The sequence below is a fragment of the Desulfosarcina cetonica JCM 12296 genome (assembly GCF_001311845.1).
Classification (GTDB): Bacteria; Desulfobacterota; Desulfobacteria; order Desulfobacterales; family Desulfosarcinaceae; genus Desulfosarcina; species Desulfosarcina cetonica.
Map to the genome: position 1 here is coordinate 1 of NZ_BBCC01000032.1, position 45,789 is coordinate 45,789.

The 45,789-nt window shown below is 59.0% G+C and carries 44 protein-coding genes and 1 pseudogene; 25 read left to right on the forward strand and 20 right to left on the reverse strand.

Annotated elements, in window-relative coordinates; all coding sequences use genetic code 11:
- Positions 1-106 precede the first annotated feature (106 nt).
- Positions 107-928, reverse strand: a complete 822-nt coding sequence (locus tag JCM12296_RS09720) for a coiled-coil domain-containing protein (protein ID WP_054692002.1) — start codon at positions 926-928, stop codon at positions 107-109.
- Positions 929-1,153: 225 nt separating this feature from the next.
- Here JCM12296_RS09720 and JCM12296_RS09725 point away from each other — a divergent pair, with 225 nt between their 5' ends.
- Positions 1,154-1,378 (forward strand): hypothetical protein, encoded by a 225-nt coding sequence (locus JCM12296_RS09725; protein ID WP_054692005.1) that lies wholly within the window; start codon positions 1,154-1,156, stop codon positions 1,376-1,378.
- Between the two features lie 365 nt (positions 1,379-1,743).
- On the opposite strand, the gene JCM12296_RS09735 is transcribed toward JCM12296_RS09725, so the two are convergent.
- From JCM12296_RS09735 to nudC, 5 genes are all read right to left on the reverse strand, one after another.
- A complete protein-coding gene (locus JCM12296_RS09735; protein ID WP_054692012.1) occupies positions 1,744-2,451 on the reverse strand; it encodes a hypothetical protein in 708 nt (235 codons plus the stop codon).
- Positions 2,448-3,767, reverse strand: a complete 1,320-nt coding sequence (locus JCM12296_RS09740) for a CsgG/HfaB family protein (protein WP_157067505.1) — start codon at positions 3,765-3,767, stop codon at positions 2,448-2,450. The genes JCM12296_RS09735 and JCM12296_RS09740 overlap by 4 nt, the downstream gene beginning before the upstream one ends.
- A 37-nt stretch (positions 3,768-3,804) precedes the next feature.
- Positions 3,805-5,010, reverse strand: coding sequence for a hypothetical protein (locus JCM12296_RS09745; RefSeq protein ID WP_054692018.1), 1,206 nt, complete (start codon positions 5,008-5,010; stop codon positions 3,805-3,807).
- 331 nt (positions 5,011-5,341) lie between these two features.
- The gene (locus JCM12296_RS09750) at positions 5,342-5,881 is read right to left on the reverse strand and encodes a hydrolase (RefSeq protein ID WP_054692021.1); all 540 of its coding nucleotides are present in this window, start codon (positions 5,879-5,881) and stop codon (positions 5,342-5,344) included.
- Between the two features lie 77 nt (positions 5,882-5,958).
- Positions 5,959-6,774, reverse strand: a complete 816-nt coding sequence (gene nudC, locus JCM12296_RS09755) for an NAD(+) diphosphatase (RefSeq protein ID WP_054692024.1) — start codon at positions 6,772-6,774, stop codon at positions 5,959-5,961.
- A 207-nt stretch (positions 6,775-6,981) separates the two neighbouring features.
- Between nudC and JCM12296_RS09760 the strand changes: the two genes are divergently transcribed.
- The 5 genes from JCM12296_RS09760 (at position 6,982) to JCM12296_RS47290 (ending at position 10,234) form a co-directional block, all read left to right on the forward strand.
- Complete coding sequence (locus tag JCM12296_RS09760) at positions 6,982-7,551, forward strand: GAF domain-containing protein (RefSeq protein WP_054692027.1); 570 nt, start codon at positions 6,982-6,984, stop codon at positions 7,549-7,551.
- The gene (locus tag JCM12296_RS09765; protein WP_054692030.1) at positions 7,551-8,456 is read left to right on the forward strand and encodes a protein kinase family protein; all 906 of its coding nucleotides are present in this window, start codon (positions 7,551-7,553) and stop codon (positions 8,454-8,456) included. The genes JCM12296_RS09760 and JCM12296_RS09765 overlap by 1 nt, the downstream gene beginning before the upstream one ends.
- Positions 8,457-8,468: 12 nt before the next feature.
- Positions 8,469-8,912, forward strand: a complete 444-nt coding sequence (locus JCM12296_RS09770; protein WP_054692033.1) for a universal stress protein — start codon at positions 8,469-8,471, stop codon at positions 8,910-8,912.
- 71 nt (positions 8,913-8,983) lie between these two features.
- Positions 8,984-10,042, forward strand: a complete 1,059-nt coding sequence (gene disA, locus JCM12296_RS09775) for a DNA integrity scanning diadenylate cyclase DisA (RefSeq protein WP_054692036.1) — start codon at positions 8,984-8,986, stop codon at positions 10,040-10,042.
- A 63-nt stretch (positions 10,043-10,105) separates the two neighbouring features.
- Positions 10,106-10,234, forward strand: coding sequence for a hypothetical protein (locus tag JCM12296_RS47290; protein ID WP_281491967.1), 129 nt, complete (start codon positions 10,106-10,108; stop codon positions 10,232-10,234).
- A 10-nt stretch (positions 10,235-10,244) separates the two neighbouring features.
- Here JCM12296_RS47290 and JCM12296_RS41630 read toward each other — a convergent pair whose 3' ends face one another.
- On the reverse strand, positions 10,245-10,442 hold the full coding sequence (locus tag JCM12296_RS41630) for a hypothetical protein (RefSeq protein WP_218188033.1): 198 nt from the start codon (positions 10,440-10,442) through the stop codon (positions 10,245-10,247).
- Entirely contained in the window at positions 10,439-10,939 is a 501-nt protein-coding gene (locus JCM12296_RS09780; protein WP_218188034.1) for a type 1 glutamine amidotransferase, read from the reverse strand. The genes JCM12296_RS41630 and JCM12296_RS09780 overlap by 4 nt, the downstream gene beginning before the upstream one ends.
- A gap of 116 nt (positions 10,940-11,055) precedes the next feature.
- Between JCM12296_RS09780 and JCM12296_RS09785 the strand changes: the two genes are divergently transcribed.
- From JCM12296_RS09785 to JCM12296_RS48990, 3 genes are all read left to right on the forward strand, one after another.
- Positions 11,056-11,619 (forward strand): NapC/NirT family cytochrome c, encoded by a 564-nt coding sequence (locus tag JCM12296_RS09785; RefSeq protein ID WP_054692039.1) that lies wholly within the window; start codon positions 11,056-11,058, stop codon positions 11,617-11,619.
- 85 nt (positions 11,620-11,704) lie between these two features.
- Positions 11,705-12,928 (forward strand): multiheme c-type cytochrome, encoded by a 1,224-nt coding sequence (locus JCM12296_RS09790; RefSeq protein WP_306303999.1) that lies wholly within the window; start codon positions 11,705-11,707, stop codon positions 12,926-12,928.
- Positions 12,916-13,107, forward strand: a complete 192-nt coding sequence (locus tag JCM12296_RS48990) for a hypothetical protein (RefSeq protein ID WP_306304000.1) — start codon at positions 12,916-12,918, stop codon at positions 13,105-13,107. The genes JCM12296_RS09790 and JCM12296_RS48990 overlap by 13 nt, the downstream gene beginning before the upstream one ends.
- A gap of 144 nt (positions 13,108-13,251) precedes the next feature.
- On the opposite strand, the gene JCM12296_RS09795 is transcribed toward JCM12296_RS48990, so the two are convergent.
- Genes JCM12296_RS09795 through JCM12296_RS09805 form a run of 3 tightly spaced genes read right to left on the reverse strand, consistent with a single transcriptional unit; the run spans position 13,252 to position 16,124 of the window.
- Positions 13,252-13,914 carry a response regulator gene (locus JCM12296_RS09795; protein WP_054692042.1) on the reverse strand — a complete coding sequence of 221 codons (663 nt, stop codon included), beginning with the start codon at positions 13,912-13,914 and terminating at the stop codon, positions 13,252-13,254.
- On the reverse strand, positions 13,898-15,889 hold the full coding sequence (locus tag JCM12296_RS09800) for a cache domain-containing protein (protein ID WP_306304003.1): 1,992 nt from the start codon (positions 15,887-15,889) through the stop codon (positions 13,898-13,900). Before JCM12296_RS09800 ends, JCM12296_RS09795 begins: the two co-directional genes overlap by 17 nt.
- Before the next feature lies 1 nt (position 15,890).
- Positions 15,891-16,124, reverse strand: a complete 234-nt coding sequence (locus tag JCM12296_RS09805; RefSeq protein ID WP_054692048.1) for a hypothetical protein — start codon at positions 16,122-16,124, stop codon at positions 15,891-15,893.
- A gap of 244 nt (positions 16,125-16,368) precedes the next feature.
- Between JCM12296_RS09805 and JCM12296_RS09815 the strand changes: the two genes are divergently transcribed.
- Entirely contained in the window at positions 16,369-17,010 is a 642-nt protein-coding gene (locus tag JCM12296_RS09815; protein ID WP_054692056.1) for an MBL fold metallo-hydrolase, read from the forward strand.
- Positions 17,011-17,205: 195 nt separating this feature from the next.
- Here the strand turns inward: JCM12296_RS09815 and JCM12296_RS09820 are convergent, their stop codons facing one another.
- Both JCM12296_RS09820 and JCM12296_RS43970 read right to left on the reverse strand, forming a co-directional pair.
- Positions 17,206-18,060, reverse strand: a complete 855-nt coding sequence (locus tag JCM12296_RS09820) for an MFS transporter (protein ID WP_246804110.1) — start codon at positions 18,058-18,060, stop codon at positions 17,206-17,208.
- Complete coding sequence (locus JCM12296_RS43970; protein WP_246804111.1) at positions 18,009-18,365, reverse strand: MFS transporter; 357 nt, start codon at positions 18,363-18,365, stop codon at positions 18,009-18,011. The genes JCM12296_RS09820 and JCM12296_RS43970 overlap by 52 nt, the downstream gene beginning before the upstream one ends.
- Positions 18,366-18,427: 62 nt before the next feature.
- Here JCM12296_RS43970 and JCM12296_RS38100 point away from each other — a divergent pair, with 62 nt between their 5' ends.
- From JCM12296_RS38100 to JCM12296_RS09855, 9 genes are all read left to right on the forward strand, one after another.
- Complete coding sequence (locus JCM12296_RS38100; protein ID WP_157067506.1) at positions 18,428-18,583, forward strand: hypothetical protein; 156 nt, start codon at positions 18,428-18,430, stop codon at positions 18,581-18,583.
- A 144-nt stretch (positions 18,584-18,727) separates the two neighbouring features.
- Positions 18,728-19,546: a PstS family phosphate ABC transporter substrate-binding protein gene (locus tag JCM12296_RS09825; RefSeq protein ID WP_054692059.1), complete on the forward strand. Its 819-nt coding sequence runs from the start codon at positions 18,728-18,730 to the stop codon at positions 19,544-19,546.
- 128 nt (positions 19,547-19,674) lie between these two features.
- The gene (pstC, locus tag JCM12296_RS09830; protein WP_054692062.1) at positions 19,675-20,565 is read left to right on the forward strand and encodes a phosphate ABC transporter permease subunit PstC; all 891 of its coding nucleotides are present in this window, start codon (positions 19,675-19,677) and stop codon (positions 20,563-20,565) included.
- A complete protein-coding gene (pstA, locus tag JCM12296_RS09835) occupies positions 20,562-21,545 on the forward strand; it encodes a phosphate ABC transporter permease PstA (protein ID WP_246804112.1) in 984 nt (327 codons plus the stop codon). The genes pstC and pstA overlap by 4 nt, the downstream gene beginning before the upstream one ends.
- Positions 21,546-21,645: 100 nt before the next feature.
- Positions 21,646-22,407: a phosphate ABC transporter ATP-binding protein PstB gene (gene pstB, locus JCM12296_RS09840; protein WP_054692065.1), complete on the forward strand. Its 762-nt coding sequence runs from the start codon at positions 21,646-21,648 to the stop codon at positions 22,405-22,407.
- 73 nt (positions 22,408-22,480) lie between these two features.
- Positions 22,481-23,140: a phosphate signaling complex protein PhoU gene (gene phoU, locus JCM12296_RS09845; RefSeq protein ID WP_306304001.1), complete on the forward strand. Its 660-nt coding sequence runs from the start codon at positions 22,481-22,483 to the stop codon at positions 23,138-23,140.
- A gap of 49 nt (positions 23,141-23,189) precedes the next feature.
- Complete coding sequence (locus JCM12296_RS48995) at positions 23,190-23,339, forward strand: hypothetical protein (protein ID WP_306304004.1); 150 nt, start codon at positions 23,190-23,192, stop codon at positions 23,337-23,339.
- Entirely contained in the window at positions 23,276-23,878 is a 603-nt protein-coding gene (locus JCM12296_RS09850; RefSeq protein ID WP_306304002.1) for a response regulator, read from the forward strand. The genes JCM12296_RS48995 and JCM12296_RS09850 overlap by 64 nt, the downstream gene beginning before the upstream one ends.
- A gap of 112 nt (positions 23,879-23,990) precedes the next feature.
- Positions 23,991-25,769 (forward strand): sensor histidine kinase, encoded by a 1,779-nt coding sequence (locus JCM12296_RS09855; protein WP_172683833.1) that lies wholly within the window; start codon positions 23,991-23,993, stop codon positions 25,767-25,769.
- Positions 25,770-25,803: 34 nt separating this feature from the next.
- On the opposite strand, the gene JCM12296_RS09860 is transcribed toward JCM12296_RS09855, so the two are convergent.
- On the reverse strand, positions 25,804-26,862 hold the full coding sequence (locus JCM12296_RS09860; protein ID WP_246804116.1) for a glycoside hydrolase family 2 TIM barrel-domain containing protein: 1,059 nt from the start codon (positions 26,860-26,862) through the stop codon (positions 25,804-25,806).
- Entirely contained in the window at positions 26,796-27,227 is a 432-nt protein-coding gene (locus tag JCM12296_RS43975) for a hypothetical protein (protein WP_054692075.1), read from the reverse strand. The genes JCM12296_RS09860 and JCM12296_RS43975 overlap by 67 nt, the downstream gene beginning before the upstream one ends.
- 391 nt (positions 27,228-27,618) lie before the next feature.
- Here JCM12296_RS43975 and JCM12296_RS43980 point away from each other — a divergent pair, with 391 nt between their 5' ends.
- Both JCM12296_RS43980 and JCM12296_RS09875 read left to right on the forward strand, forming a co-directional pair.
- On the forward strand, positions 27,619-28,377 hold the full coding sequence (locus JCM12296_RS43980; RefSeq protein ID WP_246804113.1) for a glycoside hydrolase family 17 protein: 759 nt from the start codon (positions 27,619-27,621) through the stop codon (positions 28,375-28,377).
- Between the two features lie 79 nt (positions 28,378-28,456).
- Entirely contained in the window at positions 28,457-30,211 is a 1,755-nt protein-coding gene (locus JCM12296_RS09875) for a glycosyltransferase (protein WP_246804114.1), read from the forward strand.
- Between the two features lie 199 nt (positions 30,212-30,410).
- Here the strand turns inward: JCM12296_RS09875 and JCM12296_RS09880 are convergent, their stop codons facing one another.
- Together JCM12296_RS09880 and JCM12296_RS09885 are read right to left on the reverse strand one after the other, a co-directional pair.
- On the reverse strand, positions 30,411-31,052 hold the full coding sequence (locus tag JCM12296_RS09880) for a DUF2284 domain-containing protein (protein ID WP_054692084.1): 642 nt from the start codon (positions 31,050-31,052) through the stop codon (positions 30,411-30,413).
- Positions 31,053-31,087: 35 nt separating this feature from the next.
- Positions 31,088-31,351 carry a Trp family transcriptional regulator gene (locus JCM12296_RS09885; protein WP_054692087.1) on the reverse strand — a complete coding sequence of 88 codons (264 nt, stop codon included), beginning with the start codon at positions 31,349-31,351 and terminating at the stop codon, positions 31,088-31,090.
- 176 nt (positions 31,352-31,527) lie between these two features.
- On the opposite strand from JCM12296_RS09885, the pseudogene JCM12296_RS09890 reads away from it, so the two are divergent.
- Positions 31,528-33,587: pseudogene (locus tag JCM12296_RS09890) on the forward strand (NAD(+) synthase).
- An 87-nt stretch (positions 33,588-33,674) separates the two neighbouring features.
- Here JCM12296_RS09890 and JCM12296_RS09895 read toward each other — a convergent pair.
- Entirely contained in the window at positions 33,675-35,714 is a 2,040-nt protein-coding gene (locus JCM12296_RS09895) for a multicopper oxidase family protein (protein WP_054692090.1), read from the reverse strand.
- 556 nt (positions 35,715-36,270) lie between these two features.
- Positions 36,271-37,890, reverse strand: a complete 1,620-nt coding sequence (locus JCM12296_RS09900; protein ID WP_054692093.1) for a multiheme c-type cytochrome — start codon at positions 37,888-37,890, stop codon at positions 36,271-36,273.
- 402 nt (positions 37,891-38,292) lie between these two features.
- On the opposite strand from JCM12296_RS09900, the gene JCM12296_RS09905 reads away from it, so the two are divergent.
- Together JCM12296_RS09905 and JCM12296_RS09910 are read left to right on the forward strand one after the other, a co-directional pair.
- Positions 38,293-38,718, forward strand: coding sequence for a MerR family transcriptional regulator (locus JCM12296_RS09905; protein WP_054692096.1), 426 nt, complete (start codon positions 38,293-38,295; stop codon positions 38,716-38,718).
- 121 nt (positions 38,719-38,839) lie between these two features.
- On the forward strand, positions 38,840-40,204 hold the full coding sequence (locus JCM12296_RS09910) for a sigma-54-dependent transcriptional regulator (RefSeq protein WP_054692099.1): 1,365 nt from the start codon (positions 38,840-38,842) through the stop codon (positions 40,202-40,204).
- A gap of 196 nt (positions 40,205-40,400) precedes the next feature.
- On the opposite strand, the gene JCM12296_RS09915 is transcribed toward JCM12296_RS09910, so the two are convergent.
- Complete coding sequence (locus JCM12296_RS09915) at positions 40,401-40,799, reverse strand: PilZ domain-containing protein (RefSeq protein WP_157067508.1); 399 nt, start codon at positions 40,797-40,799, stop codon at positions 40,401-40,403.
- 701 nt (positions 40,800-41,500) lie between these two features.
- Here JCM12296_RS09915 and JCM12296_RS09920 point away from each other — a divergent pair.
- The coding region (locus tag JCM12296_RS09920; RefSeq protein ID WP_218188035.1) for a hypothetical protein at positions 41,501-45,789 on the forward strand (4,289 nt) is incomplete at its 3' end.

Genomic DNA, 45,789 nt, shown 5'->3' on the forward strand with positions numbered 1-45,789 from the left:
ATAGTTTTTAAGATAATGCTTTTGGCAAGGCCAGAGGGAGGAAGCTGTATAAAACATACCGCGACGACCGATAACGCCGCCCAAAAGCATTATCTTGAATGCTATATCAATTGGTGGCCGTGGCGGCCCTTACCGCCGGCGTTCTTTCCGCCATTTTTTGCAGCAGGCTCGCATTCGTCGCTCGGGTCGACTGCAGCTCGGCCATGGCGGCATCCCGGGATTTTTTCAATTCGGCCACCGCGGCCAGCGTTTCATCCAGTTTGGCTGAGAGATTTTTGTTGGCCAATTCCAGTTCCGATAAGGTCCGGCTTTTTGCGCCCAGTGATGTTTCCAGATTCGCCTTTGCCGCGGCCAGCTTCTCGATTTCCAGATCCGCCGTTTGCAACGCCTGATTCGTGGCATCCAGCTTTGCGGACAAGGTGGTTTTCATCTCGTTTTTTTGCTGGATGATCTTATTCCGCTCCTGGATCACCTGGTCGCGTTCCTGGGCAACCTTGGCCTGCGCTTGGGTGAAATGCTCTTCCTGCGCCACCATCCGGCCATTGAGCGCCGCGAGTTCCTCGGCGCTCGATTGGGTAAGGCGTTGCAGCGCGTTGGTAAGCGTCTCGATCTGTTCGGAACGGTCGGCAATCACCTGGGTATATAGCGCTTTGTTGGCCTCCAGGTCGGCCGTCAGGCGATGAACGGCGGCTTCCAGGTCCTGAATTTTGACTTTGTGCTGACCATTCTCCCTGGCCAGAATATCGTTTTCCCTTTCGAGCAGGGGAAGCCGTTTTTTCATGGCACTGTTTTCGGCCAACAGACGGTTGCCCGTGTCGGATGTGTTCCCGGCGGCGGATGTTGCACATGAACTGCCGAATGCCAATATGCTCGCCCATACCACCATATTGAGAACTAACAGAATCGTCCTTTTTTTGCTCACCATCATTCATACTCCTGAAAAAAACAGCAATTGCCCGACAACGAAGGACCCATGCCTGGAAAAGCATGTCGTTGCCGGATGTCGCGTGAATCAGAACAAAGTAGGCCGGTTACGTCGATTGCCGCCACTTGTTTAACGGTGCCGGCAGTGCCCGGAGGTGCCTTTGGATGAGAATATCTATGCAAAAAAATAGCCATTTCATGCCTGCTGTCAATAAAAAGGCGACCGCGCGTGAAACACGCCGTGGTCAACCACGGAGATGATCTTCCGGGGACGATCGCGCTGGTTCTTGGCGCAGATCGGGTCGACCGGTGTCATTATTTCGGCGCATCGCCTATGGTTAGCCGGTACGTCGACGCTTTTCAGGTCGCAACGGTCGACCCATTTCCGGCTGATTTGCTCCGGCCAAGGGCGGATGTCGGCAATTATCGGTGGCAGGGCATCGATGCCGGTTAGTGGCGTCAATCTTGCAAAACAACAAATCGGTTTGATCGAAAGACGTTCCGTTTTCCGCCTTTGGATATCAGACCGGATCCAAACGTTTCAAACATCCGCTTGGGTGTTGGAGGTTGACCATGAGCCGTGTTATGCGCCGATTTGATTTCATTTTTACCGTTTGTGCGTTTCTTTTGATTGCCCTGATGGTTTTCCTGTCGCCGATGGCGAAACAGTTGTTTTCCGACCCCTGGGAGGATTCCAGGGCCGCTGTTGGCAAGCCCTGTCGGGGGGCGACCCCGCGCAATGGGAACCGGATCCATCTAGCGGGGGAGGTGAATTGCGAGTTGTTCAGGTGCGTCGCGCAGAGCATCCAACGGATCGCTTCAATTCCGTGAGGACGGTCGGCCGCCGGCCGGACCGGCCTCAAACAGACGATCGATCATTTTTTTACTGGCCAGCTTCACGGCCACGCGGGTTGCGGCCAGGATATTGTCACCATAACCGATCGCGCTGCCCAGGCCGATTTGCCGCCGCGAGGCGACGTCCGTACAGATCAGTTGAACACCCACCATGACCGTGTCGCTGCGTTGGACTTTTACTCCGACGATTCGTTCCGAGCCGGTTTCCGCATAGTCATAGATCCTTCCGTAGATCACCTGGACCGCCCCCAATGGCCGGGCCGCCACCACGGCTTCTCCGGCGGACATCAACCCCGAGGCCTGAAGCCAGCGCTCCTGAAGAATGGCATCGATGTTTTCCGGACGGATTTCGACCACGCGGAAACGGTTCGCATGGGTGACGGCGCTCAAGGCCAACTGGTAGACCCCCAGGCCAACGGATTTTTCCACCAGGTGGGGGTAGCGCCCTGCCGTTTCGGACGATAGCCCCAGGGCAAGGGGCAAGACGGCCGTCACCGGTCTGGCGTTGGCCGGATAGACCCCTTGAACGCGGCCGCGTTCATCAGCGGATGTCGGCCGTTTATCGACTTCGGTCGAGGCGCACCCGACCACGACCAGCGCCGCAACGATGATTGCCAGCCATTGACGCACGTGCCAGACGCGTGGGGAGAAAAATGCGGAAACGGTCATCATGATGGCGCCATCGCCTTTTTGACCGCGGCTTTGATCGCCTCGTGAACGGCGATGCCGACGGATGATTCATCGAAGTGGACCTTGTCCTCGCGGATCTTGAACCCCAGGCTTTTCGACCGGGTGACGCCTTCACCGGTGCCCACCGCACTTCTCACCGGGCCTTGCTTGGGTCTCAAAATCAACTCGACCGTGACGCTGACAGTCACCTTGCCTCGGGAGAACGGACCCAGCATGAGGCGGGAGCGTTCCTTTTTGAAGGATCTGACGATCAAGCGCACATCCGTATCGTAGGCCGGGACTTCGTTGCCCTGACGCTCCATGGGCGACGTGGCGGACGTGCCGGCCCAGCTGGCGATCACCAGATCCTGGATCATCCGCCGGGTCTGCGGGTCCGTATCCGCCGGCAGATAGCATCCGGTGGCGAACAACTCTTCATGGACCAGGTTGATCAATCCCACGGCGATGAGGCGGTTTTCCCACGTCGCGTCGTTCACCTGGTTCTCGATCCCCGAAACGATGAAGACCTGCCGTTTCCCGTCGGGGCAGCTCCCATCCCCGTCTGGCTGGCGGGCGGCCGAAAGACGCCCGACAGCCTCCCGGGCCCAGGGGTTGTCCGCTTCACGCTTCAGGATTGCGCGGTACCGGGAAAGGGCCGCGGGGATGTTTCCCTTCTGCTCCAGTTCGCGTCCTTCGTCGTACAGCGTCTTGATCGCCAGGTCCGCCGGCGGCGCGGCCGAGCGCGCCATTTCCGCCTGCACCCGATGGCCCAGTCCGTTCAGCAGCTTGATTGACAGGCGCCGGACGATGGGCTTCACCGCCAGGTAGTCACCGTCACTGTCGGCTGATTGCACCACCACGCCACTGGCCGTACGGACCAGGTGGGCGGAGACCAGCAGCCGGTCGCCCACGGCCAGGTAACTGCCGAAAACAAAGTAGTCGACGCCCAGCAAACGCCCCAGGCGGAGGCGGGTGTCCGCGTCAACCAGCTCGCTGGTGCCGAGTTGAAGCTCGCCCAACAGGGCGTCGATATTCTGGCGCTCCAGAATCGTGAGCGATGGTGCCTCGGCGAGATCCTCGGCCAGGCTCTGGCTGATCCAATCCGGCAGAAACGCGGAATGGGGCAGATTAATGGTGCCATCGGCCAAAAACGGATAGACGGCGATGTGCAGCCTGCCGGCATCTTCAGCGGCCTGGCCGGCGGCGAGCCTGCTTAGACCACAGCACAGCAGCATGACGAGCATAAACGCCCGAAAGGCGTGGCGCCAACGACGGCCCGGAGCCGCCATGTTATTCCAATCGTCGGGGGTTGCTTGCATGGTTTTCAATCGCCGGTGGTGCCTTCTGCAAAAACGACTAGAACCGATACACGGCACCCAGAAAGACGCTGATCAAATCGATGTCCTCCAATTCGTAGGTCTGGCGGACACCGAAACTCAGCTCGAAGGTCTCCGTGGGGTAGTACGCACCCGTGAGACCCACGGTCGTCTGGGAGTCCCGGTCCTCGGGGATGTCGTCGCTATCGAAGTCCGAACGGATGACTTCCAGGTTGATCGCGGCGGCATCACTGAAGAGGGGAACGCCGACATTGAACCCGTAGGTAAGCGTCTTGACCGCATCCAGGTCGTTCAGGTAATCGACAAATTTATCGACAAAGCTGTTGTCGGTATTGATCCAGCTGTCGGGGACGCTGATTTCCGAGATTCGATAATCCACGCCCACACTGACCGTGAGAAAACTGAAGGTTTTCGTGAAAGTCGAGAACCCGCCGGCACCATATCTCAGATTGCCGGAATATTCGATGGCATCGGATGTGAGATAGTAGGCCGATCCGAAGATCTCGATTCCCGCATCCCAGACCATGCTGTCCCAGCGCATGATCGGATACTTGCCCGATACGCTCAGACCTGCAAAATGGGATTCGGAATCGATCTCATCATCCATGGTCGTGTAGCGATAGGGCAAGAGGATACCTAATTCGAAACCGCTGTCGTATTCGTGGTTGTAGCCGAGCAGGATGGATGCCGCCTGGCCGTCTTCGTCGTTTACCTCCAGACTCAGGTACTCCAGAATTCCCTTGAATTCGTCGTTGGTGCTGCCGCTTTCCGCCACCGCCTTGCGGGCCGGTTGCGCCTTGGCGAGCTTGTCGCCAAAGGAGATCCCGAGCATCATGCTGTTTTCGGAGGCACCGGTGCTTTCGCTGAGGCCGGCCGGGAAGATGGCGCTCATGATGGTGTCGAAGTTGGCCAGTGCCCATTCCTCTACTTCATCCCGGTCGAGGCCGTTGGGCGATTGAATGACGAGGTCTCCATCGCGGTTGTAGATCCGGATCGGCTGGCTCAAGACCTCGCTGCCGTCCAGATCCCTATTCAAGTTCAAGTCGCTCCAGGACAGGGTTGACATGGAACCGTATAACTTCGCATCGATGTTCTTGTCTGTCCCCGATCCCTGGATGGCCCAGGCGAGCACGTCAAAAAAGTCATCTGCCGCCAATCCCCTGCCCGGCAAACCCAGCACCACGAGAAATGAAAAAAAAACAAGATACTTGCATGCCTTTGTCATGGAAGCCTCCTCTCCTGTACGGGTTTCTTTCCTTGTCTGAATGCGACGTTCGGGTTGTGATGGCGACGAATGCGCATGCCCCCCGCCGTGCGGGAACACCGGCCGATCAATGCCAGCCAGCGACGGCATGGAGCGGCCGGTAGCTGGATGAATCAAGATCGTAAAACACATATCCACGCCTCGACAGGGGCGTGTTCTTGTTGTGGGTGGGCAAGCAACGGTATAGAATGTAACGATAGCGTTACCAACCTAAATGATCAAGCATGATTTACATGATTTAACGGGGTTCCTGACGGGAAGACCTTTATTGGCGGGACGGCGCGGCCAGGTCCTACTTGACGATTTTCGAAATCGCCTTGAACGCTTCTCCCTGGGCAACCCCGAGCAGCTCGAACAAGGCGGTCTCGACACTGGTGGGAAGGGCGCCGGCGGCTTTCATCTTTTCCAGGCCGATGTTCTTGTTTTCCGGGGTCCGTGAGGATACGGCATCGGCCACCACGTGGGCTTCGTAGCCCATCTCGATGAGGTCCACGGCCGTTTGGTAGACGCAGATATGCGTTTCGATGCCGGCAACCAGGACCTGATGGCGGGCGGCATCCTTGAGTGCGGCGACGAAGTTTTCGTTGCCGCAGGCGCTGAAACTCATTTTGGGGATGGGTTCAAGATCGGGTAAAAGAGTGGCCACCTCATCGATGGTCGGCCCCAGGCCGGCGGGGTTCTGCTCCACCCACAGCACCGGAATGTCCAACACCCGGATGCCGCGTACCAGTTTTTGCAGGTTGTCGAAAAGCCTTGCCTTCGCATGCATCAATTGGGCGAGCTTGCCCTGAATGTCGATGAGCAAAAGGACCGTGGTCGTTGGTTGCAGCATGGTTGTCACCCTTTCTCCTGGGGGGCTGTTAGTATGCCGGGGCGGCCAGCGCATGGCAATGGGATCACCTGGCGGTTTTATGCCTGCCTGTCCACAAACCAATCGATGAGCTGGCGGGCGATGCTGATGCGCGGCGGCACCTGGGGCAGGTCGGTGGCCGTGAACCAGGCGGCTTCCATCAGCTCCACATTGTCGACGGTGATTTCGCCGCCGGCGTAGTCGGCCACGAAGCCCACCATCAGGGAGTTGGGAAAGGGCCAGGGCTGGCTGCCGAAATAGCGGATGTTTTTGACGGCAATGCCCACTTCTTCCCGGATTTCCCGCATCACGCACTGCTCCAGGGTTTCGCCCGGCTCGACGAAGCCGGCCAGAACGCTGTAAAAGGCGCCCCGGAAACGTTTGTTGCGGGCCAACAGGAGCCGGTCGCCCTTGAGCACGGCCACGATCACCGCCGGACTCAGGCGCGGGTAGTTGATCAGGCCGCAGGCCGGGCAATGTTTGGCCCGCTCGTCGGGCTTGTCCACGGTGGGCTGGCCGCATCTTCCGCAGAAGCGATGGGAACGGTCCCAGTCCATGAGATGGTTGGCCCGGCCGGCGATCCAGAACAGCTCATCGCCGATCGTGTTCATCAAGGCCCGCAAATCCATCCAGGCGTAGGGGGCGGGTGGTGTCGTATCGGGTTCCAGTTCGGCGGCATAGCAGGCGCTATCCCCCAGGTAGCCCAGGAAGATCTGCCTTGCCGGAACAATGCCGTCGGCGGCCAGGCGGCGGGCCTCGGGAATGCCGCAGGTGCCGTTGTCACGGCTGACCAGCAGTTTGCTTTTTTCGAAGATGAACCACAACGCCGATTGAGGCCCGTCGGCCGGCGGGCGGAACGCGGGGATAAAATCCATGGCGGAAATCCTGGTCTCTTTTATCTGGTCTTTTTATGGTGATGGGTCGCCAAATGGCCCGATCGACCCTTTCGTGAGTCTTTTTATCACATTTCCGGCCATTCCCCAATGCGCTCTACGGCAAAATCTTGTCTAAAACCAGGACCTGTGAAATAATAAATCAATAAAACATCCCGCCTTGACTGCCCATGCAACGAGGAGGTAACCATGTCCCCAGCGACGCAGCACCGATTCCACCTCAGGCATTTCAAAGCCATCAGCCTGGCCATGTCCCAATATGAAGACCTGTATATGCTCCTGAACCATTTTGTCGAAGGCATGTGCATGACCTTCAAGATCAAAGGGGCCAGCGTCCTGCTCCACGACGAACACGAGGGTCAGTTGTTTCGGGTGGCCAGCTACGGGATCAGCACGGCGTATCTGGACAAGGGCCCCCTGTTCATCGATAAAAAGGACGAGGCCTTCATCGAGGGCCGGCCGGTTTTCATCAATGACATGCATAACGATCCCCGGGTGAAGTACGGCGATGCGGCGCGCAGCGAAGGGATCACCGCCATGCTCTCCTTTCCGATCAAATGCCGCAGCGCGGTCGTGGGGCTGGTTCGCTGTTATCATAGCGTCCCCATCGTCCTGCACGAGGAGGATGTTGACTCCATCGCCGTGCTTTGCCAGCTCCTCGGGCTGGTCATCGAGAACAACGGCTTGAAGCATTTCGTCAGCCATGTCCGCACGGCCATGGCGAGCCTGCCCCTGCGGCTGCGCGAGGGAACCGATTGATGGTGGCGGGGCGCTGTTTTTCCGATACCTCCGATTTCCTCTCAATCCGCGCCGGCGATCACATTCTCCTGGACGGCCGGCGGTTCCTGGTCACCGGTGAAGAGCGCGAGCGCCGTTTCGGTATCGAGGATCCCAAGTTCTGGGTCAAGCGAGCGGTCGAGGAGACGACGGGCGAGCGCAAGATCGTCAAGCTTTCCTTCTTCGAAACGTTCCATACCCGGCTGGGGGAACTGGTGATCCGATGTTATCGCAGCCCGGAGAAGGAAGAACGGATTCTCGATTTGTGCCGGCATCACCCGAGCTTCATGCAGGGGGTCACCTTCCCCGACGAGAAAGGCAACCGTGTGCGCGTCCTGGATATCGTGCGCGGCAAGAACTTTCTGCTTTACCTGGACGATCTGCAGATGCCCCACGAGCACTATTTCAGAACCGAGTTGCCCGGTATCCTGCGGCACCTTTGTGAATGCCTCGAGGCCATCCGTTTCTTGCACACCAACGGATTTCGTCATGGCGACATCCGCAACGACCATGTCATCGTTGAGAAAAACACCGGCCGCTATGTGTGGATCGATTTCGATTACGATTTCGAGGCCCCGGAAAACCCCTTCGGCCTGGATCTGTTCGGGATCGGCAACATCCTGATCTACACCGTGGGCAAGGGATTTCACAATCTCTACATGATCAAGAACGATACCTACACGTACCAGGATCTGATCGAACGGCTGGCACCGGAGGATTTCTCGCTCCTGCATCCGAATCGGCTGGTGAATGTACGCAAGCTCTACCCCTACGTTCCCGTGATGTTGAACAATATCCTGCTGCACTTTTCCGCCGGCACGCCGATCACCTATGCGTCGATCGATGAAATCATCGAAGATCTCAGTGGTTACCTCACTTCCCTGTAAAGGAGGAGGCCCATGCAACAGTCCATACTGGTCGTCATGAACGAAATGCCGCATTCGACGGCGGCGATCGACTTTTTATCCCGCGCGCCGTTTAACGTCGACCGGGTCCGGGTTACCCTGATGCACATTTTGCGAACCCCCACCGGCAGCGAGGAGATGATGGGCAAGAAGTTCATGCTGGCCCAACAGGAGAAAATCGAAGCCGCCATCGCCGCCGCCTGCCAACGGCTCGTCGAGGCCGGCTATCCGGCGGAGAATCTTTGCACCCGCCTGGAGACCCAGACGTACCCGACCGTGACCGACGGCATCATCGCCGAGGTGGAGAAGGGCGAATATGATATGGTGGTGATCAGTCGCAAGCGGATGTCCCGTTCGGAGGAGTTCGTCCTGGGTGACGCCAGCATCGGGGTGATCCGGGCGCTGGACAACACGGCCATCCTCGTGGTCAAATGCTAATCTATTCCACGGCGTTGATTAAGAATGGCAGCCGGCGCAAGCGTTGACTTTCCGCCGGACCGGAGAGCGTGATGGTTGACCGCGAACTGATTCCCAAAATTAAAATGGTCGCTCCGGGGACCCTTTTACGTCGGGCCCTGGATGACATCGTGATGGCCGAATTCGGCGCCCTGTTCGTTTTTCTGGACGATGTCAAGGCCCAGGAAAATATCCTCCAGGGCGGCTTTTATATCGGGACGAGCTTCTCGCCGGAGAAGCTTTACGAGCTGGCCAAGATGGATGGGGCCATCCTTTTGGACGAGGGGGTCAGCCGCATCCTGGCGGCCAACGTCCAGCTGGCGCCCGATCCCACCCTGCCCACCGACGAGACCGGCATGCGCCACCGGGCGGCCGAGCGCACGGCGCGTCAGACCGGCAAGTTCGTGATGACGATTTCCCGGCGCCGGAAGGTGATCACCCTGTATTACCGGGACAGCAAATACCAGCTCCACGACATCAACCACCTGATCACCCGGATCTACCAGACCATCGGCACGGTCGAGCGTTACAAGACCATCCTCGACACAAAGGCCACGCGCATCCAGCGGGATGAATTCCTCGACCAGGTGCAGTTAATCCAGGTGGTCGAGCTGATCGGGGATGCGGTGGTGATCCTCAACCTGTTGGCCGAGATCGCGCCCTATGTGATTGAAACCGGCACCGAGGGCCGCCTGCCGGCCATGCGCCTGAACAGCGTGCGTGATGAGGTCGATGCCTTGCTGCGACTTCTGGCCAAGGACTACTGCCTCCACGCCCAGAGCGACACGGAAGTCGGTCATTTTATCGCGGCATTAGACCCCATGGCGCCGGCAGACGGCGTCAAGATTGCCGCCTTGCTGGGATGGTCCGTTGCGGGGGACGCCGATTTGCACGATATCACGGTGAAGCCCCGCGGATACCGGCTGCTCAAACAGGTCACCAAAATTCCGACGGCCATGATCGAGAACGTTATCGCGCACTTCAAGAACCTGACCCATCTCAGCGCGGCCGATCAGGGTGCCCTGATGACGGTCGAGGGAATCGGCGAGAAGCGCGCCAAATGCATTGTCGATGGCATCCAGCTGATGCGCAACCGCAGTGTTTATCGGTGACCGTCCGGCCGATTCCCATGCAACGGCGTTTCCCCTATCCATTCGACCGGAACAGGACGGACCATGACCGAGCATACACCCCTCCACCAGGCGGACACCTACATTCAGAAGCACTCGGACGCCGACATCAGCCACAGCATCTATCCGGACTGCCTGCAAAAGTATTACCCTGAAGAAATGGAATCGGAGTAAGACCAGTCCTTTACCCCGTCTTTCCCGTCAGGAAGGCGAGCACTTCGCCCATGAGGGTGTTGATGGCCTGGTATTTTCCCGGCGGGGCTGCCAGAATTTCAGTTTCGGATTGGACATACCGGGCGGATTGCAGTTCGTCCCGGCAGTGGGTGACGATGGACCGGGCCGAGGCGGGGGTTGTCTCCAGGTGAAACTGCAGGCCGATCACGGTATTTCCCCGTTGAAAGGCCTGATTGGCGCAGGCTGCGCTGGATGCCAGAAGCTCGGCACCGGCCGGCAGGTCAAAGGTCTCCCCGTGCCAGTGGAACACCTCGCCGCCGGTGGAAAGCGGAACCCCGATGAATCCGGTGAGGCAATGCCCTGGATCGGAAACCAGCCGATTTCCTTGACCGGGTTGGGATAGACCCGGGCCCCCAAGGCACTGGCGATGAGCTGGGCGCCCAGACAGATGCCCAAAACCGCCTTGCCGGCCATGACGGCGTCATGAATGAATTGTTTCTCCGCGACCAGCCAGTCGAATTGATCCGTGTCGTTGACGCTCATGGGCCCGCCCATGACCACCAGAAAATCGATCTCCTCAAGCGCCGGCAGCGTCCACGGTTCGAAGAACCGGGTGGCGGTAACGGTGTATCCCGCTGTCTCGAGCCAGTCTTGGATGCTTCCCAGCCCCTCGAAGGGGACGTGTTGAAAATAGTGTGCCCGCATGGGACGCTCCTTATTTTTGGGTTAAAAAAACGTGGACATCCGCTTCCTTTTACGCTTAGTATTTTGACATAACATCACCAACCCACATCTATTTGATATGCAACCACGGGGGAGCCATGAAAAAGTTTTGGATTGCCCTGATTCTGATCGGCGTCGGGGTCGTGATTGCCTTTCCCCTGTTCAGCCTGACCTATTACACCATGGTGAGAACCTCCACGCCGGCGTTCTGCGCCTCCTGCCACGAGATTCAACCGGCGGTGGCGGCCTGGCGTTCCTCCACCCACGTAAACAACCCCCAGGGCTTTGTGGCCGACTGCATGGACTGCCACCTGCCCGCGCCACACAAAACCTTCGACTTCTTCTTCGCCAAGACCATGCACGGTGCCAAGGACGTGGTCATGCATTTCCTCATCAACGATTACGACCGGCAGCAGAACCGTGAGGCGGCCTATGCGTCTTTCGACAATGCCCAGTGCCAGAAATGCCACCGCAACCTCTTGGCCATGCCGCACCGTCGCGGCGCCATGCTGGCCCATCGCACGGTGCTCTACGCGCGGCCGGGCTATGCGCGCAAGTGTGTGGACTGTCACTATGACCTGGTGCACAACGACAGCGCGACCATCATGTACAAGCAGTACCGTCAGGTGCCTTACCAGGCCAAGGGACTTAAAAACCTCTGAGTCCGTGTCCGTCCGAACGGATTAGCGATAACGGTTTCGTGCCCCCCATGACTTATTGCGATGTCTAACGAAAGGAGCAACCACCATGAGGCGACGCAAAGGGTTCTGCCTGTTCGGCGTACTGCTGACAGGACTGATGATCACCGTCGGCATGTCATCGGCCGTGGCCCAGCAGCCCAACTTTGCCAAGGTCAAGGAGTACCGCATCGAGCGCAGTTTACCTCCCGAGGCGGTGGCCTGTATCGCGTGCCACAAGGCGAGCAATCCCGGCATTTTCGATGACTGGGCGCACAGCCGGCACGCCAGCGCCAACATCACCTGTCTGGACTGCCACCTGGCCCAGCCAGGCGATGCGGACGTAGCCAAGGAACATGAGAAATACTACGGCCGCAGCGATCTGCCTTATGGCGAAGAGCAATACAAGGTGCCCATCGCCGCTGTCGTCACCCCCAAGGATTGTTCCCGTTGCCATCCCGACGAGGTGACCCAATACAGCAAGAGCAAACACGCCAATACCATCGAGATCATCTGGAAGCTCGATCCCTGGCTGAACAAGGGCATGAACTCCGATAACGAGCGCAAGGTCGGCTGCTACCACTGTCATGGCACCGTGATGGCTGTCGACGAAGCCGGCCGGCTCGACCCGATGACCTGGCCCAACGTGGGGGTTGGCCGGCTCAATATGGACGGCAGCAAGGGATCGTGCACCTCCTGCCATACCCGCCATCGCTTCGCCGTGTCCGAGGCGCGCCGTCCGGAGGCCTGCGATTCCTGCCACCTGGGACCGGATCATCCCCAAATCGAGATCTACAACGAATCCAAGCACGGCACGCTTTACCATGCCTTCCAGGATGAGTTCAATTTCAATGCCGCACCCGGAACCTGGACTCCCGGCGCCGACTACCGGGCGCCCACTTGCGCGGCCTGCCACATGAGCGGTTCGGGCAAGGTCATGGGTACCCATGACGTTACCGAGCGCATCTCCTGGGAAACCCAGGCACCGTTGACCATTCGTCCGGCGGACTTCAAGCCCTTCCCGGCGGACAATGACTGGCAGATGGAGCGTGAGAAGATGAAAAACGTCTGCCGCGCCTGCCACGGTGATTCCTGGATCAACGACTTCTACCAAGGATTTGACAAGGCCGTGGATGAGTATAACGAGGTGTACTTCAAGCCGGCAAGGCGACCCTGGACGAACTGTATGCCAAGGGGCTTTTGGATAAGCGCAAGTATTTTGACGAACACCTGGAGTTGGAATTCTACGAGCTCTGGCATCATGAAGGCCGGCGGGCGCGAATGGGAACCATGATGATGGCGCCGGACTACGCCTGGTGGCACGGCTTTTATGAGTGCAAGGCGCGTTTCAACAGTTTCATGGAAGAAGCCGACCACCTGATCGAGAATGGTCAGAAAGCCTACATCTACCCGAACTATCCCAATGCCACGGGCGATACGACCAAACCGCCGAAGATTTTCGGCGCGCAGTAAACCCAACGCATGATCACCGGCCGGCCGCCAGCCCGTTTACGCCTGGCGGCCGGTCCCCATGCCGCCCATGCCAAGCATGCCTGCCATCAAACGCGCCAACACGATTTTCTACTGCCACCACTGATGAATCGTTCTGGTCCCCGATCACTTCTCCGTAAGCTGCAGGTAGTGCACGGCCGCCTTGACCAGCTCGGTGTAATGCTTGAGGTTCAGCTTCTCCTTGATGCGCTCGCGGTACGTTCCGATGGTTTTGATACTGAGCTTCATGCGTTCGGCGATCTCGCGGGTGGAGAGCCCCTGGCCGATGAGCCGGAACACCTCCAACTCGCGGCTGGTGAGGCCGTCCAGGGGAGAGGTATCGGCCGCCGTGTGGGGAGAGACCAAACGCTGGAAGACCTTTTCCTTGACCGCCTCGCTGGCGTAGACCTTTCCCTGGAGTACCTGGTGGATGGCGTCGACCACCACGGCGATGGCTTCCTGTTTCATCAGGTAGCCCCGGGCGCCGGCCAAAAGAGCCCGTTCGGCGTAGAGGGATTCGTCGTACATGGAGAGAACCAGCATGGGCAGGCCCGGGTGGCGGATGTTGATCTCGCCCATCAGATCGATGCCGCTGCTCTCCTTGAGGGAAATGTCCACGATTACCAGGTCGGGCGACAGCCGCTGGATCGCCGAAAGCGCCTTGGCCGGCGTGTCCTCGCTGCCGCAGACGCAAAGGTCGGCGGCCTTGTTGATCAACTCGCTCATCCCCAGGCAGAAGACGGGATGATCGTCGACAATCAGGATTTTCCGTTTAGCTGCGGTCGTCATGCTTACTCGTGTCGGGTTTGTGGGGACGCTGTGGCGGTGTTTTCAGATAGACATGCACGATCGTCCCTGTTTCCGGGTTGCTATTGATTTGAAACGTCGCGCCGATCATATTGGCACGGTAGTGCATGATTTGCAAACCGATTCCGGCCGTATCGGCTTGAGACCCGATTCCCGATCCGTTGTCCATCACCCGCAGGTGAACGTGGCCCCCCTTATGGAGCAGTTGGATGGTGATCAGCGTTGCTTGGGCATGCTTGACGGCGTTTTGCACCGCTTCGCGGGCGATATAGTAGAGATGCGTGGCAACGGTGTTGTCGGTTACCACGACGGTTTCATCGTCCTCGAAGCGACAGACGAGCCCGGCGGTGGCCTGGGTTTGGCGGGCGATATCCGCCAGGGCGACCTGCAGCCCGTGGGAAACCAGGTGGACGGGGCACAGGCCCCGGGCCAGGCTGCGGGTCTTGCCGATGGCGGCGCCCATCAGGTCAACCATTTTTTCGGCCAGGGTCAGGCTGGCGGAGCCGTCTTCGCGCAGGTTCTCGACCATCACCGTGCCCAATCCCTGAATGCCGATCAAATGCGGGCAGAGGTCGTCGTGCAGATCCTGGCCGATGCGCTGGCGCACGCGGTCGCCGATCTCCATCACCTGGAGCTGGAGCTGCTGGGATTTGGTGATGTCGCGCAGGATGATCACGCTGCCGGCCAGGTTGCCATGACGGTCATGATAGGTGGCGCCGCTGATGCTCACATCGACGAGATTCCGGTCGCGTGTATAGCGTCGGGTGGGAATCGATGAGAAGGTTTCACCGGAGAGCACGGCCGCGATCATGCGATTGGTCTCTTTCCAGTTTTCATCCGGGACGAAGTGGTCCATCTTCTTCCCCAGGCATTCTCCCAGCGACCAGCCGAAGACCCGCGTGAAGGCGGCATTGAAATAGGTCACCCGGCCAATCGGGTCATAGACCACAATGGGGTCCGGCGCCGCCTCCATGACCGAGCGATAGCGTGCTTCGCTGTCGCGCAGGGCCTCTTCCACGCGGCGACGATGGTCCATATTTTTTTCCAGGTCGTTGCGATGACGCTCGATTTCGTCGGCAAAGCGGTTGTAATAGGTGGCCAACTGGCCAATCTCATCCCCCGTGCCAGAAGGCATGCGGGAGGAGAAATCGCCGGTGGCCATGCGATCGAAGTGGCCCATCAGGTCCCGCAGCGGTTGGGTGATCGATGCACCGATGCGAAAGGAGATGGGCAAAACCAGGAGGAAGGTCATCACCGCCGTGGCGATGATCAGGTTGCGCACGGTGTGCAGGGGCGCGTAGAATTCGTCCAGGTAACTCGAGGAGGCCACAACCCAGTCATACTCCGGGATGTGGTTGAAGATCACCAGCTTCATCCGGGGATGCGTCTCATCCGGATTCTTCCAGGGGTAGACGATCTTGCCCGATTTGCGCGCGTGCATCTCCCTGAGGTACTGGTCGGGCAGATCACGGGCCTTGAACAGATTGACGCCCTTGAGCTTGGGGTGAATCAGAATCCGTCCGCTGCCGTCGATTACAAAGGAGTAGCCGGTCTTCCCGAAACGCATTTGCAGGACGCTTTTTTCGAAGTCGGCGATTTTGACCAGGCTGTTGAACTCGTCGCGATAGGTGGACGCCGAGACGATCCAATCCCAGGGCGCGAAGTAGGTCATGTAAAGTGCCTTGGGACGGGGCGTGGTTTCGCCAGGGTTCTTCCAGTCGTATTCAATGTAGCCGATCTTGCGGGCAAGCTGCTCCTGGATGAAGGCGAATTCGGATACGTCGGTTTCCAACAGGGCGGGCTGAGGATGTACCTTGACCTTTCCGAGGCTGTCGATACAATAAAGATATCCCGAATTGCCGATGGTCTGGGCGAGCAGCATCCGGGCGGCCATCTGCCGGGCCGCTTCCGGCGTGAGGGTGCCTTCCTGGGACTGGTCATAGAGATAACGGATGATCTCAAGATTTTTTTTCCGCCACGGCGCGCAGGTGGTTTTTAATGGAGACGGCGGCGGCGGTCTTGACCATGTTGAGGATCGCCGTGGTGGTGTTTTGCAGTTCGCTTTCCAGGCCGGCGGTGATCTGGTCGCGCACGACGATGTAAATGAATGAACTGCCGATGGAAATGGAAAGGATCAGCACGATGCTATAGCTGATCAGCAGTTTGTGCCGGATGCGGATTTTGTTCAGCATGGGAGGTCCGTTTTGCCTGCCGGGTGGAAGCGGAGGGCGCCTTGCCAAGCCATCGCCGTTGCGTTGCCCGGCACGCGGAATTTTTCCTGCGATTGGCCTGATCATGGCGCAGGGCGTAACAAAGAATCAAGTCAAAAAACGAACCCCCCGGATGCCGGGCGGTGTCCGGGCCCGATCAACCATCCCCCGGCAGGCGTAAACCTGACGGAAAGGGGATCCTTGTCACAATCCACAGGAGGTTACCATGTCAACCGATCGTATCAGCGGCATCCAATGGCTGGGGCATGACGGTTTTGTATTCACTTCAACCGAGGGGATCGTCGTTTTGATCGATCCTTTTCAGGTGGCGGCGGCCCCCCAGGCCGACCTCATGTTGATCACCCATGTCCACCACGACCACTGCTCGCCGGAGGATATCGCCCGCCTGGTCAAGCCGTCCACGGTGATCGTTACCGAAGCGGAGTCGGCGGAAAAACTCACCTCCCTGTGTGGCGATATCCGCGTGGTGATCCCCGGCGACCGGCTGACCGTGTGCGGCATCCATATCGAAGCGGTCCCGGCCTACAACGTCGACAAGAAGTTCCACCCCAAGGCCAAGAACTGGCTGGGCTTCATCCTCACCATCGACGGCAAGCGCATTTACCATGCCGGAGATACGGACCTGATTCCGGAAATGAAAGGGTTTTCCGTGGACATTGCCCTGTTGCCCGTCTCCGGAACCTATGTCATGACCGCCGAGGAGGCCGTGGCGGCGGCCCGCCTGATCAACCCCAAAACCGTTATTCCGATGCACTATGATACCATCGTGGGCAGCTTGGATGACGCCCGGGAATTTGCCGCGGCGCTGGACGGCAGCATGGAGGTTGCGGTGCTCGAACGTCGTTAGTGTCCATCCACCAATAGGGAAATTTGACGGATTCGTAAAAAGCCCGATATCGGCGTTACGCTTCATCCTCGTCACTGCGGCGTACGCTAAGTACGCCTCATTCCTCGGGATTCGCAAGCCTTGATCTCGGGTTTTTTACGAATCCGTCGGAAATGCGACTTTTTACGCGTCCATCAAATTTGGCCGATATTCGTTTCAGGCGGTCCGTTTGGGGAAACAAAAGATCAGGGGGATGGCCAGCAAAGGCAGGAATGCCACGCCCTGCAACACGGTCTCGACCGAGGTGATATCGGCCAGTTTGCCCACAATTGGCGCTACGGCACCCCCCAAACCATAGGCCAGGCCCATCATCAGGCTGGAGACCATGGAGCGGCCGCCGGGGGCCAGGTCCTGGGCCAGGGTGACGCCCAGGGGCAGGGTGGCCAGGACGAAAAAGCCGGCCGCAGCGATACCCGCATAGACCCACGATCCGGGCAGTGCCAGCATTCCCAGAAGGACCGGCGTCATCAAGAGATGGGCCAACAGGAAGATCGGCCGGCTGCCCACCCGATCCGCCAGGTAGCCGGACAAGAGGCCGCTGATCGTGCCGGCGAGGGTGAACAGGGTGATCATGGCACCTCCTGAAACCAGTGAGTACCCCCGCTTGACCAACAGAACAGGCATGAAGGTCATGAACGACTGACCCACAATGGCCCGCAGAACCATGACCAGCCAAATCAGGAAAATGGCCCGCCAGACCTTGCCGAACTGATTTTTCAACGTTCCGATGAAACCCGTGTCAGCCATGCCTTCGCTTTGCGGGGCGGGGACGATGTGCCAAAGATAAAGCAGCACCAACAGGCCGAATGCCATGGTCGCCGGCATGGCGCCAAGGCCCCACAGGGAGACGATGGTGGTGATGCAGAAGGGGCCCACGGCAAAGGCCAGGGTGCCGCCGGTGTTGAACACCGACATGCTGAAGCTCTTGCGCGTTCCTGCGTAAAGCGGAACCATGCCGGCTACGGAAGGGTGGAAAAGGGACGAACCGATGGATCCCAGGCCGATGAACACCAGCAGCGCCCAGTAATTCCCGCAATGCCGGAAAGGGGGATGAATACCACGGCCATCAACAGCCCCCCGAGGATGATCATTCGCCCCTGGTAGCGGTCGGCCATGTAACCGGCGACCGGTTGGACGATGAAGGCCAGAAACCGGTTGATGCCGGCGATCAGCCCCACCTCGGCGAGGCTGAGGTTGAGTTTGGCCATGAAGGCGGGAAACAGGGGCGTGGTAAAGGAACTGTAAAAATCGCCGGTGAAATGGACCAGCGTCAGGGCGAATAAAATCTTAACACTTGAATGCTGGCGTTCGTTCATGGGGTATGTCGTTTCCCGGATGGGGGCTGGATCGCAATGGAAGCCCTTGCGGATACAGGCGAATGAACGGATCATCGGCACGGTTGCCGGTGGCTCCTGAAAAAAGCGGCATCCTAAGCAAGACCGACGGCAAGGTCAATAGCAATCCCAAGCCTGGCGATAAAAATGAATTTTCCATGGGCTCATCAAAAACTCACCCAATGCTAACCGAATCCTAACAATCGGATTCTAATTTGCACTCACTGAGTTTGTTAGGATTTGTCGTGAAAATGAAGGGTTAATGAAAATCTAACCGAATCCTAACAAGAATCTAACAATTGGCGCGTAGCATCAACAAACGATTCAACGAAGGAGAGAGACCCATGAAGAAGCTGTTTCGCATGATTGCAACCACCGGCGCGGCCCTCGCCCTTTGCGCGACCACGGCCATCGCGGGGAATCTGGTGATCAAGGGCTCGACCACGGTGCTGCCCATTTCCCAGATCGCCGTGGAGGCGTACATGAAAGCCCACCCGGACGTGAACATCTCCCTGTCCGGTGGCGGTTCGAGTAACGGTATCAAAGCCCTCATCGACGGGTCCACCGATATCGCCAACGCCTCCCGCTTCATCAAGGAAAAGGAAGTTGACATGGCCTTGAAAAAGGGCGTCTATCCGGTCCCCTTTGCCGTGGCCTACGACTCGATCATCCCCATCGTGCATCCCAGCAACACCCTGACCAACATCACCCGCGCGCAGCTCAAGGACATCTACATGGGCAAGATTACCAATTATAAAGAGATCGGTGGGCCGGATCTGAAGATCGTCATCTGTTCCCGGGATACCTCCTCCGGTACCTATGAGACCTGGGAAGGCAAGGTCATGCAAAAGGAACGCGTCACCCCGGCCGCCCAGGTCATGGCCTCCAACGGCGCCATTGTCCAGGCTGTGTCGGACAACAAATTCGCCATCGGTTACATCGGCATCGGTTATCTCAACGCCAAGGTCAAGGCCCTCAAGGTTGACGGCGTGGAAGGCACCAAGGAGAGCACCCTCAACGGCACCTTTCCCATCAGCCGCCCCTTGTTCATGTTCACCAATGGCTGGCCCACCGGTGATACGCTGAATTTTGTCAACTACATGCTGAATCCGGCGACGGGTCAAAAGTATGTTGCCGAGGCCGGATACGTGCCACTGTACTAATCGACGGCTCCCGAGCCGCGTGGCGCGTGCTTGGATTCGTCATCACAGTCCGCCGGTGCGATGCCGGCGGACTGTGTGCTTTCCCGATGATCTAACGCCTTTTTTTTAACCCACAGGCAGGAATCCCGATGGCCAACCGCCAGACCACCGAACGTACCATGCGGGGGCTCTTTTTCGTGATTGCCACCGCATCCATCGGCATCCTTTTTCTGATCATGCTTTTTCTTTTCAGAGAGGGGCTGCCCATCTTCAAGACTGTTTCGGTCAAAGACTTCATTTTTGGCAAGTACTGGTATCCCACTTCCGATCCGCCCGATTTCGGCATTTTCTCCCTGATCGTCGCATCCGTTGCGGTAACGGCTGTTTCCGGTGCCATGGCCGTCCCCCTGGGCGTGATGACGGCGATCTACCTTTCCGAAATCGCCATGCCGCGGGTGAGTCAGATCGTCAAACCGGTGGTCGAGCTCCTGGCGGCCCTGCCGTCGGTGGTGATCGGATTTTTCGGCATGGTCTTGGTGGCGCCCTTTCTGCAGCGGGTCTTCGATCTTCCCACCGGCCTGAACCTGTTCAACGCATCGCTGATGCTGGCCTTCATGTCCATTCCGACCATCTGCAGTATTTCCGAGGATGCCATCCATAGCGTGCCGGGTGCCTTGCGTGAAGCCTCGGTGGCCTTGGGCGCCACCCAATTGCAGACCATCGTGCGCGTGGTGGTGCCGGCTTCCCTGTCGGGGATCAGCACGGCCGTCATTCTCGGACTCTCGCGCGCCGTCGGCGAAACCATGGTGGTGCTGATGGTTGCCGGTGGTGCCGCCATGCTGCCCGGCTCCCTATTCGATCCGGTGCGACCCATGCCGGCCAGTATCGCCGCCGAAATGGCCGAGGCACCCATCGGCAGTGAGCACTACTACGCCCTGTTCGCCACCGGTATCGTGCTTTTCTTTTTTACCTTGCTCTTCAATATCGTTGCGGACACCATCGCCCACCGCTATGCCCAGGTGGGAGAGGCTTCTTTATGATGAAATCGCTCCCGGTTTCCGATATGACAGAAAAAAACACGGTCGGCGAGACGATCGCCGCGCCGAAGGTACAGGCCGTATCCATGCCAACCGCCCATGACCGCTTTCCGGGGGTCAGCCCGGCCTACGACAGACGCCGCCGGCTGGTCCAAAACATTTTCTTCGGGCTTTTCCGGGGCGCTGCCGCGATCAACGGGATTGCCCTGTTGGTGATTATCTATTTCATGGTGGCCAATGGCTGGCGCGCCATCAGTTGGGACTTTCTCACCCAACCCCCCATGGACTCCATGACCAAAGGCGGGATCCTGCCCTGTATCGTGGGCACCCTCTGTCTGAGCATCGGGGCCATCGTCGTGGCCCTGCCCATTGGCATCGCCTCGGCCATCTACTTGAAGGAGTATGCCCGGCCGGGCAAGGTGGTGCGGCTGATCCGCCTGGGGATCAACAATCTGGCCGGCGTTCCGTCGGTGGTCTTCGGCCTGTTCGGCCTGGCCTTTTTCGTGGTCATTCTCAAAATGGGCGTGAGCATCGCTGCCGGGGCCCTGACCCTGGGGGCCATGTCCCTGCCGGTGATCATCGGTTCCACCGAAGAGGCCCTGAAATCGGTGCCCGACACCTATCGCGAGGCTTCCCTGGGGCTGGGGGCGACCAAGTGGCAGACCATCTGGCGGGTGGTCCTGCCCTCGGCCATGCCGGGCATCCTCACCGGCGCCATCCTGGGCATCAGCCGGGCCGCCGGTGAAACGGCGCCGATCATGTTTACCGGCGCGGTTTTCTTCACCCCCAAACTGCCGACCTCCATTTTCAACGAAGTCATGGCCCTGCCGTACCACATCTACGTTCTGGCCACCGCCGGAACGGCCATCGAGAAGACGCGCCATCTGCAATATGGCACCGCCATCGTGCTGATCGTCCTGGTGCTGGGGATGAATCTCTTGGCCATCATCTGGCGTGCCCGGTTGCGCAAGAAACTGCAATGACTTATGAATTCAGCGTCAGTGCCGTTGAAACGACTTTTCCTCAATCCTCATTTCGGGTAGGATGCATGTGATGAATCATCCTGAACAACAGGAAGCTCCCATGGACACGGAAATAAAGATGTCTGCCCAGGACCTTGACTTCTACTACGGTGAATTCAAGGCTCTGCACAGTATCAACATGAACTTCAGTCCTTGCCAGGTGACCGCCTTGATCGGTCCCTCGGGTTGTGGCAAGAGCACCTTTCTGCGCTGTCTCAACCGCATGAACGACCTGATTCCGATCAGTCGCGTGGAGGGTCGCATTACCCTGGACGGTGAAAATATCTACGCTTCCGATGTGGATGTGGTGATGCTACGGCGCAAGGTGGGCATGGTTTTTCAAAAACCCAACCCCTTTCCCAAATCCATTTTTGACAACGTGGCCTACGGTTTGTGGGTCAACGGCATCAAGGACAAAGTCTTTGTGCAGGAACGGGTCGAGGAGAGTCTCAAACAAGCCGCTATCTGGGATGAGGTCAAGGATCGGTTGCAGGCATCGGCCCTGGGACTTTCCGGTGGTCAGCAGCAGCGTTTGTGCATTGCCCGCGCCCTGGCGGTCAAACCGGAAGTGGTGCTCATGGATGAGCCGGCCTCGGCACTCGATCCCATTGCCACCCAGAAAATCGAGGAGCTCATTCATCAACTCAAGGAGACCTACACGATCATTATCGTCACCCACAACATGCAGCAGGCTGCGCGAGTTTCCGACGTGACGGCGTTTTTCTACATGGGCAAGCTGATCGAAGCCGGCGAGACCGACTTGATTTTTACCCGACCCAAGAAAAAGCAGACCGAAGATTACATTACCGGCCGTTTCGGTTGATCAACGGAACATTTGCACGCGCTCTTCGGGGCAGCGCGGGAACACCCCTTATTTACAAAAGGATATTCAGGTGGTGAAACATTTTCAAAGAGAACTGGATAAAGTCAAAAAAATGATCCTGACCCTGGGGGCGTTGGTCGAGCAGGGCGTGCATCGCATCAAGACCGCCATCGAAGAACGCGACATGACCTTGGCCAAGGAGATCATTCACAACGACCATCAGGTTGACGAGATGGAAGTGGAAATCGAGGAGGAGTGCCTCAAGATTATTGCGTTGCACCAGCCCGTGGCCGCCGATCTGCGGTTTTTGATTGCCGTGGTCAAGATCAACAACGACCTGGAACGGATTGGCGACCAGGTGGTCAACATCGCCCAGCGGGTGCTTCACATCGCCAAACGACCGGTGGCGCCCTACCAATTTGACTACTCGGTGATGGCTGAAAAAGCCGAGAGCATGTTGCGCATGAGCCTGGATAGCCTGGTGAATCAGGATCTCGACCTGGCCATCAAGGTGCTGCACCTGGACGACGAGGTGGACAAGCTCAAGAACGAGGCCTACGACCGCATCAAGCAGGCCATGGCCGACGGGGCCAGCGAAGATATCGGCTACATGATCAACCTGCTGCTCATCTCGCGGCATATCGAGCGGCTGGCCGACCATGCCACCAATATCGCCGAAGAGGTGATTTACATGATCGAGGGTGAGATCGTCCGTCACGGAAAGTTCGATTGACGGGCTGGCGATCCTTCCAATTACCATTTTGCATACGGACCGTGGTCCCATGAAAAAAGAAAAAATTCTGGTGGTGGACGACGAAGAGGACATCCTCGAACTGGTCCGCTATAATCTGGCCCGTGAGGCTACGCGGTGGCTTGCGCGGCTTCCGGGGAGGAGGCCCTTAAGGCGGCCGAATCCGAAGCAGTGGATCTGATCGTTCTCGACCTGATGTTACCCGGCATCGACGGCCTGGAGGTGGCCCGGCGACTGCGCCAGAACCCCGCCACCAAAGAGACGCCCATCGTCATGCTGACGGCCAAGGGTGAAGAGGCCGATGTGGTCGCCGGACTGGAATTGGGGGCCGACGATTATGTGACCAAACCTTTTTCCCCCCGCATTCTGATCGCACGCATGCGGGCGGTTATCCGCCGGCGCAGCGGAATCGGCGAGAGCGACGGTGAGGTCCTGCAAGTCCGGGAACTCTCCATCCATCCGGGGCGCCGCCATGTAACGGCCAATGGAAAATCGTTGGATCTCACCTATACCGAGTTCCAGGTGCTCTATTTTCTGGCCCGGCGGCCAGGTTGGGTCTTTACCCGTACCCAGATCGTCGACGCGGTTCGCGGTGATGACTATCCGGTGACCGATCGTAGCGTGGATGTCCAAATCGTGGGCTTGAGAAGGAAGCTGGGCCCCTTGGGATGCTATATCGAGACGGTGCGCGGGGTGGGATACCGGTTTATCGAAACCTGAGAGACTTTTCAAACCGCCTCTGAGAAAATATTTGCTTTTCCGCTGCCAGTGGGTTGCGCCATTTTTCCAGGCAAGCCTGCCCTTTGACAACCCTTGATCGATGCCCATGAATATGAAAAAACGTCTCATCTATAAGCTTTTCCCCTCTTATCTGGTGATCACCCTGCTATCCCTTTTTGCGGTCAGCTGGTATGCGCTCAGCTTTACGCGGCAGTTTTACCTGGAGCGTACCCGGGCCGACCTGGAGGTCAGCGGGCGGATGCTGGAGAAGCAGGTGCGTCACCTGCTGGTCCCGCTGGACGCCGCGGCCCTCGACCAACTGTGCAAGGATGTTGCCGGAGAAACGGTTACCCGGGTGACCGTGATCCTGCCCGATGGCCGCGTGGTTGCGGACTCCGACGAATCCCCGGACAACATGGCCAATCACCTGGATCGCGAGGAGATCCGGGATGCCTTCCGGGGAAATGTGGGCATGCGCATCCGTTACAGTGACACCCTGCAGCGCAACATGATGTATGTGGCCATGCCGCTGTATGTCGGTGAGAAACTGGCCGGCGTGCTGCGCACCTCCATTCCGGTGACCGCCATCGACGAGCGTATCGGGTCGATTCGCTTCCGCATCGCCATCGGCGCCCTTTTGGTGGCGCTAATGGCTTCGGTGGTGAGCTGGTATGTGTCCAAACGGATCACCGCGCCGATCGAGCGCATGCGCGAAGGCGCCCGGCATTTTGCCGAGGGCGACTTGGCCCATCGGCTGCTCCTTCCCCAGACGCGGGAGTTTTCCGGCCTGGCCGAAACCATGAACCAGATGGCCGTGCAGCTTCAGCAGCGCCTGGAAGAGATCACCAATCAACGCAGGACCACCGAAGCCGTACTTTCCAGCATGCGCGAAGGCGTTATCGCCACGGATTTGGACCAACGGGTGATCAGCATCAACCCGGCCGCCGCCAGAATGTTCAATGCGTCCATGCCGGCGGTCACCGGCCGTAGCGTTTTGGAGGTGATCCGCAACCACGATTTCCAGACCTTGATGGATCGCTGTCTGGCAACCGGTGAGACGCTGGAGGGCGATATCGTCTACCACCAGAACGGGGAGCGGACCATCAACGTGGTCTTGACGCCGCTCATGGATGTGGCGTCCAAGCGGATCGGCGGGTTGGTGGTGATCAACGATGTGTCCCAATTGCGACGACTGGAAAACATGCGTCGGGATTTTGCCGCCTCGGTGTCCCACGAGATCAAGACGCCCCTGACCGCCATCAAGGGCTTTGTGGAGACCCTGTCTACCGGGACCCTGGAGGATCGCGAGGAGACCCGGCGTTTTCTCGATATCATCGAAAAACATGTCAACCGTCTGGCGGCCATCATCGAAGAACTGATGCAACTGTCGCGGATCGAACGCGACGACGAAATCCAGCAGATCGGCATGGAGCACTGCCGTATTGCCGATGTCCTCAACACGGCCATCCATCTTTGTAAGGAGGCCAGCCAGGAGAAAGGGATCGCGGTCCGCCTTTCGTGCGAGGCGGATTTGAGCGGCTATTTCGATGCCACCCTTTTGGAGCAGGCGGCGGTCAACCTGCTTGACAATGCCATCAAGTACAGCCCCGAAGACAGCGTGATTCTCATTGAGGCGCTAAAGAGCACGGGCGAGATCGAGATCCGCTTCAAAGACCAGGGCATCGGGATCGCCAAAAAGCATCTGTCCCGCCTTTTCGAGCGGTTCTACCGGGTGGACAAGGCGCGCAGCCGCAAGCTCGGGGGAACCGGCCTGGGGCTTGCCATCGTCAAGCACATCGCCCAGGCCCACGGCGGCACGATTACCGTGGAGAGCGAGCTGGAACGGGGCAGCACCTTCACCCTGCACCTTCCCCTAAGTGACGCGACGTGATCCCGATATCTGTCGCAATGACCGATCGACAGGGTCAACTGTTCCCGGTTGTAGAATGGCGGTTTTCAGCCTTGAGCGTGTGTGACGGGCTCACCGCAAAGGGAACGTTGGCCGTCCCCACATGTCCGTTTTCATCCAGCACATAGACAAACAGACGATATTCCCCGGATTGCGCGGGGGCGCTGAGTTCGAGCATGGGCCGCTTCCCGTCGGTGATGTTTTCAAGCACGTCGGGACGCGGTTCATACGATCCGCCCCTGCCGAGCACCGACGGTTCCGTCATCAATTCCCAGACATAGCGCAGGTTGTCATTATCGGGGTCTGCGGCCGCCACCCGGGCGACGAACGCTTCTCCCGGCATGAGCGTGATATCACTATCCGCCGTGGTATCGTTGATGGTCATGGCCGCCACAAAGGGTGCCCGATTGGCCGGCCACAGACCGGACCAGTTGAAGTGCATGGCGTCGACCGTGGGGCAGGCGACGGCAAGCGGGTCGTCACCGGGCAGATTTTCGATGAACATGCTGTACCAGGTGGGGGTGCGCTCCTGTTTCTGGCCCCACAGGAAGACGTAGGAACCGATGCAGCGGTCACGGTTGCTTAAAATATTTTCCCGGTAGCGTTTGATATGATATTCGACCTTTTTTGCACTGGCCGGTTCGATGGGCCGTCCCCAATCGGTCCGCCTGACCTCCCAGTGGCCGTTCACCCCCCATTCGGTGACGATATAGGGGCCTTGGTAGGCGGTTGTATCGATCATGGCACGGACATCGGAAAGGGTGCCGTAGGCATTGATGCCGACGGCGTCCAGGGTCGGGGCGTAGGCGGCGATGTTTTCCAGTGCCTGGCGGCCAGAGGCGATGACACTGATCACCGGATGATGGGGATCCCGGCGTTTGATCAATTGGGCCAGTTCATCGACAAACCGCCAGGCCTCGGGGGTATCGGCGCCCTGCAGATTGATCTCGTTGCCCAGGGCCCACATGAGCAGTGCCGGATGGTTGCGGTGCGCCGCCAGCAGCCGGCTCAGGTCGTCCCGTTTGCGTTGCCGGTAGGCCGGATCCCGGTAATCCGAGGATCGTGGGAAAGCCAGATGCCCACCATGACGGTCATGTCCAGCCCCTGGGCACGATCCAGGATACTGCCGGCTTGCCGTGCGTTCCAGGTGCGGATCGAATTGGCGCCGGCATCGGCGGCCATGGCCAAATGTTTTTGGCCGCCGATGCCTTTGATGTAGTAGGGCTCGCCGGCGCGATAGAGCTGAAACCCGGCTTCCTCGCAGCGGATGGATACGGGAACGGCCGTGGTGCCTGCCGCCGCGATGTCGGCCGGCTGCATTCCGCGTGACGGCAGGAGTCCGGAATCCGACCCGAAACACGGGGCGGCGGCCCGTCCGAAAATGAACAGGGTTAAGGCCAGCGTTACAAAAAGACGTTGTTTTTTAGGGGCAAGGTGCATAAAGATCATCCCTGAACCTCGCGACAATGAGGTCGTCATGGAACCTGTGTTCGTTCCGGTTTACCGATTCACCGAGCTGGGAGCGAACCGCTCTCGGCTTGCTCAAGAGGGTTATCGATCATCGTTCGAAGGACTTGAGGGACGTATCGACGGGTGCTGGCTTGCCGGGCGAGGCTCGGATGCAGGTTGGGTGGAATATTGAGGAGGTTGGATTGAACGATGCCTTTCGGGTCGCGCCGTCAGGTGCGCCCTGCTGCGCGGATTGCGCCCCCATGGCTTCTGGGCGCGATCACCGTTTCGTGATGACGGCAGATCTCTTGCGGATTCAGGATGCAGGCGGGTTTTTCGGAGGATTTTGGCGGTTGTCGGCAAGGCGTGAGGTGCGGCAGGCATGAAAGTATCCAGCGTCGTGATTGCGCTGGCCATCGCCATCCTGGCGGTCAGCATCTGGGGCTTTGCCAACCGTCCGGAGGTCGAACCCCCCTGGCCGGAGCGCATCCAGGGATTTTCGTTTTCACCCTTCCACGAGGGTCAAAGCCCGCTGAAAAAAGTCTATCCCACCGAGAAGCAGATCGATTCCGATCTGGCCCTGTTGGAGGGAAAGACCCACGCCATTCGTACCTACACCATTGAGGACAAGCTGATCCGAATCCCCGAGATGGCCAAGGCGCACAACCTGAACGTGGCCTTCGGCATCTGGTTGGATGACAACAAAGAGCACAACAAGACCGAGATGAAGCGGTTTTTGCAGACCGCCGTCAGGAACAGCAACATCGTTCGGGTGATGGTGGGCAACGAAGTCCTGCTGCGTGAGGAATTGACCGTCGAGGAACTGGCCGTCTACCTGGACCAGGCCCGCAAGGCCCTCAATATCCCCGTGAGTACGGCCGAACCCTGGCATGTCTGGGCCGAGTATCCGGAATTGATCGCGCACGTCGACTACATCGCCGTGCAGATGCTGCCCTATTGGGAGGGTAAACTTGTCGACGACGCCGTCGGTACGTGGTCGACAGGGTCAATCTGCTCAAGTCGCTCTATCCGGATAAACCCATCGTCATTTCCGAGGTGGGCTGGCCGAGCAACGGACGCACCCGGCAGTTGGCCGTGGCCTCGACGGCCAATGAGGCGGTCTTCCTGCGGCGCTTTCTGAAAAAAGCCCAGGAGGAAAAGTACATCTACTATATCATGGAGCCTTCGACCAGCCCTGGAAGCGGGATACCGAAGGCGCCGTGGGCGCCTATTGGGGCGTCTACGACGTGTCGCGCCATGAGAAGTTCCCCTTCACCCAGCCCATCGTGCCGATTGCCAACTGGACCACCCTGGCCGGCCTGTCGGTCTTTATCGCCGTGATCACCTTCGCCATCCTGCTGATCGACAGCCAGACCCTGGGCGACCGGGGCCGCGGCTTTCTGGCCGTGCTGGTTTTCGCCGCCATCTCGGGAGCGGTTTGGGTCATTTATGACTATGTTCAGCAGTACATGACCGTGGGAACGGTGATCGTGGGGCTGGTGATGTTCAGCGGCATGATCGGCGTGATTGTGGTGTTGTTGACCGAGGCGCACGAATGGGCCGAGGCGCGTTGGATCATCCGGCTGCGAAGACCCTTCCAGCCGGTGTCCCTGACCGATGACCGGCTGCCCATGGTTTCCATTCATGTGCCGGCGTACAACGAACCGCCGGAAATGCTCATCGAAACCCTGGACGCACTGGCCGCCCTGGATTATCCTCGCTTCGAGGTGCTCCTGGTGGACAACAATACCCGCGATCCGCGGGTATGGAAGCCCGTGGCCGAGCACTGCCGTCGCCTGGGGCCGCGCTTCCGCTTTTTCCATATCCGGCCCCTGGCCGGCTTCAAGGCCGGGGCGCTGAACTTCGCCCTTTCCCGGACCCACAACGCCGCCGAGATCATCGCCGTGATCGACAGCGATTACGCGGTGACCCCCAACTGGCTGCGGGAGCTGGTGCCCCAATTCAAGGAGCCCAAGATCGGTATCGTCCAGGCCCCCCAGGATTATCGCGATGGGAGCGTGAATGCCTTCAAGGCGATGTGCTACGCCGAATACCGGGGCTTCTTTTTCATCGGCATGGTGACGCGCAACGAGCGCAACGCCATTATTCAGCACGGCACCATGACCCTGATCCGCGCCGCATTGCTCAGGCAGATCGATGGCTGGAGCGAGTGGTCCATCACCGAGGACGCCGAACTGGGCCTGCGGATCTTCGAACAAGGGTATTATGCCGCCTATCTTCCCCGCTCCTACGGGCGCGGGCTGATGCCCGATACCTTCATCGATTACAAGAAGCAGCGCTACCGCTGGGCCTATGGGGCCATGCAGATCCTGCGTCGGCACATGGGCTTTTTGACCGGTAGCGAAAAAAGCCACTTGCGCAACGGGCAACGGTACCACTTCATTGCCGGCTGGCTGCCCTGGCTGGCTGACGGCGCCAATCTTTTTTTCAACATGGCGGCCCTGTTGTGGTCGGTGGCCATGATCATCGATCCCCTGAAGTTCGATCCGCCGCTGGTGATTTTTTCGATTCTGCCGCTTTCCCTGTTCGCCTTCAAGATCGGCAAGATGCTCTACCTCTATCGAACCCGCGTGAAAGCCACCATCGCCCAAACGATCGCGTCTGCCGTGGCGGGCCTGGCCCTTTCCCACACCATTGCCAGGGCGGTCCTGTCGGGCCTTTTGACCGATAACAAGCCGTTTTTCCGGACGCCCAAAATGGCCACCGCCTCGATATTGAAACAATCCATCGCCGCCTCGCTGGAGGAGATCTTCCTCTTGGCCGCCATGCTCAGCGTGGCCACGGTCATTGCCGTGCGACAGCCCATGGATACCCTGGATATGAAACTGTGGGTGATCGTGCTGGTAACCCAGTCGCTGCCTTACGCGGCAACGCTGCTGGTGGCCGTGGTCAGCGGCTTTCCCCGTTTGAAGGGCCGTTTCATGCATTGGCAATCGAAACAGGATCTCGCCTGATCCAACTTTTAACTGAGCATCGATATTGAAATCGCCAAATGACTGGCTATCGTATAAAAAGCTGGCGGAGTCTTTTCCTCCATGGAGCGTCAAAGGACGTGGAACACCCTTAGACACGGCTGCGGGTTCCTACAAAGACCGCCCGGTCTTCCCGCAAGCCATCGGCTTCGCCAGCTTTTTTTTCAACTCATTTCCCCTTTCAGACGGCGTCATCAACAGACCAACACCAACCCGGCGATGGCGGATGTGTCCTCGGCCCCATCCGTGCCGGAGGGCTGACGCGAGAGCATCCCACGGTTTCCATCAATTGAAAAACGTTGATGCCGAATCCGCTCATGGAGGGCCGGGCCACATTCGGGTGACGGCAGGGTTTGCCGTCCTGGACGACATCACAAGTGGGGACATCCGCGCAGAACAGCTCCTTGCAGGAGCCGCCGGCAAAGGCCCGGGCATGCGCGCAGCCCCACTCGACGGCTGCCTTCTCGATGCGGGCGGCGATGTGGTGCAGCTGTCTGAAATGCGCCGGCCGCTGCGAACCGGTCATGGCTTGGATGGGGAGATCGATCTTGAAAAAGATGCCCCAGTGAAAACCGGCCAGCAACGCTCTGAACCATGGCGGGCCGCCGACGTGGGGCGGGCAGCTGGCCGCGCTCCCGAAATTGGGGCACCCGGGGGGGGCGCACAAAGCGGCCAGATGGTCCTCCACCACGATTGACCGGCAGTCGATGGGGATCGCGGTGCTGGCCCCCAGGCTAACGGCCAGACGGACCAGGTCGTCCAGGAGGGCTTGGGTCTCTTCCGGCGGACAATTGGCGGCCTCGCTGCTGGGAACGGGCTTCATGGGCAAATATCCTCACGTCTGCTTATGGGCGGCCTTCAACCCGTCGAGCACTTTTTTAGGTAGCTGCCCCGGGTTTTAAGGATTTTCGACCCGCGGGTGATCTTGCAGAGGCTGATCTTGTGCTCGGCGGCGATTTTGCGCTGGGGCTTGCCGGCATAAAGATCCTTGAGCAACTGCCAGCGCAGGGTGAGGGTGCTGATTTCGCTGGGGGTGAAGATCTCCTGAAACAGCTCTTCCATCTCCCGGTGGTCGGTGGTGCGGGCAAAGATTTCGATGAGTTCGCGGGTTGTGGGGTCCATAGGGTGGATTGCTTGGGCCGAAAGTCCGGATTTCGTTTTCAACCCTGTGACGTTATAAGGAAAAAGGGCTTGCTTTTCGACAGCCCGAACATATAGTCTTTTCCCCTGAGATGCCAAGAAACATAAAGAACTTCCGGAGGAAAGGAAAGGAAAAAAACGGACACAAGCGAGGTGAGATGAAACCTGAATTCCATTCCTTGTACACCCACGGCTTCATCCGTGCGGCGGTCTGCATTCCCCATCTCAAGGTGGCCGATCCGGCTTACAACGTGGCCCGCACCATCGGGCTGGCCCGAAAGGCGTCGGCGATGAAAGCCGCCCTGGCGCTTTTTCCCGAATTGGGGCTCTCGGCCTACTCCAACGAGGATCTCTTTCATCAGGATGCCCTGTTGGCGGCCGTTCGCGATGCGATCCGCCATTTTTTGATGGAAAGTCGGCAACTGACCCCGGTGCTGGTTGTCGGCGCGCCGCTGCGCTGTGAAGGCCGCTTGTTCAACTGTGCCCTGGTGATTTACCGGGGCCGGCTGTTGGGCGTCGTGCCCAAGACGTATATTCCCAATTACCGGGAGTTCTACGAGAAGCGTCAGTTCGCCTCGGCCCGCGATGCCGTCGCCACGGAGATTTCCCTTTTGGGGCGGACGGTGCCTTTTGGTAACGATCTGATTTTCGCGGCGTCGACACTTCCGGATTTCATCCTGCACGCCGAAATCTGCGAGGACGTCTGGACGCCCATCCCGCCCAGCACCTACGCGGCCATGGCCGGAGCGACGGTTTTGCTCAACCTGTCGGCCAGCAACATCATCATCGGCAAGGCCGACTACCGCCGCAAGCTCTGCGCGGTGCGCTCGGGCAGCTGCATCGCCGCCTACCTCTATTCGGCGGCCGGCCAGGGGGAGTCGACCACCGATCTGGCCTGGGACGGCCATGCGCTGATTTTCGAAAACGATGAATGCCTGGCCGAGTCGGACCGTTTCGCGGCCGAAGAACAGATCATCAGCGCCGACATCGACCTGCAGCGCATCGTCCAGGAACGCATGCGCATGACCAGTTTCCATGATGCGGCCGGTGATCATCGGGAGCGGGTCGGCCGCCTGCGCCGGGTCGATTTTGAATTTGAGGTGCCGGCCGGCCCCGTTCCCCTGGCGCGCCAGATCGAACGCTTTCCCTTTGTTCCGGCGGACGCGGCCCTGTTGGACGAGCGCTGCTACGAGGCCTACAACATTCAGGTGCACGGCCTGGCCAAGCGGCTGGCCAGTTCGGGAATTCGCAAACTGGTCATCGGCGTCTCGGGTGGCCTGGATTCCACCCAGCGCTCATCGTGGCGGCCAAGACCATGGATCGCCTGGGGTTGCCGCGCACCCAGATTCTCGGCTTTACCATGCCGGGGTTCGCCACCAGCGACCGGACCCACAAAAACGCCCTCGGCCTCATGCAGGCCCTTGGGGTCACCGCCGGCGAGATCGACATTCGCCCCACCAGCCTGCAGATGCTCAAGAATATCGGCCATCCGTATACCGACGGACAGCCGCTGTATGACATCACCTTCGAGAACGTGCAGGCCGGCGACCGCACCTCGCACCTCTTTCGGCTGGCCAACCACCATGACGCCCTGGTGCTGGGCACGGGAGACCTGAGCGAGCTGGCCCTGGGCTGGTCGACCTATGGCGTTGGGGATCACATGTCCCACTACAATGTCAATGCTTCGGTGCCCAAGACGCTGATCCAGCACTTGATCCGCTGGGTGATCCAGACCCGCCAGTTCGATGGGCCCACCGGCGCGATCCTGCAATCCATCGTGGATACCGAGATTTCCCCAGAGCTGATCCCCGGCGACGGCGCGGACGCGGACAAGCCCGCCCAGCGCACCGAGGAGAAGATCGGTCCCTACGCCCTGCAGGATTTCAATCTTTTCTACACCAGCCGTTTCGGCTTCCGGCCGAGCAAGATCGCCTTTCTGGCCCTTTGCGCCTGGGGCGATGTCCACCGTGGCCGCTGGCCCCAGTCGATGCCGCCGGAAAAACGCACGGCCTACGACCTGCCGGTCATCAAGCGTTGGCTGGCGCTTTTCCTGCACCGTTTTTTCACCATCAGCCAATTCAAGCGTACCTGCGTTCCCAACAGCCCCAAGGTCGGTTCGGGCGGATCGTTGTCGCCGCGCGGTGACTGGCGGGCGCCTAGCGATGCGGCGGCCACGGTTTGGCTGGACGAATTGAAGGCCAACGTGCCGGACGCCTAAACCGGTTCGGTTCAAAACGATGCGAATGACCAGGTGCCGCTGAACGGCGGCACCCGGCATTTGCTTGTCTCGATTTCGACTACGGTGTCAGGCGCCCGGCCCGACGTGCAGAACGCGCATCATTTCGTGGTCTTCGTGGGAGAGGATGTGGCAGTGCCAGACGTATCGGCCGGGTTTGTCAAAGGTTGCCTTGATCCGGGTCACCTGTCCAGGCAAGGCGGTCACCATGTCTTTGGGGCAGTTCTCGACATACCCTTGCCCGGGGTCGACCGCTAGCTCGCCGATTTGGATATTCTCCAATCGAAATCCCACCCCGATATCGCCGTTGTGTTGAACCACGGGTTGATCGATCACATCGGCAGTATATTCATAACGATCCAACACCTGAAAGTTGACCAGGTGCAAGTGGACCGGATGGGCGTCTCCCGTGGCATTGTAGATTTCCCAGATTTCGGTTGAATTCAGCGCCGGGTTCTCGGTGGTGGGTTCATGCCAGGCTACCGATCCATTGATCTGCAGGCCTTTCAGTGGTCCCATGGTGTGATAAACGGGGTTGCCCAGATAGTCCGTGGCCGGCTCGGCCGTTCCCAACAGCGGCTGCAATCGGCCGAATTCATCCATGCCTTCGAAAAGGGCGACTTTGCGCGTTCGGTCCACGGTGTTGCCATTGCCGCCATAGTGGCTGATCGCCAATGGATCGAATTCATCCGGCACGCCCGCATTAAGCGGCTTGACCACGTCGAACGCCATGATGCGGTCGGTCTGGCGACCGGGAAAAAAATCCTCCGGTTCCAGTGCATCGCCATAATCACCGCCAAAGGGAGCGTCGCCGCCGATGTTTTCCATAATGACCCGACTGCCTGCCGGCACCGTGGAAAAATCAAACACGATATCATATCGGCTGCCCGGTTCGAACACCAGGGTGTCGGTCGGTGTTGCCGCTGCCGCCAGGCCCTGGTCGCTGCCGATCACATAAAAAGGCAGGGGGCCGCTGGCACCTTCGAGGGTTGTGGCGGTCGGCGCGGCGGCCACGCGAAAACGTACCACCATGAACCGGCTGTCCGTGCCGTTGAGCAGGCGCAGGCGGTAGTTGCGGGGTTCCACATTTTCTTTGGGCCAGATTTTGCCGTTGACGACCATGTGATCGCCGAAAAATTCGGCCAATGCCGTCGGCCCGCCACCGGGGAAAAGATCTTCAGGCAGGTTGACGCCCTGCTCCGTAATGAATTCGCCATAAAAGGGATCTCCTGGAAAGGCCGGATAGAAAAGTGCCCCCTGGTCGGTGAACATCCGGTCCTGAACCGCATAGGCCAATTCGTACGGAAACGCCGGTAGCCCCAGCGGGTTTCCCGGCATGCCGGTATCCATGTCGTCCCGAATGAAGTAGAAGCCGGCCAGACCGGCGTAAACGTTCAGCCGGGTGAGACCCAGCGCATGGTCGTGGTACCAGAGATTGCCCGCCGGAACCTCGTTGTTGTAGCGGAAGGTGTTGGTGAAACCGCCTTCCACGAAATCCCACTGGGGGCCCTTGACCCTTCCATCGGGGCTGTAAAAGAATTCGGGATTCCCGTCGAATTGAAAATCGCTGTTGCCGCCGTGAAGGTGCGTGATGATGGGAACGCCGTCTTTTGCGATGCTGAATTGCCGGTAGTCGATGCCGTTGCGCGAACTCATGCCAGATAGCGCGTAGCACCAATGCAGGCTGGTATCAACGGGAAGCAAATGCTTTTTCCCCTGGAGTTCGTTGGCCCAACGGACCACCGTTTCGGCATTTCCACCCAATGACGGGTTCATGACCTGAATGGTTTGGCCCGGCCAGGAGATGGTCTCTTTGCCATATCCCCAAATCCGGGTTTGCAGTTTTTTCCCATTCTTTGGGTTGATCAGCCCGGTTTCCTGAACCGCTTCCTTCAACCGAAGCGAAAAATTCGGCTTTTGGACAGGGCCGCCGTTTTCATTGAGGTCCCTGAACAAAAAGCCTGGGTCGAGCGCATTGGGCGCCAGTTCCACAAACTTGGGCTGGGCCGCCGGATCACTTAGACCGGGAATGAATGCTTGTGCCTGGGCTGCCGGAATAAACCGCCAGGGCAGAGCCATCCCGGCACCGGCAAGAAGGCCGGCCTTCAAAACCTGCCGCCTCGTCAACGATGGGTCGATGATTCTGTTTTTTTCTCTTTCATGGCTGCTCTCCTTCCGTTGCTTGATGTCTGATCGGGGGGCGGACACTTGGTTAGAAAGTTACAATAAATGCGCCAAGGGTATAATTATTTGATATTAAAAAGGATTGCGTTTCTGTGGGGCTGGGAGGCAAGGCTGCCTGACGGAATGGGTGTCCGGATTAATGCAAATTGAATGTGTGGCTTCGAATATTTATAAATCTTTCAGTTGGCTGTTGGCGATTAGCGCATTTTGAAGCATGTCAAAATGGTATGAATCCCCAACGCAACGGTTTTTCGAACTGCATTTTTCGCCGGGTGATCGGGAATGTCTTGAATGCTTGAAGTGATGCGGGGTTCACCCGCGGTGTGCTGCCTCGATGATGGACAGCGGGGCGAAACCGTTGTGGGGTTGCGGGGCGGTGGTCGGAGAGAAGGCCAGACCGGTGGGCGGTGCAACCGCCCACCGGTCGGGGATTTTTACTGCTCAACCATTACACATTTTAGCACGGATCGAATCGTTTAAGCTAATCCTCAACGCTGACACCATTCATGGCCAGGCCGCGTTCGGGTCTGGAAAAGGTGTGGCAATTGCTACAGTCGAACTTCTTGTCCGTGACGTGCTTCTCATGGATCACGGAAAAGCGCTTGTTTTCCTTGGTGCCGTGGCACTGGCTGCATACGCTTGAGCGGTCGGCCTTGAGGCCGTAGCCCAGTTCACCCTGCAGATCCATGCGATCGATACTGCCGTGACAATCCGTGCATGACAGGGCCTTTGTTGCCGGGCTGACACCGTGGTTGAGCAACTGGTAGGTGTCGGTGAGCACCCACTCGTAAGGCGTGTCTGCCGGGTACCCCATATTGACGAGCCCTTCCTCGATGGCCGTTGCGACGTTGCCGCTGGCCTTCAGGTACTCGAAGGTATCCAGGGCGATCAAACGGTTGTCGGCCACGGTTTTGGGCTGCATGGCGGTCTTGTATTTAAATGGATAGAGCTTTCCGCCGGTCACGTCGCCAAGGGGCGTCGAGGTCGGCCAGGTATCGGCATCCGCGTTGTATGTCCGGCCAGCATCGTCGCCTAATAGGGTATTGTCGCTTTGGCGGTTCCAGAATCGATACGTGGGGGTCAGGTCGGCCAGTTTCTCCGTCAACGGATGGCCGGGCAGGGCAGATGCATCCGCCACGCTGCCGTCGTGATGGTAGCGCCAGTCACGGTAGGTTTCCGTGGCCACTTTGGCATACACCGGCACGTGGCAGGTCTGACAGGCCACCCGGGCCACATGGTCGTTGATTTTGGCGATGTCATGCCCCTCCCGGCCGCTTTTATCGGCGTGGCAGGTGAGGCAGCTCACCTCCGATCCGCGTGAGGGATCGTCCGTCGGCCGCAAATCCGATCCCTTGCCGATCACCTTGTGCTGGTTGAAGACGTGGCAGGACTGGCAGGCCAGGTTGGCACCGGCGCTGTTCATGTGAACATCGAAATTGGCATCGGTGTTGGTGATCGTCGCCAGGGAGAGGTCACCGCGTTTGACCGCGTCGCCGCCGCCGGCCTTGGCATGACAGGAGAGGCAGTTGGCCCGGTTGGGGCGCTGGACATTTTGCACCAGGCTGTCGTCCGGCTGCGCCACGCCCATGCTGCCGTCCGGCAGACGGGTGCGCTGGCTGGCATAGTTGTCATTATGGCACACCAGGCAATCGACGTTTTGCCCATCGGTTGCCGCCTCGTCCGGCCGCTGGCCGCGACCCACATGGCAGGTTCCGCAAACCGGCCAGTCACCCGCGATGTTGATGCAGTAGCTGTTGACCGCGTTGGTCAATTTGCCCTGGCGCACGCTCGTCTGGTTGACCATGTCCGGGGTTTCACCCATCCATTGATAATGGGTGGTCTGCATCATCTCCTGGGCCTGTTCGGCGTGGCACGAAAGGCAGTTGCCCGGATAGGCCGCATAGGTCAGGTTGGCATGGGGATCGTCCGCGTTGCTTGAACCCCCATCCCCGCCCGTATCCGTGGACCGGCCGGGCCGCCCCGAATTCACACGGCCATCGCGCCAGGCGGGAACCGCCCAGGTGTTGGTCGCCATCAGACACAGGCTGACCAGGATTGAGAGCACGACGGCGCTTTTTCTTTTTCTGACGTTTCCTACCATTAGATCATCTCCCAAAGTAAATTCGCGTCAACACCGCCATTTTTTAACGCTGGCGGCCCGATACCGTTGCCTTCCTATCGGCAGGGGTATATCTATACTTTATTTCTTCTATACAAAATAAGTACCATATAAATACCCGTTTCTTCCAAAGGGCGCCACTTGAAGGCGGATTGCGCTCTAACTGCTTGTTGGCAAAGGGTAATGAAATTTTTCGGAGGGGTGGGGAGCGGTGATGGGGACGGTCACTGGGGGCGCGTGCCTTGATCGGGGTATGCGAAAGTTCAATTCGTGCACACCAAAAGTGCAAGAATTTGTGAACCGTTTTCATTCATGTTATAGCAGGCGAAACGCCGATTGGCGTCATTGCCCCATCCCAAACCACAAATTTGGATAAGCCAAACGATGGATCTTGAACGCCAGCCTGAAATCACCTACCGGATCAACGACGTCGCCCAACGGGTGGGATTGTCGCACAAGCGCATCCGCGAATACGAAGAAAACGGGCTCATCCGCCCCATCCGGGAGCCGAGGACCAACAACCGTCGCTACACGGAGGCCGATATCCGCCAGATCCAGCGGGTCAAGGCGTTGATCCATGAGCATGGGTTTACCATTGCCTGCCTGAAATATTTTCTCTCGGCAGCACCTTGTTGGATTATTTTCGATTGCAAGCAAAAGGCCGCCTGCCCGACCTATGGCAACGCCCACCAGCCCTGTTACGTGGTGGTTGCCCAAGCCGCGCTGCGGGACGGGGTGAAAAGATGCCGGCAATGCCCCATCTATCTGAACCGGGATCAACGCATGACCGCTCTTTTGGAAAAACCGTGACGCGTATCCGTTTTTGACATCGAGAAAAACGACCGGAATGCCGATATTCATCTAACCGTTTCAGTGGCGCAAACAGAAGAAGGCGGGAACAAAATAGGAACCCTTCGGAGCAAGCCTTGCCATGGAAAGCCGCATAGTTGTTGTTGACGATGAAGTCGATTTTCTGGACAGCGTCCGCCGGGGGTTGATTACTTCCGGATACAAGAATATCAGCCTGGAGCCGGACCCGGTGATGATTGTCCAGGCCCTTGAAGCCGGGGCGGAGTACGATGTGGCCCTGATCGATATCACCATGCCGCACATGTCCGGCATCGACCTGCTCGAACACTTCAAGGAACAGAGCCCGCAGACGGAGTGCATCATGGTCACCGCCATCGACGAAGCCCGGGTGGCGGTGGAGTGCCTGCGCAAGGGCGCCTACGACTATCTGGTCAAGCCCATTTCAAAAGAGGATCTGGTGCTTTCGTTGTCGCGGGCCCTGGAGCGCAAGCGGCTGGTGGATATTCTGGACATGAGCAAACGCACGGAAGTGCCGAGCCTCAAACGGCCGGCGGCCTTTTCCGAGATTGTCACCGGCGACACGGCCATGTTTAGAATCCTCAAGGAGGCGGAGTTGCACGCCCTGAGCAACGTGCCGATTCTGATCAGCGGTGAAACCGGAACGGGCAAGGAACTGCTCGCCCGGGCCGTTCATCGGGCCAGCACCCGCAGCGAAAAGGTCTATACCCCCGTCAATATGGATGCCCTGGACAGCAACCTTTTCACCGCCGAGTTTTTCGGCCATGTCAAGGGGGCGTTTACCGGAGCCCAGGCCAACCGTGCCGGCTATCTGGAAGAGACCCATCGCGGAACGCTTTTTCTGGACGAGATCGGCAACCTATCCGTCGAACTGCAAGGCAAATTGCTGCGCGTTCTCCAGGAGGGGGAGTTTATCAAGATTGGTTCCAGTCGGCCGCAGCAGGTGGACGTGCGCTTTATTGCCGCCACCAATGCCGACCTTGAGAAATTGATCGCCCAGAAGCGTTTCCGCAAGGACCTGTTTTACCGCCTGCGGGGCGGGTGGCTGCATCTGCCCCCGTTGCGTGAGCGCCGGGATGACATTCCCCTTTTGGCCGATCACTTTATGCGGTCGTTCGCGCCGCAGGCCAAATCAACGTCCCTAACCCCCGACGCCCTTGCGTTGTTCCTCAACTATGCCTGGCCGGGCAATATCCGTGAACTGAAATCGGTGATCCAGTCAGCCCTCAACCTTAGCCAGGGGGAGCCCCTTGCACCCGTTCATCTGCCGGCCCATCTGATCCAGAAAAGCTCGCCACGCAAACCCGCGATCGCCGACAATGGCCCTTTGGCGCTGAGCGAGGTCGAGAAACGACATATCCTGGCGGTTTACCATCAGGCGGATCAAAACAAATCCGAGACCGCCCGCCTGTTGGAAATCAGCCTCAGCACCCTTCGGCGAAAGCTGGAAAGTTACGGCGTCGACTAAGGCTGGCGGAAATAAATAATTCCCCCAGATCGCGCCGGATTTGGGTTCGTCTACAAGGCGCCGCCACCGGTGCATATCGGGAATATGTGCCGGTGGCGGCAACGCGGTAGACGAGCACAAAGACAAGCAGGACGGTGGAATTATTTCTTTCCGCCAGCCTAACTGTGACGGATTCGGAAAAAGCCCGATATCGGCGTTACGTGCATCCTTTTTCTTTGCAACTGGGGACCGAACCTTCCTGGAAATGGTTGATGATGGTCGTCAGGGATCGTTTCTGTTGGTCGTCCAGCCCGAGGAAGCGCAGCCCCCGTAGTCGAATCGTTCCTCCACTGAAGGTTCTGTTTTCCGCCAAGGTGAGAATGTCATAAACGGTTTTACACTTCATCCGGGGGAGATAGAGCTGCGTGGGAAGCATCGCGATGAGATCGATCATCTCTGTCCTGAAAGGTGCGTTGGCTTCGGGTACGTACTCCAACTTCAGCCCGCCCATACTGATGTCCTTGACGGAAAACTTCTTGCGACCGGCGACCACAACGGTTTTTACCGCTTCCCAGCGGCTGGCGTAGCGTTTGTCTTTTCGTCGTTCCTTGCGCATGCGGATCCTCTTTCGGCCATGAAGATGGACGCGCCATCGGGTTTTCTCGATTTCGATGGTTCGGATAGGGCTCGGGCAACTGTCCGACAAGGTTCCGTGGGTGGTGGCCAAATTGGTCTGGGGAACCAACGAAATAGGTAAGGTTCGTTGCTAGTGAAAAAGCAAATGTCGTGCCTATGACGCATTATTTTTTTATGATTTCAATGGGATGAATTGTGCCCGCATTGGGCTGAGGCATCAACTAAAATATAGCCGATCCCGCCAAAAGGCCATCGCGGACGCTTGGACTCCTTGCCATGACCGATATGCATGGGACGGCCACCTGTACCGTTATCGGGTATGTCAAAACCGGTCGATTGTTTTTAACTTGTTGAATAGAAGGGGTATTTATTTCTGGCTGTGTCATTTTGAAATAGCCCCGGGAGCAACGCCCGCCTTCCCCTGCTTTCCCGCCTGAATTTTGACGGTTTTATAATTATCCATAATTAAAGTGTTTATTCTCTTTCTTGGCGCCGGCCCGGCGCTGGCACACTCCTTGAGTTACCAAACGGTAATAATTCCATTGGCAAGGCGTGATTTTTTACCGCCTTGCGGTTCAAACGCTTCACACCAACTCAGACTACCAAGGGATCATTCGGCGTTACCGGCAACCTGGAGTCTCACCGAACGACCGATTCCCTGAGTAACCAAAGGAGGCTTCCATGGGCGAAATCAACAAGCAACAACCGGGTATGCGGGCAAGGTTGAGTCGTTACGGGTTGCTCGCATTTGTTTTGTGTGTCGGCTTGGCACTAGGCACGACCGCCGGTGCGGCGAACCTGCAGGGGCTGAACGTGATCGGCGTTGCCGCGGACGGCACCGAAACCCCCGTTACCGATTATCGCTGGCTGGTGGAGAAGGACCTTACCTACCATGTCGGCTTCAATGGTTCGGGAAACCCGGCGAGTGTCCCCGGCAGCCCCGGATTCGATCCCAACTGGGAAAACACCCTATCGGTCAGCTTTTACCGGACCTATATGCCCTTGGAAGGCAAGGGGTGCGTGAACATGCCGGCCGCGGCGGCCTGTGCGGACGTACCGGCTGCGGGGCCGGCGCTGGATCCCAACCAGTACTACTTCGTCTCCGTTCTGCCCCGGTCGGGCTATACCATTGGCGGCGTGGGGTTCAAAACGGACGCTAGCGGCGCCATCCCGGCGACAACCGTCTATGTCCACCGGACACCGCTGCCCACGGCCCAGATTTCGGTGTTCGTCTTTCCCGACACCCATCCGGTCAACGGTGCCCCGGACACGCCCTCCGAAGACCCGGCCGAGAACGGAATCGATATGAGCGGCTTTAAGATCATCCTCGAGGATGGGGGCGGTCGTTATGGCGCGGCCGCCGGGACGATGTCCACCGACGTTTACGGTAATCCCCTGGGGACGACCTACACCCAGGACACCAACGGCAACATGATTGTCGACCAGATCGGGCAGGGTATCGTCACCGGCCCCGACGGCTGGGCGCACATCTACAACCTGGCCCAGGGCAAATACGGCATCCAGGCCGTTCCGCCGGATGGATCGGGATGGGTTCAGACATCGACCATCGAGGGTACCAAGATCATCGATGCCTGGGTCAAGCCCAACGAGCCGGCGTTCTTCGCCGAGTTCGGGCCCCCGGGACCGCATGTCTTCATCGGCTTCGTCAAGGAGGATACCACCACCCCGGGCGGGGACGCGACCCTTTCGGGCCAGGTGGTGAACCTGCACATGTCGCGGCCGCCGGATTACGCCTTTTACAACGGCGCGCCCTTCGGCCACACCACGCCCTGGGTGGGGCTCAACGACGGCACGGGTGAGCTGATCTATGCGGCCCCCACCATTGATGGAAATTTCGAGATTCCGGGCCTCCCCGACGGTAACTACCAACTCGTGGTCTGGGACTCGGCCCTCGACCTGATCATCTCGACCACGGCGATCAACATTGCCGGCGGTCAATGCGACACGCCCAGCGGATCGTGCAACCTGGGCGAGGTGCCGGTCTTCCAGTGGTTCCACCGTCAGGAACACTTTGTCTTCAACGATGATGGTGGAATTTTCGGCCCCGACTCCCCCCAGGCCGCCAATGGTGTCTGGGACGAGGGCGAGAGCCCGCTGCCGGATGTGCCGCTGAACCTGCGCTGGCGCGACGGCTCGATCTACCAGACCAATGTCACCGACTTCGAGGGCGCCTTCGCCTTCGACGAGGTCTTCCCCTTCTTCTCATGGCTGGTGGCCGAAACCGGCTTCACGCGGCTCCAGGCGACCGGTGTGACCGTCACCGTGGACAACGGCGGTCCCATTGACCCGGCCGATCCCTGGTCCTTCGGCGGCCAGCTCAATCCCCAGGATCAGACCAATCCGGCCTTCGGTCCGGGAAGTGAATACACGAAGTATCGTTCCGAAACCGGACCGGTCCTGCTTGAGGCCTTCCAGGGTTTCATCGGCCAGACCAACGTCTTCCAGTGGGGCAAGCGCCACTACCCCGATGGTGAGAATGGCGGCATCACCGGCATCGTCTTTTACGATGTGACCCGGGACGTCAACAATCCCGAACTGTCCGCCGGCCAAGTCTGGGAGCCGGGTATCCCCGGCGTAACGGTCAACCTTTACGCCGCCGACGGCACCACCCTGATCAATTCGACCACCACCGACAGCTGGGACGCCGCGATTCCCACCGACTGCAAGTACGGCGACGAGACCGGGCCCTTCATCTTCTCACCGGATGGCGTGAATACCTATCCCAGGGATTGCTACGACGGCTTGCGCAACTTCAACCAGGTGCGTCCCGGCGTGTTTGACGGCGGCTATGCCTTTAGTGCGTACTACCCCGGTGGCATCACCGTCGACCCCGATGGCACCATCATCCCCAATGTGGCTGGCGAGACGCCGGTAACGCTGGTTCCCGGCGATTACGTGGTCGAGGTCATTCCGCCCATGGGCTACGAAATCACCAAGTGGGAAGACAAAAACGTCGATTTCGGCGATCGTTATCAACCACCGACGCCGGCCCTTCTGCCGCCGGCGTGTGTCGGTACGGCCACCCCGGTGCCCCAGTATCTGACCCTCTACCCGGACGATCAGGTCGAGGTGGTGGGCTGGACCCCGGGAATGACCGCCCCCCTGTGCGACAAGAAACAGGTCACCCTCTCCGCCGGTGCCAATGCGGCGGCGGATTTCTTCCTCTTCACCGAGGTGCCCATCGCGGCCCACGGTGTCGGATTCATTCTCGACGATACCCAAAACGAGTTCGACCCCAACGCGCCCAACTTCGGCGAGAAGTACGCGCCGCCCTTCATGCCGGTCTCCATCCGCGACTGGACGGGCCGGGAGATCGGACGCACCTATTCCGACCAGTACGGTCTGTACAACTTCCTGGTGCCGTCGACGGCAACCAAGAACGTCCCGTCGCCCAGCGGCGTATCGCCCAACATGCTGACCGCCTGCATGAACGACGCCACCCTGCCGGATGGCACCCTGGATCCGCAGCACAACCCGATCTACAGTCAGTTCTGCTACACCCTGCAGTATATGCCGGGCGTCTATACCTACCTCGATACGCCGGTGATCCCGGTGGGCGCCTTTGCCGGCCCGGATCGCAACCCGGTGGACTGCGAATTTCCCGACGCGACGCCGCGCATCGCCAGCGTCACCGTAGGGACCAACGGCGTCGGCGGTGGACCCTACATCCCGCTGCAGAACAACGGACGGGTGGCCGGAAACCAGACGCTGACGATTACCTCCCTGGGGACCGTCGCCGTACCGAATCCCGACTACTGCAACCCCTTGGGCGGAACCTGCCCGGCGGGCGCCGACACGACGAACAAGACAATCCCGCGTGATTTCGGCTTTGGTCCGGCAGGGTCGCTCAGCCTCGGCGACATACCGGTGAGCGTGACCGCGTGGAGCGATACACAGATCCTCGCCACCGTGGCCAACAACACCGATGCCGGGGTCGGCGGGCGTCAGCTCACCATCACCCGGGCCGACGGCGGCACGACCAGCACCGGCCTCACGGTGCAGTTCGGACTGCGCGGCAGCGGTGGCAACCAGGGGCATGTGGTCCAGGTGACCGGAAATATTCAGGCGGCCATCGATGCGGCCGCACCCAACGACCTCTTACTGGTCAACCCCGGTATCTACAATGAGATGGTGATCATGTGGAAGCCGGTCCAGCTCCAGGGCTGGGGCGAGAGCTCGACCAAGATCAATGCCCTCAAACAGCCGGCCGAGAAGTTGGTCGCCTGGCGGGCCCTGACCGAGCAGCTGGTCAACAACGCCGATATTACCTTGTTGCCCGGGCAGGAGGTGGGCTTCGGCGGCATCGAGCCGGTAACCCTGTTCAACGAGGAAGGTGCCGGGATTCTGGTGCTGGCCAGTGACATCGGCGGCAACCGTTTCGGCCTCTCCCGGAACCGGGGCGCCCGCATCGACGGGTTCACCATCACCGGTGCCGATACCGGCGGCGGCATCATCGCCAATGGGTACGCCGATTACCTCGAAATTTCCAACAACCGGGTCGCCAACAACAGCGGCACCTTTGGCGGTGGCATCCGCGTGGGCCATCCCCGGCTGATCAATGCGGCCCAGGATGGCTACGAGGACGGCATGAACGACTACATCCGGATCCACAACAACCAGGTCAACCAGAACGGTTCCCTGGATGGTGCCGGTGCCGGGATCGCCATGGGTGCCGGATCCGATTCCTACCAGGTGACCGATAACTGGGTGTGCGGCAATTTTACTACCGGTGAAGGCGGCGGTATCGGCCACATCGGTCTGAGCCGCGAGGCTGCCAACAACGCACCGGTTCCGCTGATCGCGCGCAACCGCGTACTGTTCAACGAGGTCTTCAACCAAGGCCCCGGGGACTTCTCCGGCGGCGGCCTCTTCATCGGCGGTGCGGCACCGCTGGCGGCCGGCAGCCTGAGTCCCGGAGCCGGCAATGTGCGCGTGGACGCCAACCTGAT

What these genes read in the sequence shown, in the direction of transcription:
- JCM12296_RS09720 (WP_054692002.1), bottom strand. Translation starts at nt 928, where the DNA reads ATGATGGTGAGCAAAAAAAGGACGATTCTGTTAGTTCTCAATATGGTG.
- JCM12296_RS09735 (WP_054692012.1), bottom strand. Translation starts at nt 2,451, where the DNA reads ATGATGACCGTTTCCGCATTTTTCTCCCCACGCGTCTGGCACGTGCGT.
- JCM12296_RS09740 (WP_157067505.1), bottom strand. Translation starts at nt 3,767, where the DNA reads ATGCAAGCAACCCCCGACGATTGGAATAACATGGCGGCTCCGGGCCGT.
- JCM12296_RS09745 (WP_054692018.1), bottom strand. Translation starts at nt 5,010, where the DNA reads ATGACAAAGGCATGCAAGTATCTTGTTTTTTTTTCATTTCTCGTGGTG.
- JCM12296_RS09750 (WP_054692021.1), bottom strand. Translation starts at nt 5,881, where the DNA reads ATGCTGCAACCAACGACCACGGTCCTTTTGCTCATCGACATTCAGGGC.
- nudC (WP_054692024.1), bottom strand. Translation starts at nt 6,774, where the DNA reads ATGGATTTTATCCCCGCGTTCCGCCCGCCGGCCGACGGGCCTCAATCG.
- JCM12296_RS09760 (WP_054692027.1), top strand. Translation starts at nt 6,982, where the DNA reads ATGTCCCCAGCGACGCAGCACCGATTCCACCTCAGGCATTTCAAAGCC.
- JCM12296_RS09765 (WP_054692030.1), top strand. Translation starts at nt 7,551, where the DNA reads ATGGTGGCGGGGCGCTGTTTTTCCGATACCTCCGATTTCCTCTCAATC.
- JCM12296_RS09770 (WP_054692033.1), top strand. Translation starts at nt 8,469, where the DNA reads ATGCAACAGTCCATACTGGTCGTCATGAACGAAATGCCGCATTCGACG.
- disA (WP_054692036.1), top strand. Translation starts at nt 8,984, where the DNA reads ATGGTTGACCGCGAACTGATTCCCAAAATTAAAATGGTCGCTCCGGGG.
- JCM12296_RS47290 (WP_281491967.1), top strand. Translation starts at nt 10,106, where the DNA reads ATGACCGAGCATACACCCCTCCACCAGGCGGACACCTACATTCAGAAG.
- JCM12296_RS09780 (WP_218188034.1), bottom strand. Translation starts at nt 10,939, where the DNA reads ATGCGGGCACACTATTTTCAACACGTCCCCTTCGAGGGGCTGGGAAGC.
- JCM12296_RS09785 (WP_054692039.1), top strand. Translation starts at nt 11,056, where the DNA reads ATGAAAAAGTTTTGGATTGCCCTGATTCTGATCGGCGTCGGGGTCGTG.
- JCM12296_RS09790 (WP_306303999.1), top strand. Translation starts at nt 11,705, where the DNA reads ATGAGGCGACGCAAAGGGTTCTGCCTGTTCGGCGTACTGCTGACAGGA.
- JCM12296_RS48990 (WP_306304000.1), top strand. Translation starts at nt 12,916, where the DNA reads ATGGGAACCATGATGATGGCGCCGGACTACGCCTGGTGGCACGGCTTT.
- JCM12296_RS09795 (WP_054692042.1), bottom strand. Translation starts at nt 13,914, where the DNA reads ATGACGACCGCAGCTAAACGGAAAATCCTGATTGTCGACGATCATCCC.
- JCM12296_RS09805 (WP_054692048.1), bottom strand. Translation starts at nt 16,124, where the DNA reads ATGCTGAACAAAATCCGCATCCGGCACAAACTGCTGATCAGCTATAGC.
- JCM12296_RS09815 (WP_054692056.1), top strand. Translation starts at nt 16,369, where the DNA reads ATGTCAACCGATCGTATCAGCGGCATCCAATGGCTGGGGCATGACGGT.
- JCM12296_RS43970 (WP_246804111.1), bottom strand. Translation starts at nt 18,365, where the DNA reads ATGAACGAACGCCAGCATTCAAGTGTTAAGATTTTATTCGCCCTGACG.
- JCM12296_RS38100 (WP_157067506.1), top strand. Translation starts at nt 18,428, where the DNA reads ATGAACGGATCATCGGCACGGTTGCCGGTGGCTCCTGAAAAAAGCGGC.
- JCM12296_RS09825 (WP_054692059.1), top strand. Translation starts at nt 18,728, where the DNA reads ATGAAGAAGCTGTTTCGCATGATTGCAACCACCGGCGCGGCCCTCGCC.
- pstC (WP_054692062.1), top strand. Translation starts at nt 19,675, where the DNA reads ATGGCCAACCGCCAGACCACCGAACGTACCATGCGGGGGCTCTTTTTC.
- pstA (WP_246804112.1), top strand. Translation starts at nt 20,562, where the DNA reads ATGATGAAATCGCTCCCGGTTTCCGATATGACAGAAAAAAACACGGTC.
- pstB (WP_054692065.1), top strand. Translation starts at nt 21,646, where the DNA reads ATGGACACGGAAATAAAGATGTCTGCCCAGGACCTTGACTTCTACTAC.
- JCM12296_RS48995 (WP_306304004.1), top strand. Translation starts at nt 23,190, where the DNA reads ATGAAAAAAGAAAAAATTCTGGTGGTGGACGACGAAGAGGACATCCTC.
- JCM12296_RS09855 (WP_172683833.1), top strand. Translation starts at nt 23,991, where the DNA reads ATGAAAAAACGTCTCATCTATAAGCTTTTCCCCTCTTATCTGGTGATC.
- JCM12296_RS43975 (WP_054692075.1), bottom strand. Translation starts at nt 27,227, where the DNA reads ATGCACCTTGCCCCTAAAAAACAACGTCTTTTTGTAACGCTGGCCTTA.
- JCM12296_RS43980 (WP_246804113.1), top strand. Translation starts at nt 27,619, where the DNA reads ATGAAAGTATCCAGCGTCGTGATTGCGCTGGCCATCGCCATCCTGGCG.
- JCM12296_RS09880 (WP_054692084.1), bottom strand. Translation starts at nt 31,052, where the DNA reads ATGAAGCCCGTTCCCAGCAGCGAGGCCGCCAATTGTCCGCCGGAAGAG.
- JCM12296_RS09885 (WP_054692087.1), bottom strand. Translation starts at nt 31,351, where the DNA reads ATGGACCCCACAACCCGCGAACTCATCGAAATCTTTGCCCGCACCACC.
- JCM12296_RS09900 (WP_054692093.1), bottom strand. Translation starts at nt 37,890, where the DNA reads ATGGTAGGAAACGTCAGAAAAAGAAAAAGCGCCGTCGTGCTCTCAATC.
- JCM12296_RS09905 (WP_054692096.1), top strand. Translation starts at nt 38,293, where the DNA reads ATGGATCTTGAACGCCAGCCTGAAATCACCTACCGGATCAACGACGTC.
- JCM12296_RS09910 (WP_054692099.1), top strand. Translation starts at nt 38,840, where the DNA reads ATGGAAAGCCGCATAGTTGTTGTTGACGATGAAGTCGATTTTCTGGAC.
- JCM12296_RS09915 (WP_157067508.1), bottom strand. Translation starts at nt 40,799, where the DNA reads ATGCGCAAGGAACGACGAAAAGACAAACGCTACGCCAGCCGCTGGGAA.